Origin of the sequence: Flavobacterium hydatis, assembly GCF_000737695.1 — a bacterium.
In the GTDB taxonomy this organism is placed as follows: domain Bacteria; phylum Bacteroidota; class Bacteroidia; order Flavobacteriales; family Flavobacteriaceae; genus Flavobacterium; species Flavobacterium hydatis.
On record NZ_JPRM01000012.1, the window covers coordinates 1 to 57,671 of the forward strand.

Genomic DNA, 57,671 nt, shown 5'->3' on the forward strand with positions numbered 1-57,671 from the left:
TCGCTGTGAGGAGTTTTACCATTAAGATATTAAGTTTCATTAAGAAGCAAAGCTTAACTTTTCTTAATCTCTTAATGGTTCAATTTTATAATGAAATGTTTATTTCACTTCGTTGTAAAGTATTTTTATGATTAAGATATAAAACCAAAACCTTAATTTTTCTTAATTCCTTAATGGTTCAATTTTAAATAAAATGTTTTATTTCAAAAGCTCAATTTGATTTCGGTTTAATTTGACCAAACCACGTTGTTCCATTTTTTTTAATAAGCGCGAAATTACTTCTCGTGAGGTATTAAGTTCGGTTGCAATTTCTTGATGTGATACTTTTAGTTCCGTACATCCGCATGCATCTTTATGACGTTTGAGATAAAATTCCAAGCGTTCATCCATAGATCGGAATGCAATACTATCTACAACTTCCAGAACTTCTTCAAAACGACTTCTATAAGTTTCGATTACAAATTCGTACCAACTGCGGTGTTCCATCATCCATTTGTCCATTAGGTTCAACGGAATCATAACTACCGAAACATCTTCGACTACTTTTGCCATAATCTGACTTTTTTCGCTTTTGGTAGCACAAATCATAGATATGGCACAAGCCTGACCTGGTTGCAAATAGTACATAAAAAACTCGCCACCATCTTCGCCTTCACGGTAAATTTTGATTTTGCCTTTGGTTATCAAAACGGTATTTTTTATGTATTGTCCAGTTCGCATTAAGATAGTTCCTGCTTCAGAATCCTGCATAGTAGCATTACTCTCGATAGCTGAAATTAATTCGTTGGAAAAGTTTGGAAAAATGTTTTTTAAAGGAGTTTGCATTGATGTTGTTTTTTGACATTTAGAAAATAATAATTTTTCTTTATCTCTTAATGTTGAAATCTTATATCGAAATTTTATTTTTTGTCACGAATTTGTTTCGCCTGTTCGACTTTTAGTCTCGAGTCACGAATTAATCCATGAAACTTGTTTCGGCTATTTTTGTTAAAATGACTTCAAGAAGTATAATTTATTACAAATATAACCGATTATTATGGTATTAATTAGCTAGAATTTTTATTTAAGTGGCAATTTACTCAAATAATAATATCCTATTTTCTATGGGTTTTGTAGACTGTATTTTTAAAAATCATTTGTAGAAAACAGAATTCATTGATTATTATATCTTTGCTAAAACGTTTTCTACGAATTATAATATAATTCATAAAACAATGGTTTATAGTTTGCTAAAAACGTTGTAATTTTACCTAAAAATACGATATCATGAATTTATCACAAGAAGATTGGGTAGCTCAATTTGAAGCTGACGAAAATGCAGTTCTACTTGATGTAAGAACTGAAGACGAATACAATGATGGCTATATAGAAAATGCTCTTAATATTGATATCAATAAAGGACAGGCTTTTATTTATGAGCTAGAAGAATTAGATAAAAATAAAAATTATTATGTGTACTGTCGCTCTGGAGCCAGAAGTGCAAAAGCGTGCCAAATAATGAATGAAATGGGGTTTAATAACGCCTATAATTTATTAGGAGGTATACTGGATTGGGACGGAGAAACCGTAACACCATAAAGAAATAAGAAGAGGCGCGTGCCTCTTTTTTATTTTCTAAAAACTAAATAACCAAAAAACTAAAATAACCGAATAATGAGTTTTATACCAGAGGAATACCAAATAAATACTCCATTGGTACAGGATACTTATCTTGTAAACGGAGAGTTAAAAAAATGGACAGGGCAAACCACACCTGTTTTTTCTACCATATCATCTACTGAAAAATATACGCCAACTTTATTGGGATCTATTCCTTTTATGGGAGAGGCCGAAGCTATGGAAGTTGTAGAATCTGCAACTGCAGCTTATAATAAAGGACAAGGTTTATGGCCTACAATGAAAGTTGTGGATCGTATAAAATGTATGGAGAATTTTGTTTCCCAAATGAAAACTACCCGTACCGAAGTTGTAAAACTATTGATGTGGGAAATCGGGAAATCATTAGGAGATTCAGAGAAAGAGTTTGACAGAACGGTAGAGTATATTTACGATACTATCGAAAGTTATAAAGAATTAAATTCTCGTGGAGCAAGTTTCTCTAAAGTACAAGGAATAAATGCCATGGTACGTAGAGGACCTCTAGGAGTTGTATTATGTCTAGGACCTTACAATTACCCATTAAACGAAACATTCTCATTGCTTATTCCGGCATTGATAATGGGGAATCCTGTAATTTTTAAGCCAGCAAAACACGGTGTATTATTATTGTCACCTTTATTAGAAGCTTTTAGAAGTAGTTTCCCTAAAGGAGCGATTAATATTGTTTATGGTAGAGGTAGAGAAGTAGCATCGCCAATAATGAAATCTGGAAAAGTCGATATCCTGGCTTTAATAGGAAATAGTAAATCGGCTATTGCATTACAAGACCAACACCCTAATAAAAACAGATTACGATTGGTATTAGGTCTAGAAGCAAAAAATCCTGCGATAATCTTACCAGATGCCGATTTAGATTTAGCAATCCAAGAATGTATTGTTGGGACTTTATCGTTTAACGGGCAACGTTGTACTGCGCTAAAGATTTTATATGTACATGAATCTATAGCCGAAGAATTTAATAAACGCTTTGCAGCAAAAGTAGATTCGTTGGTTTTTGGGAATCCATGGGATAAATCAGTTTCGCTTACGCCACTTCCTGAGCCAGAGAAGCCACATTATATTCAGGAATTAATATATGATGCTACTCATAAAGGAGCAAAAATAATTAATGAAAAAGGAGGATTACATACAGAGAATTTTATTTTCCCAGCTGTATTATTCCCTATAAATAAAAAAATGCGTGTATATCACGAAGAACAATTTGGCCCTGTAGTACCTATCTTGACCTTTAAGGATATTCAGGAACCATTAAACGATATGGCCGAGTCTAATTACGGACAACAAGTAAGTTTGTTTGGTAAAGATATCAAAACTATTGCACCACTTATTGATACCTTGGTAAATTTAGTGTGCAGGGTAAATCTGAATAGTTCTTGCCAGAGAGGACCAGACGTTTTCCCATTTACAGGTCGTAAAGATTCGGCTGTAGGAACCTTAAGTATTCACGATGCCTTGCGTTCGTTCTCTATAAGAACCTTTGTAGCATCAAAAGATAATGATTACAATAATGCCATTTTGCAAGAATTATTAAATAGTAAAGAATCGAATTTTATTAATACCGATTATATCTTGTAGTAGCTATTTTTTAATGTTTAAAGCCGTCTTAATCCATCTGGAATAAGGCGGTTTTTTTTATTTTTATATATAAAGAGAGTTTATTTATTTTGTAGTATTTTTGCTTCAATATATTATATAGAATTATAAAAATACCATGAAAAATTTTACGTTCCTTTTTCTTTTCTTATTTTCTTTTCAATCTTGGTCACAGTCAGATCAAAAAACGTGGCTGCAAAAGAATAAATACGATTCGGCTATTTCTTATTTTGATAAAAATGAATTTGATGCAGCAGCAGACTTTTTTTTATTTGCTTATAAAATAAAACCAGAATCTGAATTAGGTAAAATTTCTAAGAATAAATTTGATTCGTTAAAACCAGTTATCAGAAAAAAACTAATTGATAAATTGGTTGGAACATGGAAAATGAACGGAAATATTCCGAGTTGGTCACATAAGAACATACAGAGTAATAAACTTGATAATGAGCTGATGATTGTTGATTCTGATAAAATCTCATATTATTTGCAAAATAGCACTACCAAAGAAATGAAACTAGTTAAAACCGAAGAGATTGTTTTTTATGATTCTTTTGAAAAAAATAACCATATAACCGAAATCATGACTTCGGATAAGCAATTATGGAGTTATTATATAGATGAATATTCAAAAAATCTTCGAGCCATAAATACAGGCAAAATTACCAATAAAGGCAAAACTAAAATTGATTTAGATAATGATGAAATATATTATATACGAATCGATTAGTAAATACTCGATAGTATAATTTGAATAATATTTTAAGCCGTCTTATTTCCATTTGGAATAAGGCGGTTTTTTTATTCTGTTAAAAAAGGTTTGAGGATTGTGTTATCTGTGTAATTCGATATAATTATTTGATGATAATATAAGATAATAGAATAAATTTGAATAATAATTGTAACAACTTTGCACTATTCCTAACTAATCAAGAATACTATTGATAACCATCAAAATTAACTAATTATGAAAAGAAAAATATCCCAATTGTTATTATTTGCATGCATAGGTATGGTACAATATAGTTTTGCGCAAGAACTGTATATGCCAAGAAATATAAAAGAAGCTTACGCAAAAGGAACTCGTTCTATGGATGGGAAACCGGGAAAAAACTATTGGCAGAATCATGGTAAATATACAATTGATGTAACAGTAAATCCTGATACTAAAATTGTAAGCGGTACAGAAACTATTATTTATGAAAACAATAGTAATGATACATTACGGAATTTACCAATTAGGTTTGTAAACAATCTTCATAAACCATCATCGCCAAGAAGCGGAAGTGTTAGTGATGATTTCCTGAGTGATGGATTAACAATTACATCTTTAAAAATAGAAGGAGAAACCTATAAAGAAAACGGCAGAAGCTGGGGAACGGTTGGGAACGTAAAAATGAATAAACCAATGCTTCCTCATTCTAAAATTACAATTAATATCGATTGGAATTATCCTTTATCTAAAGAAAGTGGGAGAGAAGGACAAATAGATAATACAACATTCTTTGTTGCTTATTGTTATCCTCGCGTTACGGTTTTTGATGATTACAACAATTGGGATAGATTGCCTCACACTGATCGTCAGGAGTTTTATAATGATTTTAATGATTATGTATATTCAGTAAAAGCACCTAAAAATTACGTGGTTTATGGAACCGGAGATTTATTAAATCCAGATGAAGTTCTACAAACAGAATTTTCGGCACGATTAAAAAAATCATATACTACAGATGAGATTTTGCACATAGCAAACGAACAAGAAATGAAAAGTGGTTCGGTGACCAAACAAAACGATTGGAATATCTGGAAATTTGAAGCAAAAAACATTTCGGATGTTTGTTTTGGTTTAAGCGATCATTATTTATGGGATGCAAGTAGTGTTGTTGTAGATAAAAAGACAAATCGTCGTGCAAGTGTTCAGGCAGCTTACGATATAAAAGGAACTGATTTTGTTGTTTCTGTAAAAAATAACAGATATGCCTTGGATTGGTTTTCCAACAATTGGCCAGGAGTTCCATATCCATTTTCTAAAATGACAGCTTTTCAGGGATTTGCCGATATGGAATATCCAATGATGTGTAATGATTCTCAGATGGGAGATCCTGTTTTTGCACAATTAGTACAAGATCATGAAGTAGCACATACTTATTTTCCTTTTTATATGGGAATAAACGAAACACGTTATGCATTTATGGATGAAGGTTGGGCAACCACATTCGAATATTTAATTGGTATTTCGCAACACGGTAAAGAAGCTGCAGATAATTTTTATAAAAAATTTAGAATAAATGATTACATAAATGATCCAGCTACCGAAGAAGATCAGCCAATAATAACAATGTCTACACAAGTTTCTGGACCAGGATATGGAAACAATTCTTATGGTAAGGCATCATTATCTTACATTGCTTTAAAAGATTTGTTGGGAGAAGACCTTTTTAAGAAATCACTACATGCTTATATGGATAATTGGAATGGTAAACATCCTATTCCGTGGGATTATTTTAATTCATTTAATACAGCTTCGGGTAAAAATCTGAATTGGTTTTTTGAAAATTGGTTCTTTACAAATAATTATATTGATATCTATATTGATAAAGTTGATGTAAAAGCAAAAAGTACAATAGTTTATATTAAAAATAAAGGAGGATTTGCAATCCCTTTTGATGTAATTGTTGTGTATGCAGATGGTACAACAGATACATTACACGAAACTCCTGCAACATGGAAAGGCAACCAAAAGAAAACTTCTGTAAATTTTAATACAACCAAAGCAGTAAAATCGGTAATTATAGATGGTGGAATTTTTGTAGATGCAACACCAATTGATAATACTTGGTCAGCTAAATAATGGTTTTGTGAAATTTTATTTAACACATAGAAACATAGATTGTATGTGTAAATAAGAATGTAAAAAGAAAATCATTTCTTTCATATGGTTCTAGATCTGTGCTTTTAAAATAAGTGAAACACCTTTTTTTAGTATATAAAATCTATGTTTCTATGTGTTAAAATTTATTATACGCAACAGGTTAGTTTTAGAAAATAAAAAACCGTCTCTTTCTTATAGTAGGAGACGGTTTTGTTTTATAAAGAGTTTTCTTTTTATCGGGTAAAAACCAAATGATTTCCTTTAGAAAGATTAGCATCAAATTGATATCCTTCGTAATTAAAACCTTTTAAATCATCAATAGTTTCGGCATTAGTATCTATAATATAACGCACCATCATTCCTCTTGCTTTTTTGGCAAAGAAGCTAATTATTTTAAGTTTTCCGTTTTTATAATCTTTAAAGTCTGGTGTAATTACTGGCACTTTTAAAGCCTTAACATCTACAGCCGAGAAATACTCATTACTCGCAAGATTTACAAACAATTCCCCTTTTTTAAGTTCCTTGTTTAATGTTTTTGTAACCGTTTCTTTCCAGAATTCATATAGGTTTTTTGCTTCGCCAATAGGTAATTTAGTTCCCATCTCTAATCGGTAAGCCTGAATTAAATCTAATGGTTTTAAAATCCCGTATAAACCAGATAGTATGCGTAGTTTGTCTTGTAAAACATCTAGTTTCTCTACCGGAATTGTATAAGCATCTAAACCAGTATATACGTCACCATCAAAAGTAAATATTGCAGGACGTGCATTTTCGGGTGTAAAAGGAGTTTTCCATTCCTGATTACGTTGCCAGTTTAACTGAGCTAGTTTGTCTGAAATATCCATTAATTCAGATAATTCCGAAGGTTTTTTTACTTTTAAAACTTTATGAACTTGTCTGGCTTCTTTTAGTAAGCTAGCTTCAGTATATTGAGAAGTTGGTAATTCTTTTTCGAAATTTAAAGACTTTGCAGGCGATATAACAATTTTCATTTTCTACTTTTTTGTACAGATTCAAAAGTACAAATTGAAATCAAAAGAATAACAGATACAGATTGATTTGTTTGATACCATCATAAAGGCATCATATTAAAAGGCTATTTTACCCTTTAGCGGGGATTATTTTAACACATAGAAACATAGATTTTGGCACTCTCAAAAAATGCATTTCACTTATTCTAAAAGTACAAAGCTGGCTATGTGAAAGAAATGTATTTCTTTTAGTATTCTTTATTACACATACAATCTATGTTTTTATGTGTTAAATGAAATTTTTGTGATGCAAGTTGGGTTAATACACGAAGCAATTGTACTCAGCGGGTTGTTTTAATAGAATAAATAAGAGGAAAATTGTGGATAAAAAACAGTTTGCTATTTGTAACGGATAGTTTTTGTCGAAATTATGAAGCTGAAAATGCTAAATAATAAAAAAAATACCCTCTAGATTATAAAAGGCGTACAGTATGTTGTAAATTTGCGCACGGTAAAATTATCAATATATTATTTTACTGTTATTTTATAAAAATTAGAGAATTCGTGGCTAAAAAAACAAATTATAAAGGTGCTTTGCAAAATAAAATCTTCGAAATTATTTCGCAAGCCTCTCAAGAACTTAATGTAGATAGTTACGTAATTGGAGGTTTTGTAAGGGACTTACTTTTAAATCGAAATTCAAAAAAAGATATTGATGTCGTTGCCGTAGGAAGCGGAATCGAATTGGCATTAAAAGTTTCAGAATTACTTCCAAAACAACCCAAAGTACAGGTTTTTAAAACATACGGAACAGCCATGTTGCGTTTTGAAGATACCGATATTGAATTTGTTGGAGCACGAAAAGAATCTTATCATTTTGACAGCCGAAATCCTGTTGTAGAAAACGGAACGCTGGAGGATGACCAGAATCGTCGTGATTTTACTATAAATGCACTAGCATTATCTTTAAATCCTGATACTTTCGGAGATTTGTCAGATCCTTTTGAAGGATTGAGCGATTTAGAAAATAAAATTATCAAAACTCCTTTAGATCCAGATATTACTTATTCGGATGATCCATTGCGTATGTTGCGTGCAATACGTTTTGCAAACCAACTAGGATTTGAAATTGAAGAAAATTCGCTGAAAGCAATTACAAAAAATGCTGAGCGACTTAATATTATTTCAGGTGAGCGTATTGTCGATGAATTAAATAAAATCCTTTCTACAGATAAACCTTCAGTTGGGTTTTTATTATTGTTTAAAACAGGACTTCTTGATATTATTTTGCCCGAATTAACGGCATTGAATCAAGTAGAAGAAATAGAAGGACATACACATAAAAATAATTTTTACCACACCTTAGAGGTTGTCGATAATATTTGTCCGAATACCGATGATGTTTGGTTGCGTTGGTCAGCTTTGTTGCATGATATTGGGAAAGCTCCAACAAAACGTTTCAATAAAAAACAAGGTTGGACGTTTCACGGACATGAGTTTTTAGGCGGTAAAATGGCTAAAAAAATATTCGAACGTTTACATATGCCATTAAATCACAAAATGAAATTTGTGCAAAAAATGGTGATTATGAGTTCTCGTCCAATTGTTTTATCACAAGATGTTGTTACAGATAGCGCCGTTCGTCGTTTGGTTTTTGATGCAGGTGAAGATGTAGAGAATTTAATGATTTTGTGCGAAGCCGATATCACAACAAAAAATCCAAGTAAATTCAAGAAATATCATAAAAATTTTGAGATTGTACGAAAGAAAATTGTTGAGGTAGAAGAGCGAGATCACATTCGAAATTTTCAACCACCAATTTCGGGAGAAGAGATTATGGAAATTTATAATCTAAAACCTTCCAGAGAAATAGGCGTTTTAAAAGAAGCTATTAAGGAAGCCATTCTAGAAGGTGAAATACCAAATGAATATCAAGCAGCTTATGACTTTATGCTCAAAAGAGGAGAAAAGCTTGGCTTAAAGAAAGGTTCAAAGGAATAGAGGTTCAAAGGTTTTCTGTAGAGGCGCACAGCAGTGCGTCTTTGTAAAGAAATAAAGAACTTAGTGTCTCAGTGCCTTAGCATCTTAGAGCCTTAATTAAAAATATTAGAGAATTATTAACCCAAAATAGGAGAGTCTGCAATTTTGCACCTCAAGTAATAAAATGAAAAGAGAAAATAAATCAGTAATCATTTGGCTTTTGTCAGGATGTTTTTTATTGTTTTTAATGGTTGTAGTAGGAGGGATTACCCGACTTACAAACTCAGGATTATCAATGACCGATTGGCATTTGGTAACCGATACTTTTCCGCCTATGAGTGAGGCAAAATGGAATGAAGCTTTTGAGCAATACAAGAAGTTTCCAGAATATCAAAAAATTAATATTCATAATGATTTCCAACTTTCAGATTATAAAATGATTTATTTCTGGGAATGGTTTCACCGTTTTATCGGTCGTATCATTGGTTTGGTTTTCTTTATTCCTTTTGTTTATTTCTTAATCAAGAAGAGATTAGATAGTTCTACTATAAAAAAATGTATTGTACTTCTGGCAATGGGAGCTTTTCAAGGTTTCTTAGGATGGTTTATGGTACGTAGCGGATTAATAGATAATCCAGATGTAAGTCATTTTAGACTTTCACTGCATTTAACTTTTGCATTTGTAACCTTTGCATACACGTTATGGGTGGCGCTAGACTTAATTTATCCAGAAAGAAATAAAATTACCATTAATGTTACGCTTCGTAATATTGCAAGGATTGCGTTAGTTCTCCTTTTAATACAAATTATATATGGTGGGTTTGTTGCGGGTTTAAATGCTGGATTAATTCATAACCATTGGCCATTAATGAGTGACGGACAATTTATTCATGATTCAGTTTTTATTGAACAGTCTACACTTGTAAAAAACTTGATAGAAGGTAAAAGTGGTGTACAGTTTGTACATAGAACATTTGCTTATGTTGTTGTTGCTATTATTCTTTTCTTATACTTTAAAAGCACACAATTTGCTCTTAGCAAAACACAATCTAATGGAATTAAAACGTTAGTTGTCTTTGTGTTTTTACAGTTTATTTTAGGTGTTTTTACACTTTTATATCATGTACCAATTGCATTAGGTTTGATTCACCAAATAATGGCATTTTTCCTTTTAAGCGCCATGACTTATACTTTACACAGACTAAGTAAATAAGCTATATCATGAAAAAAGTGTATCTGTTCCTTTCCCTTGTTTTTGTATGTTTTACCCATGCTCAAAAGAAACCTCAGCCTTTGGTTATTTTGGATGCTAAAAAAATAGGGTATATGGATCAGGTACAAAATATCTTGGAACCTATAAATCCAAATGATATTTCGACAATGACAGTATATAAAGATGCTAATTCAAAGAAATACGGGTCAGATTCTGGAGTTATTATAATTACTACTAAGAAATATATTCTTGATACTTTTTATAAAAATAATATCGAAAACTCACCATTAAAATTAGAAATTCCATCAGCCGAATATCTATCAAAAATAGGAGTAGTATCAGATAAGCCAAAGAGTAAGAATCAGACTTATGATGAATTGTTGAGGTATATTGATACAAATACAGTCAATAATAAAATAGAAAAAATAGAATCGATAGTTTTTATTAAACCAGCAGATTCTCAAAAATTAAACCCTGATTGGAAATTCGGAGCAATAGAAATTACTCCAGCAGAATAAAGTTACAGAGTTACAGAGGTTCATAGTTACAAAGGCTCAAAGGGAAAAACTTTGCGAACCTTGCGTATCCCTTTGTGAATTTTGCGGTTAATTTTATACCACAGATTAGAAAAATTTAAATGTTATTTATTTGTAATCAATAGATTAATAAATAATTATTTTTTTCGTAAATTACACTGACTATATTGTCGCAACTCTTTTGTTTATAATAACATAGATGTCTAAACTTGCTGCACAAGATAAATTTTATGATTTATCAGATTATGGAAGACCTTTTGGAAGGTTTTTTGCGAAAAAGTTACAAAACACACGATTTACACCTATAGATGTAACCTTGCTTTTTGGAATTACTGGGTTAATTGCGATTTATTGTATTCTGGAAAAGTACTTTTATTGGGCAGGTTTTTTTATAATATTAAAGTCTATTATTGATGCCGCCGACGGAGAATTGGCACGGATAAAAAAAACACCCTCCTATACAGGAAGATATCTCGATAGTATATTTGATATTATTTTGAATTTTCTGTTCTTAATAAGTATTTGTTACGTTTCTAAAACTACACTACCTATTACAATCCTAGCTTTTTTATGTATACAATTACAAGGTACATTATACAATTATTACTATGTTATTTTACGAAATAAATCGGTAGGAGGAGACAGAACCAGCAAAATATTTGAAGATAAAATCCCTAAAGCATTACCAGGCGAAAATCAAAAATCAGTTGTCTTTTTACATCAGGTTTATATTATTGTATATGGTCTTTTTGATAAAATAATACATATGCTAGATAGTGATGCTTATAAGGTTAAAACATTCCCAAACTGGTTTATGACTTTCGTTTCATTATACGGATTAGGCTTTCAGCTATTGCTTATCGCACTTATGTTGGCAATGGATGGAATCGAATATATAGCACCCTTTTTCATCGGATATTCTGTTCTTATTTTTGTAATGATAGGAATCAGGAAGTATTTTTATCCAGTGACGTAGTAATATTTAACCGCAAAGAGCGCAAAGGGATACGCAAAGGTTCGCAAAGTTTTTAAATCCGTTTAATCTTTTAATTCTATCTAACTCTTTGCGAAAGGAACGCGGATTATACGGATTCGCTATCGCGAAAACACGGATTAAAACGGATTTTATTTTTGATTGTTTTTAAATCAGTTTTAATCCGCGGCTTTACTTTTGTAAATCCGTATTATCCGCGTCCCTTATAGACAATCCTAAGTTAGCAACTCTTTACTTTGTCCGTTCGCTATCGCTCGGGTGTCAAAGTCTTAAAATATTTTCTTTTAATCTGTGGTAAAAAAAATAACTGCAGAGTTCGCAAAGTTTCACCCTTTGAACCTTTGTAGCTATGAACCTCTGTACCTTTTAAATTCTTTTAAATCCGTGGCTAAAAAAAACTACCCAATCCAGTTTTTAAAATCAGAAACTTTCTCGCGACTTACAATTACCTCATCATCTTTATAAGTAGGTAAAATTATTTTAAGACGTGAATTACTGTACAATACAATTTCTTTGATGGCTGGAAGCGGAATAATAAATTTTCGGCTTACGCGATAAAAATCTTTAGGGTCAAGTTCTTGTTCTAGAATTTCTAGAGTAGAATCGATTAAGTAATTCCTGTTATCTGTAGTATGCAAATAAGTACCTTTGTTTTCGCTAAAAAAACATTCAACCTCATCTGTTCCAATTACTTTTAAATGCTGTCCGATTTTAACGGTGAACCTTTTTTTATATATTTTTTCGAAAGGATTTGAAAGCATTTTTTTAATCTGCTCAAAATCGATTTCAAGGTTTTGGGTCGTGTTCTCTACTTTTGGCAAACGAGATTTAAATTTAGAAACAGCTACATCCAAATCATCCTCATCGATAGGTTTTAAAAGATAATCGATGCTATTGAGTTTAAAAGCTTTTAAGGCATATTCATCATAAGCAGTTGTAAAAATTACGGCACTTTTGATGTCAATCTTTTCAAAAATTTCAAACGATAATCCATCCGATAACTGAATATCAAGAAATATTAAATCAGGATGTTCGTTTTGAGAAAACCAATCGATTGCTTCTACAACAGAGTGAAGCATTACAGTTACGGGAACGTTTATTTTATCAAGTTTGCGTTGTAATAACCGAGCGGCAGGTTTTTCGTCTTCTATAATTATTGTTCTCATTTTTTGGTTTGGCAAAGGTTTTGGTTGGTTAAAAGTAATAGTTAAAATTTAATCAGAAAATATTTTTTATCTTTTTATTTAGTTGAGAACAACGAAAGTTATTCCCATTTTTGATTGGCTTCTTTCTCCATAAATTCTTTTATTTTTCGTTCTTCCCAATCCGTACTAAAAAATAAATTTCTTCCAAATACAGAGAAGCCATGAGCTGCCAGACCAATACCCCAAAAGAGAGCGGTAGAGAAAGTTTCCCATTGCCAGAATTTTTCGTTCCCAATAATACCATGGCTTGTACTGGCAATAAGAATAAATATATTTACAAAAACATATATCATTAAGTGAGAGTAAAAGCCTTTTATTCTGCGCATTCTTTTATAGGCTAAATTATAACGTTCGTCATTTGTTATATTTTCATCATAATTAGTATAATCTCCAAACATGTGTCTTTTTAATCGTCCCATTTTGATTTAATTTAAGGTTATTGCCATTTTTTGTTTCTGGATTTTTCTTTATCCATGAATTCTTTTATTTTTTGTTTTTCCCATTCTTTATCGAAGAAAGGAAAACAATTAAAAACTTTTAATCCGTGAAATAGTACTCCTAATCCCCACCATAATAATGGCCAATAAAACCATAAATAATCAGGGCTGTAGATTAAATTAATGAATAACAAAATAAGGTTAACTAGTATATAGGATGTCAGATTACTATAGAACCCTTTAATGTCATCTACTTTTCTTTTGGCGATAAGATAACGGTCGTCATATTGATTATTCTCTTCCATTATTTCCAGTTTTGTTTGTTTTCTTGTTTTCTTAGAATTTCCTGAATTTTTCTTTCTTCCCAGTTAGAACTGTATCCAAATACTTTAAAAGCATGCATAAGTAAGCCAAAACCCCAGCCTAAAGCCGAGAACCAAAACCATTGAAATCCAGGTGAGAATTTCAGGTTTATAAAAATAAGTAGTGGAATTACACAACAATAAGAAATCAAGTTTCCATAAAAACCTTTAAGTTCTTCAACTCTCTTTTTTGCTCTGTAATAAGCACCATTTTCACTATAATCTGATGTTGTTTCCATGGTAGTAATTTGTTTTGTTAAAATTGGTATTCTAACAGTAAATGTTGCAGCATTTTGCTCAATAAGTACTTTTCGATTGGTAATAATACCATAACGGTTTACGATATTTTGCAATCCTACACCTTGACGATCTTGTAATACTTCTTTTTTTTGAAAATCATTTTGAACGGCTAGATAATCTTTCTCAATAAATATCCGAATGTGTAAAGGTCTTTGTTCGCTAACCACATTATGTTTTACAGTGTTTTCTAGTAAAAGTTGTAATGATAGCGGAACTACTCTGGCTTCGGGGCTAATACCTTGTGTAGGTAACTCATAAAATAAACTATTCTCAAAACGCATTTTTAATAAATTCATATACGTTTTTGCAAAAGCCAATTCATCATCTACCGATACGAGTTCTTTGTCTTTTTGTTCTAATACGTAACGATAAATTTTAGATAACGAGGTTGTGAAGCGTTGTGCATTATCTGGGTTTTCTTCTATTAATGAACTTAGAACATTTAAACTATTAAAAAGAAAATGGGGATCAATTTGGTTCTTTAAGCTTTCGAATTTTGCAGAAGCAGTTCCTGCAATAATTTTTTGTTCCTTAACTCGATTTTCATTGTATGCTTTATAGAAATGTAATGCATGAAAAATTAGCAGTACAATAAAAGTAATAATCGAAGTTTCTATATAATCTGCGGGGTTTTCATTTGCCAAAAAGATAGTTATAGGTTTTCCTCCTAAGATAACTTCTAGAAAAATGCGAAGAAAGAATATAGCGATTATAGAGAGAAAAAAAGAACTTACAAAACCAATTATTATACGTTTTAGAGTATAAGGGTCAGCTTTAAATACTTTGTCTAAAAAAGCAAATAATGAAGCGTTAACAATATATAATGTAACACTATACAACATGCAGCATAAAAAATAAATATATAAATCAGGAGTAAAAACTTCAGTTCCTACCGAAATGAATTTGATTAAAAAAGACACTAAAAAAATTACAGTCCCGATGAATAAAGCTTTAATTATATGTGGTTTTAAATGCATTATTTTCTTTTTTAGAGTTATCGATCACTAATTACTTCAGAAAGTAATTAGTGATCTTAACAAATTTTATTTACAAGTTTTTTGAACTTCAAGAGCTCTTTCTAGACCCCATTTTGGAGAAAAAGGAGTTTCAGGTTTAAAAGTAGCAAAAAGTCCGATAGCTTTGTCAACTTGTGCGCACAAAGGTTTTGTGTCAGCTCCTGTCCATTTTGCACCACCCAATTGAAAGTCGGCTTTACCAAAAACAACTCTAGGATTCTCTGGAGCTAATGCTTCGGCTTTGTTATACATTTCCATAGTTTTAGCCGAATATTTCATTCCGTTTGTCATAGGATCAGATACAACCCAGGCAGTATAAATTAAAGCTTGTAGTACATAAAGCTCAGCATTTTTTTGATCTTTAATCATTTCGATATTCAATGCATTTTGAGCTTTTGTAAGTAACAAATCTATTTGTGTTTTGTCTTGAGTTTTAAAAGCAGATGTTGTATTTATTAATGCAACATAATAATTAGGTAACCAACTTGTTTTTTCGGCAGCAGCAATTCTTTCAAATAAATCAGATGCTTCGGTATTTTTTCCTTCTTTCCAAAGCCCAAATGCTTTTCCCATTCCTTGCTCAAATTGTGTTTGTGCTGTTAAAAAACTGCAAATAAATAATGTGATTACTGTAATAAGTTTTGTCATGATTTCTTGTTTTAAGGTTTAGTTATTTTTTGATGATTGAAACGTTTGTTAATTTATACTTCAAAAGTATTATAGTTTTTACTCTCTTTAAATTTTATGTTACTGAGTTGTTGAATTTTAGGGATGAATTGGTTTTTTTCTTAAGGTTCTAAGGTTCTGAGTGGCAAAGGTTCAAAGGTTTTCTTAAGCTCTAAGATTCTTAGTTACTAAGTTTTTTAAAATTCTAAGGAACTTAGTTACTTAGTGACTCAGTACCTCAGAACCTTTTCCACACAATACTAGGAAAACCTTAGTACCTCAGAACCTTTGCCACTTTGAACCTTCTGCTAAAGATTCTTCAACTGATTCTCGTTTTTATTATCACTGATAGTCCAGAAGAAACCAACAAAGAAAAATCTGTCTGCAGTAGGTGTAACGGCTTGTCTGTTATAAACTCCGGTTGCATCGGGAGTTCTGGCGTAATCATATCCGAATACATTTTTAGTTCCTAAAACATTCGAAACCGAGAAGTATAAGATTTTTTGAGTCGTTAATAAATAAGCCCAGCTAAAACTTAAACTATTGTATGATTTTGTTTTTCCGTTCATGAATTTCGTTTCATTAGGATTGTTGTAAGGTCTTCCTGTGCTAAAACTGTTTGTTAAACCAACTTGAGATTTCCAATCGGTAATAAAATATTTGGTTACAACAGATAAGTTTTGATTGGCAACAAAATCGGGAGTTACGCTTGTTGGGAAATTTTTATAATCTCTTTTGGTATCAATATAAGAGTAGGAAATCCAGTATTCCAGGTTTTTATATAATTTACTATCTCTCCAGAATATATCGATTCCTTTGGCATAACCAGAACCATTGTTATTAAAAACCGAATTGTATTGAATGTTTTGCGTATCGTATTTTACTAGATTGCTATAATCTTTATAATAAGCTTCGGCTCTAAAAGTGCGTCCTGTTTTGTTGTACTGAAAGTTTAAGATATAATGCGCTGCTTTTTCGCTTTCAAACTGATGGTATTTTGAGTATTTGATGTAATCAACAACAGGAGTTTGTGTAAAGTCTCCATAAGCAAGTGAAAACTGACTGTTCTTTGCTACTTTATATCCCAATGAAATTCTTGGCGCTAATGCAGTTTCATCAAGCAAACTATTATTAGAGGCTCTAAGACCTACTTTTGCAGCTAGTTTACTAGAAAAAGAAATCTCAGTTTCGGCATAAATGGCAGCAATGTTAGAGTCGTAACCATTAGTAATTGTAGGAGTTAAATTATCTTCAAAATCTTCACGGTACTTAGTAATAAAATAATCAGCTCCAAAGGATAGTTTCACTCTGTTTGAAAGGCTCTTTTTTAGTTTGAATTTAAGATGAGCAGCATTTTCATCATCGTTTAAATGATCAATGTCGATATCTTTATTATTACTGCTATAACCGTAACTCAATCCCGAAGTAACTTGCCAGTTGCTACCAAATGTACCGTTATAAACAGTGTTTAGATAGAAGTTATTATTTACCAAATTAACCCTTATTTTATCTGCAAAATTTATGTTTTTCTGATTCAGGTCAATTTTTTCAGAATCAAAAGCAGCATATAATTTTAAGGTACCATTGTTAAAATGATAACGATACACACTTTCGCCAGAAATAGATTGATACGGCTGATTCCAATCAACATCTTGTTTTACAACCGATTGATAAGGCGCTAGGTTAATATAACTCACATTAACACTTACCGAACTTTTATTCCATTTTTTAGTATGTCCAACTCCCAATCCTACAGTCATCATAGCAATTTCAGTTTTGTTTTGGTCAGGTTCATCCTTAGTATTCAGTAATAATACACTCGATAAAGCTTCGCCATATTCAGCCGAATAACCTCCTGTAGAAAAAGCAATACCACTAAATAAGAAAGGAGAAAAACGACCACGAGTAGGTAAGTTCTGAACCGTTGCACCGTAAGGCTGAGAAACTCTAATACCATCAACAAAAGTTTGTGTTTCGTTAGCTTCTCCACCACGAACGAATAAACGTCCGTCTTCTCCCACACTCTGAGTTCCCGGTAAGGTTTGCAAAGCAGCAATAATATTTCCAGCAGAACCTGCAGTGGTAACAATATCCATAGCTTTTAAGACCGAAACCCTGGCTTTATCGCCAGATTCCATAGTTCCGGCAGTAATAACAACGGCGTCTAATGAGTTTACACTTTCCTTTAGCTTTATAGTCTGATTTTTAAAATTAGCAGGATCTATTGATGTGGTATACGTTTCATAAATTAAAAAACTCACTATTAATATTTGATTTCCAGAAGTTTCGGTTGTAAATGAGAATTCTCCGTTTTCTGCACTTGTAGCCCCATCATAAGTGCCATCTATATATATGTTTGCTCCAGCGATTGGTTTTCCTTTTGTGTCAACTACTTTTCCCGAAAGGGTTTTTTGAGCAAAAATAGCGGTGCTTAGTAATAAAAATAAGATTGTAAAAACGGATTTAGTTTTTAGTCCCATTACGTTTTTCTTTAATTCTAGAAGCTTGGTTTTCATGTTTTTTGATTTTGATGAGACAAATATATTTTGTTAATTTTAACATTAAAATATTAAGTAACCCAATTGTAGAATTTTGAGGATGAGTTGTAAATTACTTATTTGTATCTTAGCTTCTGCATTTCTAAAAGCGATTTATTATGTCAGAAAATAAAAGAATTTCAAGTCTATATCAGTCCATTTATAATGGAAACCCTTGGTTAGAAGTTAATTTAGCAAATACTTTAAAAGATGTAAATGCAGATCAGGCTTACAAGAAAATAAATCCTAATTTAAATACGATTTGGGAAATTGTAAATCACCTTATACAATGGAGAAGAAATATTTTAAGACGTGTTCAGGGAGAGGTAATAACAACTCCCGATCATAATTACTTTGTGCCTATTATAGATCCATCCGAAGCTGCTTGGGAACAATCACTTCAAAGCTTGGATAAATCACAAGAATTATGGAATTCATTTTTAGAGAATTTCGATGATGCCGATTTAGATAAAATATATGCTAATAATAATCATACTTATTACGAACATATTCATGGAATTATTCAGCATGACGTTTATCACTTAGGTCAAATTGTTATTCTTAAAAAAATGCTTAAAACGGTATAAAACACTTTATGAAAAAAACAATCTTATTACTCGTGTTTTTGTTTATGAATGTTATCGTATTTTCGCAGGAAACGGAGGTTAAATTTGACGAGAATTTAGCAAAATCCCTAAATGCGGACGATTACGGAATGAAGAAATACGTTTTCTGTCTTTTAAAATCAGGAACAAACACAACGGCTTCAAAAGAAGAAAGCAAAAAGTTATTTGAAGGACATATGGCTAATATTGGCAAATTAGCCAAAGAAGGTAAATTGGTTGTTGCTGGGCCTTTTATGAAGAACGATAAAAATTATAGAGGGATTTATATTTTTAATGTAGCAACTATTGAAGAAGCAAAAGAGCTTGTTGCAACTGATCCGGCAATAAATGCAAATTTGCTTGAAGCCGAATTAATACCTTGGTACGCAACTGCAGCTTTACAGGAAACATTAAAAATCCACGAAAAAATCGCCAAGAAAAAAATGTAATATTACTTATGATAACCGAAAAAGAAAAAATGATTGCTGGAGATTACTATTTAGCAGGAGATCCAATTTTAGTAAAAGATCGTAGAAGAGCTAAAAATTTATTGCATCGTTTAAATGTAACTGAATATCGTTTGACTAAAAAAGCCAAACTAATCTTAGAAGAGTTAATCCCAAATACAGGCAAGAGTTTTTATATAGAACCACCGTTTCATTGTGATTACGGATACAATATAACTTGCGGCGATAATGTTTATTTTAATGTAAACTGCGTTGTTTTAGATTGTGCTCCGGTAAATATTGGATCGAATGTATTTTTTGCACCCAATGTTCAAATTTATACCGCTACACATCCGCTTGACGCAGAATTAAGAAAAACATTAGAAAGCGCATTGCCAATTTCCATAGGAGATGATTGCTGGATAGGAGGAAACTCGGTAATATGTCCGGGAGTAACTATCGGTAAAGGTTGTGTAATAGGAGCGGGGTCGGTTGTTACAAAAGACATTCCGGATAATTCGCTTGCAGTTGGAAATCCAGCCAAAGTGATTAGAAAATTAAATCAGGAATCAGAAAATAAAAACTAATGCTTTCATTAAATAAAGTTCACCATATTGCCATTATTTGTAGTGATTACAATAAATCAAAATTGTTCTACACAGAGATTATGGGCTTAACCATAATTAGAGAAATTTACCGCGAAGAGCGCCAGTCGTATAAACTAGATTTAGCTTTAAATGGGGAATATATTGTTGAGCTATTTTCGTTTCCAAATCCGCCAGCACGAACTTCCAGACCAGAAGCTGCAGGTATGCGTCATTTGGCTTTTGAAGTATCTGATTTAGACGAAACAATTGCGTTTTTAGCATCAAAAAATGTTGCTTATGAAGCAATACGAATTGATGAAACAACTCAAAAACGATTTACTTTTATAGCAGATCCAGATGATTTACCAATAGAGTTTTACGAAAGGTAGTTTTCTTACATTGCTGTTAAAAAAATGCAATATTATTATAATTTAAAACGATTACGGTTATGTTTCTCTAAATTTGCAAACCACTTATAAAAAGTGAGTTTAAACTTCAAACTTCTGATGAACAAAACGGCGCAAATCAAAAAGAATCATCAATTTATTAAATTTCGAAAATTAGTTATTGTCTCTGTTTTAATTGGTTTTCTCTCGGCTTTTTTAGGAATTTCACTCAAGAAAATTACGGAGTATTACGAAGAAATATTTTTTCATCAGGCTACAGTAAATCCAATTTTTTATGTTGTTTTCCCTGTTTTCGGACTTTCGATAATTTATTTTTTACGTCAGTATTTATTCAAGAAAAAAGAAAATAAAGGAATCAAAGAAGTTTTTGAAAGTACACAATCAAAGTCTAAAAACTTACCTAATTATAAAATTCCATCGCACTTTATAAATGGCTTATTAACGGTTATTTTTGGAGGGTCAACAGGAATCGAAGTTTCTACAGTTGTTGCAACAGCGACTATTGGTTCGGTAGCACAGCAAAAAGAAAATATTTTTCGCAAGTATAAAACCGAGCTAATTTGTGCAGGAGTTGCAGCGGGAGTTACAGCATTATTTAGTAGCCCGATTGCAGGAATTTTATTTGCAATCGAAGTAATTTCAAGAAAAGTAACCCGAGCATTTATAATTTCAAATTTAATTGCAGTTTCTATCGCTTTTGGCTTAATCACGATTTTAAACGAGGGTCCATTATTTGCAGTAAAAATTACAACTTGGCACTTAAAAGCGATTCCGTATTTTATACTTTTAGGTATTTTGGCAGGAATCAATTCGGTTTATTTAACCCGTTGTGTATTGTTTTTTAAAGGGCAGTTCTCTAAGATAGAAACACATTATTATAAAATCATTTTAGGTTCGATAGTATTGAGTGTTTCCCTATTTATATTTCCACAACTTTACGGAGAAGGATATCATGCTATAAATGGAATTTTTAGTAATTCGGCTATTCCGTTAACGCTTACATTAACTTTTACTTTTATTGGGATTTTACTTTTAAAACCTATTGTAACCTCTATAACATTAGCTTCTGGCGGCGATGGTGGTGTTTTTGCACCAAGTCTTTTTATAGGAGCATTTTTAGGATTACTATTAGCATCGGTTTTAAATACGTTTTTTAATGCACAGGTAATTCCATTAAACTTTATGGTAATTGGTATGGCAGCTGTTTTAAGCGCTAGTATTCATGCGCCATTTACCGCTATCTTCTTAGTTTGCGGACTAACGAATGATTACACATTATTTTTACCAATCTTAGTTGTTTGCTTGATTTCTAAGTACACGGCAAAAATGATTTATCCGCACACAGTTTATACATTTTTACCAAGCATAGCAAAATAAATAATTTATGGGTGTTGACAAAATAAAAAGAAGCTACCGCAAAACAAGATATATACTTTATAAAGAAACCTTAGTTAATTCCAAAGAGATATTCTGGTCTTTCTTAGGTTCGTTTGTGGGTATCGGAATAATCGCTTATACACAAACGCAACATTTTACAGGTTCAGATTTAGTGTATTTAATTGGTTCGTTTGGAGCTTCGAGTGTTTTGGTTTACGGAGAAGTTAGAAGTCCGTTTTCGCAACCCCGTAACCTTGTTGGAGGTCATGTAATTTCGGCATTTATAGGCGTTACAGTGCAACAATTGGCGCCAGATATAGTTTGGATTACAGCACCATTGGCAGTGTCACTTTCTATTGTTTGTATGCAAGTAACCAAAACATTGCATCCGCCAGGAGGAGCAACGGCACTTATTGCAGTTACAGGATCTGCCCAATTAAAAGGGTTAGGATATTGGTACGTTTTATCGCCAGTATTAACAGGAGTCTTAATATTGCTTATAGTGGCTTTGGTATTTAATAATCTTACCTCATACCGTAAATATCCAAGTCATAATAAATACCACAATACATACCATAAGTTCCGAAGAAGATTAAGCAAGAAAATATCTCCAAATAGCTAAAGAATGTGACCGTTAATAACTATTTAGGGCTAAATAGTAACAGGGAAAATATAACTTCCGTAATTTTGTAAACTATGAAATTACGAAGTTTAAATAACGACGACACAACCTTAGAATTTTACATTCCGGATTACTCATCAAAATTAGAAATTCCTTTTTTTGATGTAGGCATTAGCGCGGGATTTCCATCTCCTGCTGATGATTTTATCGAACTAACGATAGACCTCAACAAAGAATTTATCAAAAACAAAGACACCACTTTTTTTGCCAAAGTAAAAGGGCATTCTATGAAAGATGTTGGAATAAGCGATGGTGATTTGTTGATTATTGATAAAAGTCTGGAACCCCAAAATAATAAAATTGCAGTTTGTCAAGTTGATGGTAAATTCACAGTAAAACGTATTAAAATAGAAAAAGATATTGTCTGGCTTATCGCCGAAAATGAAGACTACGAACCTATAAAAGTTACATCAGAAAATGAGCTTTTAATTTGGGGAATTGTAGTTCATTCGATAAAATCTTTTTAAGGGCATAATATAATCACAATATTGTCTTTCTGAGGAACGAAGAATCTCCGTGAGTAATTCCGTAATCTTTGGCGAGCTACTAGTGGAGATTCTTCGTTCCTCAGAAAGACAAGTTTATGGGACACAATCTTTGTCAAAGTTCAAAACTTTGACAAAGATATAATTTGTGAAAATTCGTGTAATTCGCAGCAAAAAAAAAACACAATCCAGTATCGTAGAGACGCACCGTAGTGCGTCTAAACACACACACACACACAGAGATTTTTGCAGAGAAATAAAAAGATAATCTCATATAATATAAAATGTTTGCTTTAGTCGATTGTAATAATTTTTATGCCTCTTGCCAAAGGGTATTCGAACCGCATTTGATAGGAAAACCAGTTGTTATCCTTTCTAATAATGATGGTTGTGTTATTTCGCGTTCTGATGAAGCAAAGTTGGCTGGAGTTCCTATGGGAGCACCAGCATTTAAATTTGAAGCACTGTTTAAAGAAAAGAATATTTATGTGTATTCTTCTAATTATGCATTGTACGGAGATATGAGTAATCGGGTAATGAATATGCTTAGAACATATACTCCCGATATCGAATTATATAGTATTGATGAAGCTTTCTTGAAATTCTCAGGTTTCGAATTATTCGATTTGAATGAATTGGGACTCGATATGCGAAAAAAGATTACAAGAGGAACAGGAATCCCTGTAAGTATTGGTTTTGCACCAACGAAAGCTTTGGCAAAAGTGGCAAATAAAATCGCAAGAAAATTTGCCGAAAGAACTCAAAATGTCTACACGATAGATACAGACGAGAAAAGAATCAAAGCCTTAAAATGGACAAAGATTGAGGATGTTTGGGGAATAGGAAGAAAGCATGCCAAACGCTTAAAGCAAAAGAATATCCTAACGGCATATCAGTTTACACAATTATCTGATGCTTGGGTGCGAAAAGAAATGGCAGTTGTAGGACTCAGACTAAAACATGAGTTAGAAGGAAAACCGACACTAGATTTAGAAGCACCACGAAATAAAAAGATGATTGCGACTACACGTTCATTTGAAACAAAATATGCCACTTACGATGAGATTTCGGAACGTGTAAGCACTTTTACAGCTTCGTGTGCCGAGAAATTAAGACGTCAGAATTGTCATTGCAATATGGTAACGGTTTTTATCCAAACAAATTATTTGGCAAACGATCAATCTCAATATTCCCGTAGTATTACTATACATACGGATTTTCCAACCAATTCAACAATCGAGCTGAATCAAGCAGCACAAAAAGGATTAAAAGAAATTTACAAGAGTGGATATTCTTATAAAAGAGCAGGAGTTGTTGTTATGGGCTTAACGCCAAATGACGAAACGCAACTTAATTTATTCAGTACTTCTAATCCGAAGCATCAACCATTGATGAGTGTTATCGATAAAATGAATTTAAGCTTTGGTGATAACAAAGTTAAATTCGGCGTACAATCATTAGGGCGACAATGGAAAATGAAACAAGAACGATTATCTCCCAAATTCTCTACGAAACTTACAGATGTTATTACGATTGAAGTGTGATATTTTTTAGCCACGAATTACGCTAATTTTCACTAATTGTATTGTGCTTATCTTTGATTGTCTAAAAAAAAGTACGCGGATAAAAACGGATTTTTCCTTTATGAATTAGGCTCGAATCTTTGTCAAAGTTCAAAACTTTGACAAAGATTGTATTGTAATTTTAGGAAGGAATATATTGTAGTCCTTCGACTCCGCTCAGGATGACAAAACTTGTGTAAATCCGTTTTTATCCGCGTTTTCGCGATAGCGAATCTGCCTCATCCGCGTTCCATTTTTCACAACGCACTCACATAATTTTAGCATTAAAAAAAATATGTTGTATCTTTGAATTTCAAAATTTTATATGATTTCAAAAACTCACATATTCTTTTTTGTTTTCTTGTTTGGGCTCTTTTTGATGCCAATACAAGCAGAAGCGTGTGGAATGAAATCTGAAAAAAAGAAACATACAACCGAAAAAGCACAAACAAAATCAACTGATGATTGTTGTGGTTCTAAGTCCAATAAAAAAGGAAAAGAAGGTTGTAATGATAAATGCAGCCATTCTAATTGTCGTTGTGTTACCATTATTTCGGTACTTACTTCAGAAAAACAAGAGGAAGTTGCATTGAATTGTTTTAATTTCTCTAATAAAAAACACTTCTTTGATGCTCATGAAGATGCTTTATCTTCAGGATTTTATACTATTTGGTCTCCGCCAAAAATAAGCTAAAAGTTTTCTGTGATAGCCATAAGTGCGTCTAATAGAAAATGTTAACTTTAGGTATTCAAAAAAAATCAATATCAAATAACGTACAAGAGTTTAGGAATTCTTGATACATAAATCATAAGAAAATGAAATCAATAAAAACTTTATTGGTAGCAGTCGTTGCATTGCTATCATTCACTGCCTGTGATGCAAAAATTAAAAACCCAAAAACTGAAATAGTAAAAATATTTGGGAATTGCGAAATGTGTAAAAAAACAATCGAGAAAGCAGGTAACTTAAAAAATATTGCGGAAGTAGATTGGAATGAAAAATCTAAAATGGCAACGCTTACGTACGATGCGACCAAAACGAATAAAGAGGAAATTTTAAAACGTGTTGCACTAGCGGGATATGACAGCAATGAGTTTTTGGCACCAAATAATGCTTATGCAAAACTCCCAGAATGTTGCCAATATGAGCGAAATACTAAAAAAATGGCAATGGTTCCTGCGGAGAAAATGAATCATGATGCACATGCAAACCACGAAATGACTTCTTCGGATGTAGACCAAAAAGGGAATCTTTTAAAACCTGTTTTTGATGCTTATTTCGGAATCAAAGATGCTTTAGTGAAAACAGACGGCGCTACAGCTTCGGCGAAAGCCAAAACATTGGTTACTGCTATAAATGGAGTAAAAATGGAAAGTTTGCCAATGGATGTACACATGGTTTGGATGAAAGTTTTAAAAGACCTGAAAGAAGATGCTGAACATATTGCTGATACAAAAGATGCCACGCATCAAAGAGACCATTTTGGGACATTATCTAAAAATGTATATGCATTACTAAAAGTTTCAAAAGGAGAAACACCTACTTATTATCAGTTTTGTCCAATGGCAAATAATGGCAAAGGAGCTAACTGGCTGAGTAAAGAAAGCGATATTAAAAACCCATATTATGGTTCGAAAATGTTGAGCTGTGGAAGTACTGTAGAAACTATCAAATAAATGAAGCTATACATTAAAAACATGGTTTGCAGTCGGTGTAAAATGGTTGTGAAGTCTGAGTTAGAAAAACTCGGGCTTCATCCGATTACAGTAGAGCTGGGTGAAGTAGAAATACAAGAAAAAGAAATTGATTCTTTAAAAGAGGATTTGGTAGAAGTCTTGCACTCTTTAGGTTTTGAACTTATAGATGATAAAAAAAGTAAGATTATCGAGAAAGCCAAAACCTTGATTATCGAGTTGGTTCATTATAAAAATAACGACCTCAATACCAATTTATCCAACTATTTATCGACTAATTTGCAACACGACTACAATTCGTTAAGTAATCTTTTTACGGAAGTAGAAGGAACAACTATTGAAAAATATTTTATCTCTCAGAAAATAGAGAAGGTAAAGGAACTGGTTATATATGGTGAATTAAGCCTGAGCGAAATTGCTTATCAGCTTCAATATAGTAGTGTGGCACATTTGAGTAATCAGTTTAAAAAAGTAACCGGATTTTCTCCAACGTATTATAAACAGTTAAAGGATAAAAAGCGGATGCAAATAGAGGATTTGTAAATCTTATAAATCATAACCAAAATTGTACAAGCCTGTACAAGCATTATTTAAGAAATTTGTTAAAGTAAAATTTGTAAAAAAAAATAAAGCTATGACTCATACTTATACAATCACAGGAATGACTTGCGATGGATGTCGTACTAAAGTAGAAAATGCATTAAATGCTATCGAAGGAATCGAAGCAAGTGTTACTTTAAATCCTCCATTGGCAACGATTACGATGGGAAAACATATTCCGACGGAGCAATTGCAAGCAGCATTAACTGCGGTTGGAAAGTATAGCATTGAAATGGCTATGAATCACGGACATGAAAAACCTGCGGACAAATATAGTACTACAGGACATGGAGATAAGAAATCAATAATGACTCATACTTATACTATTACAGGAATGACTTGTGATGGATGTCGTACGAAAGTAGAAAAAGCATTAAATACAGTAGAAGGAATCGAGGCAAGTGTTACTTTAGATCCTCCATTGGCAACAATTAAGATGGAAAAACATATTCCGACAGTGAAAATGCAAGAAGCATTAACCGCAGTTGGAAAGTATGCCATTGAAATGACAATGAATCATGGACAAGAAAAACCTACAAGCAAATCATGCTGTAGCGCTGACGGACATGAGCATAAACAAGATCATAAGAAAGTAGCTGTACCGCATAATCATACGGGAGGTAAATATTATTGCCCAATGCATTGCGAAGGCGATAAAATGTATGATAAAGCGGGAGATTGCCCTGTATGCGGAATGGACTTAATACAAGAACCAGCCGCTATACAGGTACAGCAATATACCTGCCCGATGCACCCAGAAGTTATTACGGATAGACCAGGTTCATGCCCGATTTGCGGAATGGATTTGGTGCCAATGGAGCCAACAGATACGGAGGAGAATAAGGTATATAAAGAGTTATTGCAAAAAATGAAAATTGCAATACTCTTTACTGTTCCTATCTTTTTTATTGCCATGATAGAAATGATGCACGACAATCCGTTATTAAAAATAATGGACGTTGGGAAATGGAATTGGGTTCAGCTAATTTTCTCGCTTCCAGTGATATTTTACGCAGGTTGGATGTTTTTTGTTCGTGGATGGAAATCGATTGTAACTTGGAATTTAAATATGTTTACCCTTATCGCGATTGGTACAGGAATGGCATTTTTATTTAGTATCATAGGAATGTTTTTCCCAGAGATATTCCCAGAAGAGTTTAAATCAGGACACGGAACAATTCATCTTTATTTTGAAGCTGCAACAGTAATTATTACGCTGGTTTTATTAGGGCAATTGCTAGAAGCTCGAGCGCATAGCCAAACGAGTGGTGCGATAAAAGAATTATTGAAACTGGCACCAACAGAAGCAACCCTAGTAATAGATGGTGTTGATAAAGTGATTGCTATTCATGATATTAAAAAAGGAGATTTACTACGAGTAAAACCTGGTGATAAAATTCCTGTAGATGGAAAAATTGTTACTGGAGAAAGCACGATAGATGAATCGATGATAACGGGAGAACCTATTCCTGTGGATAAAAAAGTAGACGATGTGGTATCGTCAGGAACTATCAACGGAAATAAATCATTTGTTATGATTGCCGAGAAAGTAGGTTCAGAAACGTTACTTTCGCAAATTATACAAATGGTTAACAATGCTAGTCGTTCCAGAGCGCCAATTCAGAAACTTGCCGATAGTATTGCTAAATATTTTGTACCAATTGTTGTTATTATTTCTGTTTTAACCTTTTTCATTTGGGCAAAATTCGGACCTGAACCAGCTATGGTTTACGGATTTATTAATGCGATTGCAGTATTAATAATTGCTTGTCCGTGCGCATTAGGTTTAGCCACGCCAATGTCTGTAATGGTTGGGGTTGGAAAAGGAGCACAATCGGGAATTCTGATAAAAAATGCCGAAGCTTTAGAAAAAATGGACAAAGTAAATGTTCTGATTACGGATAAAACGGGAACAATTACAGAGGGAAAACCTTCGGTAGAGAAAATTGTTGCGCTACAATATTCAGAGGATGAACTGCTACAATACATCGCGTCTTTAAATCAATATAGCGAGCATCCTTTGGCGGAAGCCGTAGTAAAATTTGCAAAAGCTAAAAATGTTTCTTTGACGAAAGTCGATGATTTTGAAAACATCGCAGGAAAAGGAGTTATCGGAACTGCTATTGATAAAAAGATTGCATTAGGAAATAAAAAATTAATGGAGCAAGTAGGAGCAATTGTTTCTGGTGCTATCGAAGAAAAAATTATTGCCGAACAAAAATTAGGAAAAACAGTTTCGTATATCGCTGTAGATAAAAATGTGGTAGGATTTGTAACGATAACCGATGCTATAAAAGCAACGAGTGCTGCAGCTATAAAAGAATTAATGCGTCAAGGAGTTGAGGTAATCATGCTTACGGGAGATAATATAAATACTGCCAAAGCAGTTGCCGATGAGTTGCATTTAACTTCTTTTCAGGCAGGTTGTTTACCCGAAGATAAATTAAAAGTAATCGAAAAACTGCAAGCCGAAGGAAAAATTGTTGCTATGGCGGGAGATGGTATAAACGATGCACCAGCTCTAGCACAATCGGATATTGGGATTGCGATGGGAACAGGAACAGATGTTGCGATAGAAAGTGCCAAGATAACTTTGGTAAAAGGAGATTTGCAAGGAATTGTAAAAGCAAAAAACCTGAGTCACGCTGTAATGAGCAACATCAAGCAAAACTTATTCTTTGCTTTTATATATAATGTCTTAGGTGTGCCTGTTGCTGCGGGAGTTTTATTTCCGTTCTTCGGAATATTACTTTCTCCTATGATTGCTGCTTTGGCAATGAGTTTTAGTTCTGTGTCAGTTATTGTGAATGCATTGCGATTAAGAAGTTTAAAACTTTAAAAACTAAAAGATGAAAATTTATCCAATACTTATATTATTGCTTTTTGCAATAAGCACAACCGCGCAAAAAATTGTGAGGTATGATTTATATGTAAAAGATACGTTGGTAAATTTTACAGGTAAATCCAAAAGGGCAATTGCTGTTAATGGGCAAATCCCAATGCCAACGCTTACTTTTACTGAAGGGGATATTGCCGAAATTCATGTACATAATCAACTGAAAGAAAGTACATCTTTGCATTGGCACGGTATATTTTTGCCTAATCAGGAAGATGGCGTTCCTTTCCTGACGCAAATGCCAATAAAACCTGGAGAAACGTATGTGTATAAATTTCCAGTTATCCAAAACGGAACACATTGGTATCATAGCCATAGCGGAATGCAGGAGCAAATAGGGATGTATGGTTCATTAATAATGAAGAAAAAAACTGATGATCCTGATTTTAGAAAAGGGATTGATGACTTGCCTACAATTCCTGTTATGTTAAGCGAATGGACAGATTATAATCCGGATAATGTACATAGAATGTTGCATAATGCTTCGGATTGGTTTGCGATTAAAAAAGGAACAACACAAAGTTATACCGAAGCTATAAAAGCAGGACATTTTAAAACCAAAGTCAACAACGAATGGAAACGTATGATGGCAATGGATGTAAGCGATGTATATTATGACGCATTTTTAATTAACGGGAAAAAAGAAAATGAATTTCCGCAGCCATTTAAAGCGGGAGATAAAGTACGGTTGAGAATTTCAAATGGAGGAGCTTCGTCTTATTTTTGGCTTACCTACGCTGGAGGAAAAATTACGGTCGTAGCCAATGATGGAAACGACGTAGTTCCTGTAGAAGTAGACAGACTGATTATTGGAGTATCCGAAACTTATGATGTTGTGGTTACAATTCCAGCCGATGATACAGCATTTGAATTTTTGGCTACGCCAGAAGATCGAACAAAATCGACTTCGATATATTTAGGAAAAGGAATAAAACAATTGACAAGTCCTTTGCCAAAACTCGATTATTTTGAGGGAATGAAAATGATGAATGGCATGATGAACATGGATGGAACCATGAATGAGATGGGAATGGGAATGAGTTTGCAAAAGATGGATATGAATGCTGTAATGTATCCCGAGATTACAGGAAGCGGAACTAAAGAAGTGAAACATACGCCCGAAGAATCAATGAAAATGGATGATGGAGAAAAAATGGATCATTCAAACCATAACATGGAAGCTAGTTCTACAGATATTGTAACATTAAATTACAGTATGCTAAAATCGCCTACAGTAACTACATTACCCAAAGATGCTCCGGTAAGAGAATTGCGTTTTGAATTAACGGGAAATATGAATCGGTATTTGTGGAGTATGGATAATAAAGTATTATCTGAATCCGATAAGATTTTAATTAAAAAAGGAGAAACATTACGAATCGTATTGTACAATAACTCGATGATGCGTCACCCAATGCATTTACACGGGCATGACTTTAGGGTATTAAACGGACAAGGGGAATATTCGCCATTAAAAAATGTATTGGACATTATGCCAATGGAAACTGATACGATTGAGTTTAGCGCCAATGCTGATGGAGATTGGTTTTTTCACTGTCATATTCTATACCACATGATGGCGGGAATGAATCGTGTTTTTAGTTACGAGAATTCAACACCAAATCCGTTATTGCCAGACAAAGAATGGGCGTACCGACAATTACAAAAAGAAAGTAATATGAGCCATATTATGGCGGAGAATGATTTTGCAACCAACGGGAATGATGGTAGAGCGATGGTGCAAAACGCACGTTGGAGTTTTGGTACAGAGTGGAGATTAGGATATAATAATGAGCACGGTTATGAAACCGAGACACATATAGGACGATATATTGGCAAGAATCAATGGTTTATGCCATTTATAGGATTTGATTGGCGTTATAGAAAATTTGGACATGATGAGGTTGAGAAAAATATGTTTGGGCAAAAAAATACCAAAGACAATCGTTCCGTATTAAGTATCGGTGCTGATTATATCTTGCCTTGGTTAGTTATCGCACAAGCCGAAGTTTTTACAGATGGAAATGTCCGATTACAATTATCGCGAGAAGATATTCCGATTTCGCCAAGAATACGAATGGCTTTTATGGTAAATACAGACAAAGAATATATGGGAGGTTTAAAATATATACTGACCAAAAATTCAGGAATTTCTACACATTATGATAGCGATATGGGTTGGGGGTTTGGCTTAACGCTTAATTATTGAATTGTGTAGAATGTGAAATGCGAGAAGTGAAAAGCTAAACTGTATTTTAAAAGAAAACCATATAAGTTATAAGAAAATATAAGTTTTAAAAACTTAAATGGACTTACATAACTTATATGGTTAAACTAAAATGTTATTTTTTGTTAATCGCTTTCTTGGGTTACAAATTATACAGATAACTTTTTTTGCGGATGATTTTTCCGTTTTCGGTTTCTTTAAATTTAGGAACAAAAATAATCTCTTTCGGTTTTTGGTATTTGTCCAGACTATCAAATATTGTATTATCAATAGGATGTTTTTCGCCTTCGATAACCAAAACCAATTTTTCGCCTAGAGCAGTATCAGGAACACCAATTACAAAATAGCGGGCATCTATTTTTCCAGAAAGTTTTTCTTCTATTTGCTCCGGAATTAATTTTATACCACCACTATTAATAACGTTATCAATTCTTCCTAAAAATATAAACTGATGATCGTTTATCAATTCTACAATATCATTGGTTATGATTGTTTCGCTAGAAATAGTTGGAACATTAATAACAAGACAATTTCTATCATCTTGCGATATTTGTACGTGAGGTAAAACCGTAAAAGCTTCCTCACCAACTTCTTTAGCAGCAATATGAGTAATAGTCTCAGTCATGCCGTAAGTTGCGTACACTTTTGTTTTTAGTTTAGATACACTTTTTATAAGCGTAGCATCCATTGCAGCGCCACCTACAATAAGTTTTTTTACATTTTTAAGTTCAGATAAAGAATTCTGAACCTGCAAAGGAACCATTGCTACAAAATCGTATTTAGTTGTGTTGTTTGTGAGAGGATGTAGGCTAGGAGCAACAAAATCAACATCCAGACCTAGAATTAAACTCCTTACAATCATCATTTTTCCAGCAATATACTGAGTAGGCAAGCAATGCAATGCTTTATCACCAGGATGTAAATCAAAGAAATCACCTGTTGCAAGAGCCGACTCAATCATAGCTTGTTTTTGTAACTGAATCACTTTTGGATCTCCTGTAGTTCCCGATGTAGTTATCTCGATATAAGATTTCTCATCAAACCAATCCAGGATAAATTCACCAATAGCCCTTTCATAAGCTTCGCCTTCCTTAACGAAGCTATAAGCTATCTGAGACAAGTCTTCTCCATTAAAATGATCTCCATTTAATTTGAAGAAATTGTGGACGTTTTTATACGTTATTTTTGACATTTGAGTTTGGTTATAGTTTAATAGTTTCAGACTTATTTTCAATAACGATTTCACCCGTTAATTTTTCTTTCCAATTAGTCCAGTTGTATTTTTTGCTAAAAATATATAGCATGATAGGGTAAATAACAATAACTGGTAAAATGATATCTATACCAGCCGAAGGTTCGGATATATCTTTAAAAACCGAGTGCGTTTGGAATACTGACCAATCTGAGGTAACTAATAAAGCACCAACTAAATTATTGGCCGCATGAAAACCCAAGGCAAGTTCTATGCCTTCATCCATCAAGGTAATAATTCCTAAAAATAATCCAGTACCAATATAATATACCATAACGATATAGCCCATTTTTGTCACTTCGGGATTAAAAATATGCATAGTGCCAAAAATAACAGAAGTCATTACTAACGGGAACCATTTGTTTCTTGCCAAATTTGCAAACCCTTGCATTAAATACCCACGAAAAACATACTCTTCTGTACTAGTCTGGATAGGGATTAAAAGAGTTCCTATTATAAATAAAATAGCAAAGGGAATAGGCTTAAAGTTAATTACAAAATCCTCCGGGCTAGTATAATAAAATAAAACAGTTAGTGCAGCAGTAATAATTCCCCAAAGAGTAAATGAAAATAAGATACGATTCCAATCTACTTTTGGCCTAGAAGTAGTTACGGACAAAAGAGTTTGATGATGTATATAACGTACCACAAAGTACACTCCTGCCAAGGCAAATACAAACGAAATTAAGATAAGAAATAAGGTCACATTCGATTCAAAAATCTTCATTATACCAGCTTCAGTCGTTGGATAAGGTATTTTGTTTACAAGAGTCTGATATAATATGGCGAGTGTAAGTGGAATTTGACCAACAAAAGATGCTGTAATTATAAAGACGGAACCTAATAAATATCTCCAAAATTTGTTTTTTTCTTTAACTCCTTGTTCTAGAAACATGTATTTTTAATTTAAAATAGTACTTCGATTTATTGCATAAATCTTATTTTTGCTAGCACTAATTTACCTTTTTTTATTTCAATTATCTTTACTTCTTTAAAAAAATAAAAATGATACAAATATATCACAACCCACGTTGCGGGAAATCAAGAAATTGTCTGGCTTTTGTCGAGAACACAAAACAAGAATATGAGATAATCCCATATCTTACCGAAACACCTTCGTTTGATGCATTAAAAGAATTGCTTCATAAACTAAATTTAAAACCGTTAGAGCTAGTTCGAACAAAAGAAAAAATCTGGGCAGAAAACTTCAAGAATAAAACAATGACCGATGCTGAGGTTATACAAGCAATGGTCGATAACCCTATTTTAATAGAAAGACCAATAGTTGTAAAAGATGGCAAGGCTATTATAGGTAGAGATTTAGAATTGCTAAAACCTTTTTTAGAAACATTATAAAGAGGGTTGTTAACATTTTTTTATGATTTTTCATTTTAAACCTACAGTTACATTTGCAGTCTAAAAGCCAAATAGAAACTACCAAAAATGAAAAAAAATCAATTAATCATCATGCTTGTATTCCTCTTTACAAGCATGCTCAGTTTTGCTCAGCAACCAGAAGGGCAAAGAGTAAAAGTAAAAGTTACTGGTAAAGTTGTCGAGAAAACAACAAACCAACCCTTAGAATATGCTACAATTACTCTGGTAAATGCTAAAAACCCAAAAGCAATTGCAGGAGGAATAACCAACAATAAAGGAGAATTTAGTGTAGATGCAATTCCTGGTGTTTATGATATTAAGATTGAATTTATTTCATTCAAAGTAGTCGAAATCAAACAAAAAAAGATAACAGAAAATACCGATTTAGGGCAGGTAGGATTATCTGAAGATACCAATCAGCTTAATGAAGTTGTAGTTCGTGCCGAAAAATCTACAGTCGAAATTAAACTCGACAAAAAAGTATATAATGTAGGTCAGGACATGATTGTAAAAGGAGGAACGGTAAGCGATGTTCTAGATAATGTACCATCAGTTTCTGTAGATACCGAAGGAAACGTAAGCTTAAGAGGAAGTGATAATATCAGAATCTTAATAGATGGTCGACCATCAAACGCTATAAACGTAGCCGAAGCATTACGCCAAATCCCAGCCGATGCAATCGATAAAGTTGAGGTAATCACAAATCCATCAGCACGATATGATGCCGAAGGAGGTTCAGGATTAATTAATATCATCCTTAAAAAAGGGAAAAATCAAGGATTCAACGGAACTTTTATTGCCTCTACAGGAATCCCAGAAACCTACGGAGTAAGTGCAAATGCAAATTATAAAACCGAAAAATTAAACTACTTTACTACTGCGGGATATAATTACAGAACCAATGAAGGAGGAGGATTAACAAATTCTGAATATTTTAATCCAGATGGTTCAATAAAAAACTTTCTAAATGAAGATCGTGATACCAAAAGAATCAGAAAAGGGTTTAACGGAAGAGCAGGAGTAGAGTGGGCAATTACGCCAACAACATTCTGGACAAATGCGATAAATTACCAAAAGAATTCAGGAGAAGACCGAGATTTAATCAACTACAATAATTATGACAACGGTTATAATTTTACCAAATCAACATACAGATTAAATGATGGAGTTACAGGAAGCGGGAACGTAGAGTACACGTCAAACTTAATAAAAAACTTCAACGACAAAGGACATAAACTTACTGCCGATTTATCTATTTCTAGAAACACCGATGATGGTAATAGTCTTATTACCGGTTCAGATAATTTTAATAACACATTAAACGACCAAGTACAAAAACAAGTTCAAATTCAGGCAGATTACGTACTTCCTATAAAAGAAGGAAGCCAGTTTGAGGCAGGATACAAAGGTAGTTTTGGAGATTTAAATAATGAGTATTATGTACTAGACGACCAAGGAGAAAAAATCGGGAATTTATCAAACACCTTAGAGTACAAAGAAAACATAAACGCGATTTATACACAGTACGGATTTAAAGTAAATAAGTTCTCTTATTTATTTGGTTTACGTTGGGAAGACACCAATATTCAGGTTAACTTATTAGATACTAATGAATATAATACTAAAAAGTACAACAACCTATTCCCAAGTGCTTTTATCAGTTATGCAATATCAGATCAAAGTAATTTCTCGGCAAGTTACAGCAAGCGTTTATCTAGACCAAGAGGACGTTTCATGAATCCAGCAACAAATTACTCAAGTAATATTAATATTTTTCAGGGAAATCCAGATTTAGATCCGTCTTTAACCGATAAGTATGATATAGGATATATTATGCGTTGGGATAAAGTAACCTTTAATACATCGGCATATTTAGAAGACACAAAAGATGTGTTTAGTTTTGTGCGATCTCCAACAGGTGATGTTGTAGATTCTGATGGTGATGTCGTAACCCCTACACCGGGTCAACCAGTTGAAGGAATTCCAGTTATCTTAAGTAAACCAATTAACTTAGGGAAAGAACAAAAATTTGGTTTCGAGTTTACACTAAATTACACGCCATACAAGTGGTGGAGAATAAACAGTAATTTTAACTTTTACAATGTAAAAACTACAGGGAATAATAGTTATATCGATGCAACAGGAGTAGAAGTAGTTCAAAATTTAGATAATCAGGCAAACTCTTGGTATGCAAGAATCAACTCAAAACTGACTTTACCATACAAAATCGATTGGCAGTTAACAGGAATGTATAACGGAGCGCAAAAAACAGCACAAGGAAAAAACCTAGGGCAATTTGGTATGAATACTGCATTTAGCAAAGACATACTAAAAGACAAAGCGACAGTAGCATTTAATATAAGCGATATTTTCAACTCAAGAATAATGAGGTCATATACCTATCTTGAAGATCAAACATCATATAGTGAAATGCAATTTCGTAAACGACAGTTCAATCTTTCTTTTACTTATAGATTTAATAAGCCTAAAAACGAAAGAGAAAAACAAGGGCCTAAAAATGAAGGAGGCGAAGGTGGAGGAGAGTTTCCTGGATAAGGAAACCTCGTAAATAAAAAAAAGGACTCGTGTAAACGGGTCCTTTTTTTATGTAGTAATCAAATTAATTTAAATTGATTGCTCTTTCTTTGCTTTTCTTTCTTTGTACATTTCCCATAGCGCTCCACCAATCCAATATTGAACGAAACCTACTAAAAAGAACATTAACCAAAACCCTATAGTTAGAATGGTTAAGAAAAGTAAAAAGCCTAAATACTGTGAAAATTCAAACATGTTTTCCGGAATTTTTGAATGTAGCCACAAATGTAGGTCTAATATTTTTTCTTACCAATAAAAAACTAAATCAATTTTTATAAAAAAGTAATTATCCGTATTTTTGAGGTCAGTTTTAAAAAGATAAGCTCATAATTAGGTTTAGGAGCTATTTCCAGCTGTCCGCTATATCTTTTTTGGGCCAAAAAAAGCCCCAAAAAAGGATGCCGCTTCCATCTGGGCTAAAAATCTAGTTTGCGATTAAGGATTGCAACGACAGTTTACAGATAATATAATATTTTACAATAAACATTTTATACAAAAATTATGAAATTCAGAATAGAAAAAGACACCATGGGAGAGGTGCAAGTTCCTGCAGAAAAATATTGGGGAGCACAAACAGAACGTTCTAGAAACAATTTTAAAATTGGAGCATCAGCATCGATGCCAAAAGAAATCGTAGAAGGATTTGCTTACTTAAAAAAAGCAGCTGCTTATGCAAACCATGATTTAGGTGTTTTACCAGTAGAAAAAAGAGATGCAATCGCAGCAGTTTGCGACGAAATCTTAGCAGGTAAACTAGACGACCAATTTCCGTTGGTAATCTGGCAAACAGGTTCAGGTACACAAAGTAACATGAACGTAAACGAAGTAATTGCAAACCGTGCACAAGTTTTAAAAGGATTTGAAATTGGCGAAGGAGAGCAATTTATCAAAGCAAATGATGATGTAAACAAATCACAATCATCAAACGATACTTTCCCAACAGGAATGCACATTGCAGCTTACAAAGCAGTAGTAGAAATTACAATTCCAGGAGTAGAAAAATTAAGAGATACACTTCACGCAAAAGCGGTAGAATATAAAAATGTTGTAAAAATTGGTCGTACCCACCTTATGGATGCTACACCACTTACACTAGGACAAGAACTTTCAGGATATGCTGCACAATTAACTTATGGTTTAAAAGCTGTTAAAAACACTTTAGCGCACTTATCAGAAGTTGCTTTAGGAGGAACAGCAGTAGGAACAGGATTAAATACACCAGCAGGATACGATGTAAAAGTAGCTGAGTATATTGCAGAGTTTACAGGACATCCATTTGTAACAGCCGAAAACAAATTTGAAGCACTTGCAGCACACGATGCAATCGTAGAATCTCACGGAGCATTAAAACAATTAGCAGTTTCGTTAAACAAAATTGCAAATGATGTACGTATGTTAGCTTCAGGACCACGTTCAGGAATTGGCGAAATCATCATTCCAGAAAACGAACCAGGTTCATCTATCATGCCAGGAAAAGTAAACCCAACACAATGCGAAGCATTAACAATGGTTTGTGCTCAAGTTATGGGTAACGATGTTGCAATTTCAGTAGGAGGAATGCAAGGACACTACGAACTAAACGTTTTTAAACCAGTAATGGCAGCAAACTTCTTGCAATCGGCTCGTTTATTAGGAGATGCTTGTATCTCATTTGATGAGCATTGTGCACAAGGAATCGAACCAAATTACAAACGTATCAAAGAATTAGTAGACAATTCATTAATGTTAGTAACAGCATTAAATACTAAAATCGGATACTACAAATCGGCAGAAATTGCTCAAACAGCACACAAAAACGGAACAACACTAAAAGAAGAGGCAGTTCGTTTAGGTTATGTAACACCAGAAGATTTTGATGCTTGGGTAAAACCAGAAGATATGGTTGGAAGCCTAAAGTAATTGTAAATTGTTAATTATGAATTGTTAATTATGAATTGTTAATTTGTAGCGATTCGTAATAAATAAAAAACCCTGCAATGAAAATTGCAGGGTTTTGTTTTTCTGTGACCTTGGGCAGAGTCGAAGAGTGGAATATTATTCTATAATCAATGTTCCGTAAGATTTAGTATAACCTTTGTCAAAGTGAAAAAACTAAGACAAAGGCCTATAGTTCGTAATTATATTCTCTAGGAACGAGAAGTGAAAGGATAATTAACAATTACTTCCCGTCTACATAATCTTGTAAATAACTAAAACGAGGCGTAAGCTTACCATTCTCAGTCATTTTAGCTCTTTGTAAGATACCATCTTTATCGCCGTTAAAAAAGGCTGGAATTACGTGTTCCATAAATTGTTCACCAAAACCTTCACTCGCATCTTTAGGAATTTCAGAAGGCAAATTATCTACAGCCATTACTACAATTGCAGCAGGATGAAAAACATCAACCTCTTTATTTTCTCCAGGGAAATAACCATATATCGGTTCAGCAATTGTCGATGCACGAAGCGTACAAGCAATAGGACCATTTACATCACAAGAAATATCGGCAACCACTTTTATTTTACAATCTTTCGATTGAAGCATTTCTCTAGTTAATATTATAGGAGCTGCAGGAGAATGGAAATGTCCTGTAAAATAAACATCCGTTACTTTAGTGTATTTTTCAAAATCAGAAACATATTCTGTAGGATGTTCGTAAAAATCGGTATAATCCAAAACTTGTCCGTCTTTACGCTTGTTATAATCCAATACGTTAAGTTGTACGTAAACCGCCTGAGTATAATTCTTAGTTAAGTAATTATCTATAGTAACCTCTTTTATCTTAATGGCATCAAGAATCTCTTTAGCACCGTTACCTACTTTTCCAGATCCAGTAATTACAAATTTTAAAGGAGGTAAAGTAATACGTTTTAAATGAGCAATTAATGCATCTTTTCCAGATAAAGTTTCTGCTTTAGGTAATTTAAACAATTCAAATTTTATCCCAAAAGCACGTATACCATTATATACACCAACAATTCCTGCATATCTTCCAAAACCAATAAGTCTGTTATTCTCCGAATTTACAATTGTTTCGTGGTCGTATAAATCGATATTTTTTTCTAAAATAGCTTGTAATAATTTTCGATTACCTGGACTCTTTTTTATAGTATGCGAAAAGAAAAAATATGCCTTATTTGGAATTAAACTTTCAATAGGAACCTCTTTTACTCCAAAAAGGATGTCACAGTCTGAAACATCATCGGTAACAGTTATGCCTAAGCTTTGGTATTGAACGTCTGTAAAAATTCTAATATCTGAACTTTCTACTGCTACAGTAGCTTCAGGATAAAGTTCTTTAAGTCGAACAAGCTCGCTAGGAGTAAATACAACCCTTCTGTCTGGTGGGTTTTTTCTTTCTTTTATAATTCCAAACTTCATTTATTAGTGTTTAAATATTGTATTAATATAACTTTTTTACTTAAATTTGTTTTAAATATAACAAATATAGTTAAAATTTTGTTGTTTTTTTTGAAAAAAATCGAAATCAAATTTATTAAAAGCTGATGTTCAATAGCCTGACGAAAATCAAGCTTAAAACTGTGTTAAAATCTAAGAATTCGGTTCAAAAACACAAATAAACAAAAGTATTCAATTCTATATATTTGTTTTCCTAGAATCCCACACATGAATTTCATTAAAAAAGCAAATATACCACAAATCCTTTTCCTTATTTTAGTTTTAAGCTCTTGCGGAAAAGATAAAAAAACAAATGCAACTACAGCCGATACATTAGAAGATACGCTTCCTAAAATGAAGCCAATGCCACCTGAAAAAAAGCTTCCTGCAAATTACGTAACAGCAATAAAAAATAGAGTTGATTATTTTTATAACAGAAACTGGCCAAACAATACTATGAACGGAAGTTTTTTAGTAGCAAGAAATGGCGAGATTATTTATGAGAAATATGAAGGTTACGCAAATAAAAACGAAAAGACAGAAATAGACAAAGATACGCCGTTGCATATTGCTTCGGTTAGTAAAGTACTTACGGCAACTGCAGTTTTAAAATTGGTTAATGCTGGAAAAATTGACTTGGACCAAAAAGTAAATACAATCTTAAAAACATTTCCTTATCCAGATGTAACAGTAAGAATGTTATTAAACCACAGAAGCGGAATGCGTAATTACGCTTATTTTACCGATAGAGATAAAACCATTTGGGACAGACACAATCAGTTAACCAATCAGGATATCTTAAATATCATGGCAACAAAAGATATTGGATTAGAGTATAAAACCGATACACGTTTTACATACTGTAATACCAACTATGCTATGTTGGCACTAATTATCGAAAAAATTACAGGACTTAAGTATAAAGATGCAATGGCTCAGATGATTTTTAAGCCATTGGGTATGACACATAGTTATGTTTTTGATATTGATAAAGACAGAAAAACAGCAGTTCCATCTTATAAAGGTAATAATGTCGAGATAGGAATAGATTATCTAGATGCCGTTTACGGAGATAAAAATGTTTATTCTACACCTCGTGATTTATTAAAACTTGACAGAGCCAGAAATGCTCCGGGTTTCTTAAAACCAGCATTACTTAAGCAAGTTTACGAAGGATATAGTAATGAACGTAAAGGGGAGAAAAATTACGGACTAGGTATCCGAATGATTAATTGGTACTCAGGACAACACTTTTATTTTCATAACGGATGGTGGCATGGTAATACCTCATCGTATATAACATTACAAAAAGAGAATGTTACCATTATAGCATTGTCTAATAAGTTTACTCGTAAAACATATGCAGTGCGCAAATTGGCACCGATTTTTGGAGATTATCCTTTTGTTTTTAAAGACATCGAATAATAAATTAAGGTTCTAAATTTGGTATAAAAATTGAAATAAATATTTTTGATAATTAATGCTAGATGATGGGACAAAAAGCTTAATTTTGCAATCTCAATTTTTTATTGAAAAGAAATGGGGTCGACTGGTTTTGACAGCAAGTCGAATTGAACAGTAAGCACGTCGAGCATTGAGACCTTGCTCGTAAATATAAGATCTTACAATTTTACACGGCGAAAATAACTACGCTTTAGCTGCATAATCCGAATTATAGTACGATTAAGCCACGTTCCTATCAGATAGGAAAGCTGGATTCTCCTTGAAAGCCTTGGTTTGTGGCGGTCAGTACAGGGGAACCGTAAAAATAAACCTAGATTTCCATGAGCTTCGGGTGGATTTCGAAATTAAGAAGATAAGTGTTGAGTGGTTGTTCCTGACCTAGCTTAACATCGAAAATTCAATCAGGAAATAAACGTGTAGAAAGCTCTTTAGTTGCTTGTTTGGACCCGAGTTCGATTCTCGGCGACTCCACTTAAGGAGACAGCTAGTTAATAGTTGTCTCTTTTTTTATGCCTATAAGTCCACATTTATCTGGCTTTACAGCCTGATGTTTTAGGTTCGATTTTTTCATGAGGAATTCTTAGTCTGTTTAAAATAAACAGTCTAAAAGTAGTTTTATTAGAGATATAATCTGGGCTGAATAATGGTTCGAAGTCCCGTTAAGGATATAGTATTTTCTTCTCTTTGGGTTTGTCGTAATTTTTTGACACTAAATATAACAATTCCAATATAATTTTGGCTTCATTTTCGTTTACCTGAATACCGCTCTTAGAAAGAATGGCAATTGCTTTTTCTACTGAAACATTCTTTTCAATAAAGTTCATCTTTTTTCAGTTTTTCGGTTACCTTTTTTTGATAATATTTTTAAAAATGCCTGATTCAAATCTAAAGATAGATCTCCAGTTTTATAATCAACATTAGTGGGTGGAATAAGATTTACAAGATGTCTTTTATCTGAGACCTCAAATTCAGAAAATCTTTGAAAGATTGCGACTAACGCTTTCTCTTCTATTTGACTTTTCTTATCAATAGCTTTTAATTTAATTAAAACATCACGTACTTCCTTTCTAAGATTTTTCGTGTTGACTTGATTCTCTTTTTTTAATTCGTTGTAGTCATCGAGTTTTAATATTCCAGAAACAAATAATTTTCTGCCTTGAGAAAGTGTTAAACTCTCGTCGTTTATTTTTCTCACTAATACCTTCTTCGCATATAAATAACTTGCTTTCTGTGTCTTTATATTCTGGTCTTCCAAAATATTTTTAAATAATTCAATCGAATTATTTGAGAGCATCAACTGTTGAAGTTTCTTTTGATAGCAATCATTAAGGAAAATTGCATTTATCCTTGTTTTACAGCGATTGCGACAATGGTAGTATGGATATTTTTTTAATCTCCCTGCTGAAAAACTTCCGAGAAGTTTTCGATCGCAAACTGGACAGATTATAAAGCCCTTAAGAAAAAACATTGATTGCAAATCACAATTTTTAGAAGTGATTTTTCTTTTGGTATTAATAACAGACTGGACCTGATTAAATAAAGCCTCAGATATCAATGGTTCATGTAATCCTTTTATCACTTGCTCTTCACCAGAGTCAAGCTTGACTGGTATAAGCCCACAATAAACTGAATTATGCAAAATCCTGAAAAAGTGTGATCTTGAACATACCAATCCTTTATCTTTAGCTATTTTCCTGATTTCAGCTATTTTATGATCGTTTTTGGCAACCTGACAAAAAATCCATTTTATAATTTCGGCTTCAGGCTCTTTAGGAGCGATACCTTTTTTACCGTCCATTGATGTCAAATTGATAAATCCTAAAGGTGCCTTACTAGGATATCTCCCCATTAGCTTTGCTCGACGAATACCGTTCGAAGTATTTTGCGCTCTCCTCGCATTTTCTGCTTCCGGAACAGCTAAATATACAGCCAACATAACTGTGCTTTCCGGCACAGAGAAATCAATTGGCTGGTCAATAGCTTTTGCAGTTGTTTTATATTTCCGAAGTTTCCCAATCATTTCGTAAGCGTATTCAATATTACGACTGAATCTATCCCATTTGATAAATAGAATATTTTTATCTTCTCCTGATGATTTTTTTTTAATTTCTGAAAATAATCGGTTCCATTCGGGTCTATTGAAATTCTTTGCAGAATAATCTTCGCGATAAATTCCTTTGACTTCGATATCATAGTATTTACAATACTTCAATAGTCTGTCTTCCTGCTCCGGCAAAGAGTAACCTTTTCTTTTTTGTTCGTCCGTACTTACATGAACGTATAAATAGGCTGCCTTCATATAATTAATATTTTTATTTCACTTGCTATTAAACATTTTTAAACACGTCAAATTATTGATCACAAAAAATCATTCCATGTACTATTAAGTAAAACGCCATAAACAATAAAAACATATTTAATCAACTAAAAAACAACAACATAATTTCTTACAGTATTGTATTAATTCATTTTTAATTGATATATTTAAACAGTATAACTAGATCAATTAAACATCAATAAAATTAGATATCACTTATTAAGTTAAGCGAGAAAAAATGCTTTTAAATAGAATATAAAATGGCCCAGAAAAAAGAGCTGATTCCAAAAAACCACCATTTCGTTCCACAATTTTTCCAGCGTTTCTTCTCTTTTGAAAATAATGGAGAAACTATTGGCATGTTTGAGACCAATAGGAATGTTTTTAAAAGTCATGTAAAAATATCCTCGCATCTAGGCAAAAAATATTTTTATGGGCGTGATGGGGAGCTTGAAAATTGGCTTTCAAAGCTTGAATCAGATTCTGCACCAATTTTTAGAGAAATGTGGGAAAAAGAAAAACTTCCTATTCCACAAAGTACAAATCATTTTAAAATGCTGCACTTTCTTATTGTTTTGGATATTCGAAATCCAATCCATTTTAAAATTCTAAAAAATTTTGAACAAAAACTTCCAAATACTAAGTCCAAAATAAGTGAAGGAAATGTTTCTAACGATATGATACCTGGATTACAGGAACAACAGTCCGACAAAGGGAAACTTAATTCACTAAAATCTTCCGAACTACTAGTACCCGATCTATTAAACCTTACGTACAAGCTTATTAAAAATAAAACATCAAATCCTTTTATTATTTCTGATAATCCACTTGTTATGTACAATCAGTTTTTAGAGAAAAGAAACTGGAAATTTGGAAGCCAGAGAGATTTTGGAATAAAAGGATTGCAGCTTTTTCTGCCTCTAAATGATTCATATATGCTAGCTGTATATGATTCTGACATCTATAAACTCGGAAATAAAAAAGAGTACCTAGTATCGATAGATGATAAAAATAGTATTGACCAGCTTAATCTTCTACAGTTTCTCAATTCTGAATCTACTGTTAATTTCAATCACAAAGCTTCTGAGTACTATATTCGAACTTTACATGAAAAATCGAAAAAACACAAAAAAGCGAATGATGATTTTATAAACGTGCGTAAATTAAAAGTTCCGAAAGATATGGATAACCTTACAGCACAAATTATCGAAATGGGAGTATCGGACTTAAATATTAAACTCTCTCTTCAAAAATTGAATTTTATCTCAAAATCTTGTGCCGTTAAACTAAATAGCATTTCAGATCAGTATAGAAAAAATATAAATTACAAGGCATATACTTTCAAAGTCTATACGATTATGCCGATTTAGTAAAATTTATAACAACCTTCTTGTGAAACAATTATTTGCTGCAAAATTTTAATCATTTGTAAAAAATTTAAAGTAGTAATTAAAAATAATTATGGGTTTAAATCGCATCCTTATCTTTACTTCCAATTATAGTTAGCAAATACACTTTTTTTTTATAGCGAATTCAAATCATATGACATAGAATTTGTAATACATGATTATGGCAATATTTATGCTTGATTTTTTGTTCAATCAAAATCAAAAAGTATCAAAGTACCAATTTCTTCTTAATTTTGGCTAAGTCAGATGAAATTTTTTCCCTCCCTATTGTTTTTATAGTTTCAATTATTTTTTCATGACAATTCTTAATTTTTTCACCGCTCTTACATGGACATAATCTATTTCTAGTAAGGTCTTTTTTATTAAGTATTTGTTCTAGAAAGACAACTATATTCTCAATTGTAGGGATTTTTAAATCTTCAATATAGTATTGTATTAATCCCTCAATATAATGTTTGTATTCCTCCCCTGCATATTTATCTACCTGTAATTTATATAATTGATTTGCAAAAAAAGGATATATTTTTTTAGTTATAAAATCTCTTAAATTAATTCCGTGCCGGCTAAGTAGTATAAGATTATTATCAAAATCTAAACAGCAGATTCCATTTTCCGAAATGTGCCAGTCGATATTGCGAGGAATTATTTCGCTTATTTCAAGAACGATTGGTACACAATATGGATACGATTCAGGCACTATCATTTTGATGTCAAAGGTATTCCAATAGTTACCTTTGACATCACATATATCCAGTTCTCCAGAAATTATCCAAATTTTGTTTTTTCTATTTCTTCCGTAGCTTAATTTGGGAAAGGATTCTTTAACCTCACCAAAGTCACGCTCAAACAAACTACATTTTTTTCCTAAATCCATAAAAAGGTTTACTGGTAGCTGCTATAGGAGCTAAATTATTTATGTTGCGATCGAAATTTGAGGTAGAAGCTTTTTGTTTCAGCTGAAGAATACCCTGCAAATCAGTAGCTATATAATCTTGTTTTTTAAGAAAAGATAACCATGCAAAATCAAACTGTGTGTAATTCCAATTTTCATCCTGTATTCTAAAAATGTAACGATCATTTTCATTCTGTGTCCTTTGACATACAGGCGTAAAAAAATCAGATAACTCTGGAACTTCATTTTTTATGTGGTCTCCAACAACTATTCCATTACTGACAGCACTTGACTGCATTTTGCTTGCTAAACTTGTATGGAGACTGCAGGTGGTCACTTCACTTATCTCTCCAATACCGGCCATACCCCAAACTACATCACGATCGTATCCAAGATCTATTCCTATTCTAGTAAATATATCTTCAATTCCCTGCTCATTAAACAGATTTTTTAGATCTGTTTTCACAAAATATGTAAAAATCCCAGCGAACTGCAAGGCTCTTTTCACAGAAAGCTGAGTCGATGTTTTTTTATCGCCAAAATATACAAATAAACCGTCTCCCTGAAGACGATGTACGTATCCTCCAAAAATAAGACAGGTATGTATTGCGGCACGTTGAATGGTGTTGGTAATAATCCAAACTGTTTCCGGAAGATAACGTTTAAAAAGATTGGTAGAACCTTTAATATCTACAAACATTGAAATAATATAATCGTTTTCAATATTTTCTGTAAGCTTTAAATGTGCGTGATCTGGATGAAGCCCTAATTTTTGATTAAAATCCGGTTTTAATCCCAGTTCACTTGCAAAATTTTCTAAGCTCGGTAGCAGGCGTTTTTCTGGAACCTGAAGCCCAAGTGCGACAGCGTCAAACGCCTTTCGCAACTCGCCTTTAGCAGGATTCCAGCTTTCATTTAAACTTTTTGACTTAGGATCTGCTGCCATTGCAGCTTTTACTGTTGAAAGATAATCTTCAAAAATTTTCATATTTCAATTATTTTAAGTTATATATTATAAGCATCAAAAGAGGAATAAAAAGAACAAATTGGATCGTAAATAAAATCCCTGCAATTTTTAGTTTGGAGAATTTAGCCGATAGTCCACAGGCGAGCTGATGAACCTGTTCCCGTAGGTCCTTGAGCTCTTCTTGAGGCGAAATATTTTCAATAGATTTAGCACTGAACTCATCATGAGTCTGGCACGATATAGAACCAAAATAGTGCAAGGAATCCGTGCCTTTTGAAATGAATGGAGTAGCGGCAAGTATTACAATAATCATAATAACAATACCAATCAAAATGAGTGCAATCATTAATAAATAAATCCACGGATTACATACAACAAAATCCTTGATAGCAAAGAAACCAACTACTAGGCCTCCTACTATAAATGTACTAAGTCCTAAAAAAACAGAACTTTTGTTATTAACGCTGTCATAATAGTGATCGTAGCGTCCAATACAGAATAATAATCTTTCTTTTTCCATAATTATAAAATCATTTTAACATAGCTTAAATAGAAAGCCGCATATACTTATATATGCTCCATAATTTATTTTTTTTGCCACATGGCAAAAAAAATAATTAAAAGAGCATATATTTATAGGGCCCAAACTAAACCAACTAACAAATGATAGATTCCAAAACTTTAGATCGTCTAAAAAATATTGACGAACGATCCTGGGGATTGATTTATAAATCACTGGTATTGTATGCTTCTAATAAATTAAATAAAGTAGGATTCGAAATACGAACCGAGAAGGATAGTGTGGACGCTGAACATTTTGCTGTATTGGCAATCGAAAAAGTTTTTACTGGAGTACGCAAATGGGACTATAATAAGCATCCGAATATAACTCATCATTTAATTTGGGTTGTAAAGAGTCTTATATCTAGTCACTTTAAATCCTCTAGCCGATCAATAGTAAATGCTGGCGGTTCCAATGAATTGTTAAGCGACAGTGAAGAGTATGATAATTACGATGAATTGACAGATGAAGAAATCCGAATCAGAGATATTCCTGATGAAATTTTGATTGAAAATGAATTTTGGGATAAGATTGAGAAAAGTTTCGGTGAAAATAAAAATGATCACGCCATATTTTGTGAATGGCTCGAAGGAGCTTCAAGAAGAGAAATTTCAAAAGAATTGGATATTCCAATGAAAGAAATAAATAATTCAATAAAAAGGGGGTTGCGGATTGTTAAAAAAATATTTACTAAGCCATGAAAAATATAAAAGTCAATGCTGATAAATTGAATCGTGATATTTATCTTTTAACGGTAGAAGAACCTGAAATTCTAAATGAACTTTTAAAAGATGAAGGATATAATCCTGAACAGCTTGAAAAAAATGGAATAACAGCAGTTAAAAAAATGTTGTTTCAACAGACTGTAGCGCTAAAAAAGGCGCAAAATAATAATTTATATACAAAAGCATTAGAGCTATTTGAGGGAACTAAAGAAACTACGAGGGAGGCAATTTTAGGATTACTAATCCAAAGATCACCACAGTTACAATTCAACAATCTTGATAAAATGGACGAACATGATCTCAAAGATATTCTTAATGAAACGGATCTACTTGATTTAATGCACAAAATCGAGAAAGGAGAACTTTGATAATGAGAAAGAACCCTGCTCTTGCTGCAAGAGCCGTTTTAGGAGAATTAGGAATCGAAGATATTCCTTCAATTGATATTACTGATTTAATTGTTTATCATAATGGTATTGTTAATGAAAAGAATTTAAAGAATTCTGATGGAAGACTTGTTATGAAAAATGGCAAATCAATTGTTACAATAGATTCGAAAATTGAATTTCCGCAGCGAAAAAGATATGTTTTGGCACATGAATTGGGACACATGATTTTACATTCTGACCATACTGCTTCATTTACAGATGATGATACGACTCTTGAAGGATATAAGAGAGGGCCTCAGGAAAAGGAGGCAAATGACTTTGCTGCAGAATTATTAATGCCAGCCGATAAATTCAGTAAAGCGTGCGAAAAAAGAAAATTCAATCCGCAGTTGCTTTTTGATCTAGCAAATAGTTTCAATACAAGCATTACTTCCACTGTATATAGATATATTGATTTGGGAAATCACCCTATTGCAGTTTTTTACAGTAAACAAGGGAAGGTACAATATTGGAAAAAATCCAAATTTATGTATTACAGGATTTCTGATATCAACAAACTGGATGTACCTAGAAATTCTGTTGCAGAGGAATATTACCGTTACAATACAATATATAAAAACAATGATATTCAAGAAATTGAGAAATCGACCTGGTTCGAATTAGGAAAATATGATAATAATTCGCCAATGCATGAATATTGCATCATAACACCACGTTACAATTCAGCATTGAGTATCATTTGGGAAGATTAATTTTTTTTTTAAAACTTGACTTATTAAAATTACCCAAAACTGGAGTTGATACCTTTTTTGCACGTAAAGCTTAAGACGAATCATTCCAAATAATGTTCTTTAATATCCCTGTTTCAGTTTCATGGCAGAATGATGGCATTGATTTTTGGCACATTAAAAACTCAGCAAATAAGGGTCTACCAAGTTTAGGTTCGAAACTATTAGAAAATTCGATAGCTTCAATTTTTCAGTAGGTACGACACAATTATTCCTGATTGAGCCTGTCTTTAATATCTCCCCATTCAAACATTACTTTTCCCTGTTCATTCTTATCACCTAAAACTGTAAGTGGCTTTTTGTAAAAATTGGCCAGAGGCAGCGGTGTACTTTTGATAATACAGTATTTTTTTAAATAATTGGGAGCGTCTAGCCATGGTTTACCTAATACTGAAACAGCATTATAAAACAATAATAACTGTTCATGCGATGATAATTGAGCTCGGATTGACGAAACATAATTGTATTTTGCCTCATACGAAAAAACACTAGCATCCGCATCATCAACAAATTTAACCAATTGAAAAAGATTGCGAATGTAGTGGCTCAGTTTTGACATTTGCCCATTAAAAGGGATGTACCCAATTTTAAGGGTGAAAATTTGATCATTCTCAATATCTACGGCTATCTCTTTATTTTTTATTGGCAAACTCTTCCAATGAAGTACTATATCTTCCAAATATCTTTCTAAACCAACGACAAAAGCCAAATGCTCTTCACCGATAAGATCCCTGACAATTAGTGATGAATTATTTCCTATTCCAAAAAAGAATATTAGGTAGGAGATATTGTAAATGGTCTCTTCATCTATTTCTCCTATTGTTTTAGTCTCGCGTAAAGAATCATAATAAAGTTTTGTAGAGTGGTAGGTGAATTTTAATTCATTGAACATGAATATAAACGATTTTCGTCCCATCAGGGATTTTCCGATAGTGGTTTCATTAACATTATCTCTATGAATCTGTAGCATGGAATAAAACTTATTTTCAAATCTTTCAATTTGCAGATCCTGTTTTTGCTGTTCATTTGCTTTGTATTGAATCCAAAAAGCTATAAAAGTTAAAATCGAAGCCGCGATTGCTATAAATGGGTTCATTATTCCCCCCATTGTATCTCCTATCAATCCTGTATCAGTTGTAGTAACAATGCTTTTACCTATATCAGTACTTGTAAAAAAATACGGTGCAAAAAAGGAGAATAAAATCAGTACTAGACTAAGAATCAAAGAATATTTTACCACTAAACCATATTCCTCTTTGTAATTTGTTAATCTGTTTATAATTTTATTTAAATTCAATAAAGCAATTAAAATCAGTACAAGAACCAAAACAAAACTGAAAAACAAGATATTTGAAATCATACTTTTTAAAATCTATTTATTTTAATTAAGTGCCTTATTTTTTATTCTCAAAACAACCAACATTTCCTATAAAAACAAATTTTACAGAAAGCTTTTCAACAATAATTTTAGTTGTACTATAGCCCATTTCCTCCTTCCTAAAGTGCAAAACGCAAAAACAAATTTAAATGCAGATTTGTTTTATTTGAGATTTTAAAAATAGGTAATTACACTATAGTTTAGCCGAATTATTAATAATTATTTCTTTAATGTAATTGCACAAATATAAAATTATTATTAAAATTTCAGTATCCATTAAGGAGCCTTTCGAGTTAACTCCTCTTTCATAGTAATTTATGACCATGTTGCTTCTTTTAATTATATTTTAGCAACACTACGGTAAATCATAAGTAGGTAATTATTTACCTATTTTTTTCTTGGCATTTTATTCATCTTACAAGAGAAAAAAACTCATTTTATTCGAAACGGCTAATAAAAAAATCACAGAAAAAGTGTTTCAGGTGCTTAACTCCTTGATATAGTTCTTCTGGATCATCTGAAAATAACTACGAATCCTAATTACTCTTTTGCCGATGACAGTTCCTTTTAATACCTTCACCTTTTTACAATTAAAATCTGTTTACAAAGGGTATTAATACGTGGCTTTTTTTGTTTCTTTATTTATATTTTTGAAAACAGCTGCTCTTTTGGCATGAATTACGGTTATCCGTAAAAAAACCGCAAACAAAATACTAATATTTGCTTGACTGTAGGACAATGAAAAAGTAAATTAAAAATAGTGCCCTCAAAGAAACATAAACCAAATAACTAATGAAATTACATATCGAAATTTGGGTTCAGGAAAAAGGATATTCTGCCAATGTACAAGAACTTTTTAAAGAATCTACAATCTGTTACAAAAACAATGCTTATCGGGCATCACTTCTTTTTTCTTATCTGGGTTTTCTTACCATCATTAAAGAAAAGCTTATAAATTCAAAACCACCAACAGCATATAATGCTGGCGAATGGCTGGCACAGCTTGGAAAAATTAAAAATGACCGAATTTGGGAAGAGGAAGTATTTACAGCACTTGTTAAAATGGATAGACCTGTATTTTTAATGTCCGAAGATCTTCGCGATCAGATTAAATATTGGAGAAGCAGACGAAATGACTGCGCACACTACAAAGATAATGAGATCGATTCACATCACACGGATGCGTTCTGGAGCTTCCTAAAGAGCAATATAGGCAAAATTACCGTAGAGGGCGGTATGCAATCCCTTTTACTGAAATTTGATGAACACTTTGATCCGACTCAGACGCCAAAAGACAGTGATTATACACATTTGATTCATGACATTGATCAAAGTGTTTTACAAGCTGAATTAGAGCTATTCTTTAAGAATGTTTATACAATAACTGAAAGTAGAGTCTATTGGGAATCTGAAATTCTGGAAGTTTATAACAAAATTTTAAAACTTTCCAGTCCAAGAGTCCAAGGTGCTTTAATCCAATATTTAAAAGCTTCTAAAAAAGACATTGCCTTTTTATTATTTAACCCGGAAAGAATTTTCGATTTTGGCTACGGCGCCAAAGAAATTCGAAAAATATGGTTTGAAAGGATGCTTGCAGCACAGTCTACTGGAAACCCATTTAATCTGTATGCCTTCCTGCTTCAAAATAATATAATTCCTAAGGATGAAATACCAGAAGCAAATGAAAAAATATTTAACAGTTATAAACAGCAGGGACCTGCTAAAATTCCCGAAAATAAAGATCTGGATACCCTAAAAGCAAACGGTTTCTTCCAAAGCGTCTTTGATATCGCAATAACTAAAAAAGACCTAAAAGATTATCTTTGGGTAAACGGTAAATGTGACCTGATTGGCTGTTTTATAGAAAATCACCCGTTAAATCCTGATACCGTTTCTTCAATAATTAGAAATGCACAGCATCGTAATCCGTCACAGTGGCTGGTAAAAAGAGTCCAAAATATATTTTTGTCAACTCCTGAAATTAAAAGCAAATTTATCGCCATTGCAGCTACAGCAGGATTGCCGGTGCCGGTTGATTTCCAATGACAATTTTAAAATAATAAACACTTTACGTGGCATAATTCAGAAAAAAAATAGTAATATTTAAATCATTATCAATTTTAATTGACAATTAATCCCCTAAATTATTACTTTCTTGAAGATCCTAATAAACTTGTGGTAGATTATATTCAAAAGCGATTATTCATTAGAATTTCAACAGGGCATTTGTAATAAGTCATTAGAATATTTTAAAAATACACTGAAAAAAAGTATCATAAATATTAAATCTGAGCCAATCTTTATTCCAGATCTTGAAAAAAGTGACTTGAGTTAGGAAACACCAACACTTTGATTTTTTTTAAATTGAAAAATTATCAATAATTGCGCAATTATCAAAAGAAATTTAAAAGAACTAAAAATCTGTTATGTTTTGAGAACCAAGGAAGTCATGAAGCAGTATCGCGAAATTATGGTAGAAGTAACTACAGAGATATTGATAAAACTGTATATTATTTATATCAAATTTGTTTCAGCTAAAATTTTAATTTTAAAATTTATTTTATGGATAAGGAAAAATCAACATGCAATATATTAGAGCTTAATAAATAATAAAATGGAATTTAGACCTATTTCAATGTCATCTATTCAATACATTATAATTCAAAAACAATCAGTTAAGACTGACATCATAAACTTCCCTGTTAATTCCTCAAATGAAATTTTTAGAACTTTACTGCAATGCCCGCGCGATTTTATGCAATTTCATGATCAAAGACGTTTTTTTAATCTTGGCCTAAATCCTTTAGGTGTAAATCCAGCAATAAATATTTTAATTTTTGAAGATGGTGAATTTACATCAGTAACAAACCCTATTACAGCTTACAATACCGTACTTAAATTAGAAAATAGAGTTGTGGTATACTGCATCGATATCTCATCAGATAAAATTGATTTAATATTTAATTCAATACTTGAAACCAAACAGAAAAACTGGTATTATACGTACCATGGCAGAAATGACACACCGCCGAAATTTCCTTTTAAAAAAAAATATTTTAAATCAGTACATAGTCTTATTTCTAATTTTAAACGTGATTTTGATCTTATAAAAAAAACTCTTTCTGATGTATCTGATGGATATTTAGAGCTTGAATTTAATCTGGATGAAGATGAAAACAATATACTACTTCCTACTTTTTCTCCAATAGTTCCAAATTACTTCACTTTCATTCAAATTGAAAATAAATCATGGAAAAATGATTATCCTAAAAATATTACCATCAATAGTAGCGAAAGAAGATCTGCTCTTTTGGATATTGTTATGAAGATTGACAAAGTACATTCAGAGGCTACAGAAGCAAAATTAACTGCTCCTATATTAATAGCCGCATTTCCTTTTTTTAATCCAGTGGTAAAATCACATTTAAAAAACAAAGCAAAAACTTCTGATGAAAAGCTCTATCTCAAATTATATGAACTTGAACAATCGATCGATTATATGACTTACTTTTTTAAAGAAAAAGTCTCTCCCGAAGAATCTGAAGGATTTACAGAATCTGAATCTGAAGAAATTGGCGAAATTGGTGCATTTTTGTTTAGTGAATTTGTAAAACCAAAATTGCTCTTTTTAGATGCTATATCATATCTACAATCTTCATTTACTTTTTCTCCGTTTATGAGATTTCCTATGATTGGTAAATCCATCTATCGTGAATTATCTATTTTCAATCCGATAAACAATAATTTTTATACACAAAAATCATTAAACAAAATTTCAAAATCCATAATAGCTTTTGGTGAAAAACTGTCATCTCACACTATTGACAACGAAACTAAAGAATATTTAAAAAACAGAAATGGTCAAATTTTAGCAATTTCTGATTTACCCATTGAGTGGCTTACATTAGATCAAGTTCCTTTATCCTTTACACATGATGTATGTAGAATTCCTGAAACAAATTATCAAGGGATCGTAAATAATTATTCGGCAAATAATCGCTTCTCCTATTCTCTAAACCATGATGTTTTAAAAAAAACTTTAATCATACTATCTGCAGATGAACAAACAAATAATGATCATGAATTTACTGCAAGCTATAAACTGGTTAAAGATTACAGCAAAGAACTTGAATATCATTTTAGATATTGTAAAACAATAAAAGACGTTTCAAACGCAATTAATGAAATAGAACCTTACATATTAATATTTGATTGCCATGGCAATATAGATTCAACAACAGATACAAGTTACTTAAGCATAAATCAAGAAAAGTTGACTTGTGATGAAATTGTCAAGTATAAAATTTCGGCTCCCATCGTTTTTCTGTCATGCTGTAATACCTCACCAAATTATGGTTATATCAATAAATTACATGACGCATTCTTTCAAGTGGGAGCACTAACAGTTACAGGCACTTTCCTTCCAATATCAATTAAAAGAGGAACGATGTATTATATTAGATTATTAACATTACTAAAACTTGAAATTAATAAAAATTTATATGACAATTGGTTGTCTTTTATTTCAAATATAATGCGAACATCTATTATTCACGATGCGATAAGCAAGTCATATTTAAAACTTCAAAAAACTCTATCTGTTGAGGAACAAAAAGCTCTAAGCAATATTTTACTAGAGTTACAGGATTTCAATAAAAGAAGAGAGATTTTTATTAATCTCAGAAATAAAGGAATTAGAATTAGTGAAGATTTAACCATTTCAATTGAAGATACAGATTGCGAATTTTTAATGTATACTCACTATGGCAGACCCGATTTGATAAAAATAAACGATAGTAGCTCTTCGATCCTTTAAAACACAATAAAAAAATAATTTCAAGGTGTTCGATAGTCGAACACCATATTATATTTGTTCAATTTACATTTTAAATTTATAAAGAACTTTTATAGCAAAAAAATGAAATTTTAAACTAAAATTATTTATACAAAAAAGTTTTATTAATTTATACATAATTTTATTTTTCCTTTATTTGCAAGGCTTTACAATTTATTTTTTCAAACTCTCGATAAACATTAAAATAGGAATAAGGTGTTCAATTGTAATCCCGGCGACTCCACAAAAAAGGGAAGATATTTAAATATATCTTCCCTTTTTTTTGATATATAGGGGAGTTTTTTGCTTATGAACCATTCATACCGGATTCATAATGATCTTTATACGGTATTTAATTCAGTTCATCATGACTTCTTCTGTCTATATAGGCATCATAAGGAGATTGTTGCCAATGGTGATTTTCTATTAACATAGGAATCTGTGAAATACAAAAATATACTTCCTAGCACTTCAATTCAAAAAATCACTATTTTTGAATAAACACTCATTAATTTTCTATGATAGATAAATCACAACTCCGAAGTTCAATTTTTAGACATCTCGACGGCTTGGCTGTTGCGCCAGTAGCAATAGCATTGAAAAAGAATGGAGTTTTGGAATTTATCCTAAGTAAAAAGCAAATACAATTAGCGGAGCTTACAATTGCTTTTAAAGCAAATGAAGGTTATCTGAATGTTGGTTTGAGGATTTTGGCTTCTCAAGGCTTTTTAGATTATGAAGTTGATAATCGTACACAAGAAATTACGATTTCAGTTAATGAAAAGACAGAAATAGCGTTTTCATTGTTTTATCTCTATGAAGATGTTGTGGAGTTACTTCACTTTTCTACCCAATTTCATCCGCGTCTCTTTGAAGATGCACCGTTTGAAAAACTTAATCTTATTTTTGAAAAATATAAAAAGAACTACGGAATTGAATCCTCTGAAGATAATCTTACCAAAAGCATTCAGGAGCAAATTCTAAAACACGTAGAAGGTTATTTGATTGGACCAACAATAGTGCATTTGGCAATGAGTGGGATGTTTCACAAATATTTTATGGAGACTTCTTTCAAACCCGAAGAGTTTCATAAATCTCCTGAACATTTTAAAAAGATATTAGATTTCTTTGTGCATCTTGGATGGTTCCTGAAGAAAAACGGGAATTATCAATTTACCGAAGTCGGCTTGTTTTATGCCAAAAGAGCCAGTGCTTATGGGGTTACGGTTTCTTACTTGCCAACATTTGCCAAAATTGAAGAACTTATTTTTGGCGATCCAGCTATTTTAAGAATGGTTCCCGATGGTGAAAACGAAATTCATGTTGATAGAGAAATGAATGTATGGGGAAGTGGTGGCGCTCACGACACGTATTTTAAAGTTGTAGATGAAATTATCGTCAAGCTTTTTAACCTGCCTATAGAAGAACAACCA

The 57,671-nt window shown here is 32.4% G+C and carries 50 protein-coding genes and 1 other RNA gene (1 of these 51 running past the window's edge); 33 read left to right on the top strand and 18 right to left on the bottom strand.

Annotated elements, in window-relative coordinates:
• Positions 1-198: 198 nt before the first annotated feature.
• Positions 199-825 (bottom strand): Crp/Fnr family transcriptional regulator, encoded by a 627-nt coding sequence (locus IW20_RS08825; protein ID WP_035621025.1) that lies wholly within the window; start codon positions 823-825, stop codon positions 199-201.
• 441 nt (positions 826-1,266) lie between these two features.
• Between IW20_RS08825 and IW20_RS08830 the strand changes: the two genes are divergently transcribed.
• The 4 genes from IW20_RS08830 to IW20_RS08845 all read left to right on the top strand — a co-directional run bounded on the left by IW20_RS08830 (position 1,267) and on the right by IW20_RS08845 (position 6,103).
• The gene (locus IW20_RS08830; RefSeq protein ID WP_035621028.1) at positions 1,267-1,578 is read left to right on the top strand and encodes a rhodanese-like domain-containing protein; all 312 of its coding nucleotides are present in this window, start codon (positions 1,267-1,269) and stop codon (positions 1,576-1,578) included.
• A 75-nt stretch (positions 1,579-1,653) separates the two neighbouring features.
• Complete coding sequence (locus IW20_RS08835; RefSeq protein ID WP_035621031.1) at positions 1,654-3,234, top strand: NADP-dependent glyceraldehyde-3-phosphate dehydrogenase; 1,581 nt, start codon at positions 1,654-1,656, stop codon at positions 3,232-3,234.
• A 136-nt stretch (positions 3,235-3,370) separates the two neighbouring features.
• On the top strand, positions 3,371-3,982 hold the full coding sequence (locus IW20_RS08840; RefSeq protein WP_035621034.1) for a hypothetical protein: 612 nt from the start codon (positions 3,371-3,373) through the stop codon (positions 3,980-3,982).
• A gap of 237 nt (positions 3,983-4,219) precedes the next feature.
• On the top strand, positions 4,220-6,103 hold the full coding sequence (locus IW20_RS08845) for a M1 family metallopeptidase (protein WP_081912459.1): 1,884 nt from the start codon (positions 4,220-4,222) through the stop codon (positions 6,101-6,103).
• A 254-nt stretch (positions 6,104-6,357) separates the two neighbouring features.
• On the opposite strand, the gene yaaA is transcribed toward IW20_RS08845, so the two are convergent.
• Complete coding sequence (gene yaaA, locus IW20_RS08850) at positions 6,358-7,116, bottom strand: peroxide stress protein YaaA (protein ID WP_035621036.1); 759 nt, start codon at positions 7,114-7,116, stop codon at positions 6,358-6,360.
• Between the two features lie 543 nt (positions 7,117-7,659).
• Here yaaA and IW20_RS08855 point away from each other — a divergent pair.
• The 4 genes from IW20_RS08855 to IW20_RS08870 all read left to right on the top strand — a co-directional run bounded on the left by IW20_RS08855 (position 7,660) and on the right by IW20_RS08870 (position 11,800).
• The gene (locus tag IW20_RS08855) at positions 7,660-9,096 is read left to right on the top strand and encodes a CCA tRNA nucleotidyltransferase (RefSeq protein ID WP_035621039.1); all 1,437 of its coding nucleotides are present in this window, start codon (positions 7,660-7,662) and stop codon (positions 9,094-9,096) included.
• 163 nt (positions 9,097-9,259) lie between these two features.
• Positions 9,260-10,288 (top strand): COX15/CtaA family protein, encoded by a 1,029-nt coding sequence (locus IW20_RS08860; protein ID WP_035621041.1) that lies wholly within the window; start codon positions 9,260-9,262, stop codon positions 10,286-10,288.
• An 8-nt stretch (positions 10,289-10,296) separates the two neighbouring features.
• Positions 10,297-10,806, top strand: a complete 510-nt coding sequence (locus IW20_RS08865) for a TonB-dependent receptor (RefSeq protein WP_035621043.1) — start codon at positions 10,297-10,299, stop codon at positions 10,804-10,806.
• Between the two features lie 217 nt (positions 10,807-11,023).
• The gene (locus IW20_RS08870) at positions 11,024-11,800 is read left to right on the top strand and encodes a CDP-alcohol phosphatidyltransferase family protein (RefSeq protein WP_035621046.1); all 777 of its coding nucleotides are present in this window, start codon (positions 11,024-11,026) and stop codon (positions 11,798-11,800) included.
• 416 nt (positions 11,801-12,216) lie between these two features.
• On the opposite strand, the gene IW20_RS08875 is transcribed toward IW20_RS08870, so the two are convergent.
• From IW20_RS08875 to IW20_RS08900, 6 genes are all read right to left on the bottom strand, one after another.
• Positions 12,217-12,984, bottom strand: coding sequence for a LytR/AlgR family response regulator transcription factor (locus IW20_RS08875; protein ID WP_035621048.1), 768 nt, complete (start codon positions 12,982-12,984; stop codon positions 12,217-12,219).
• Positions 12,985-13,082: 98 nt separating this feature from the next.
• Positions 13,083-13,442 (bottom strand): 2TM domain-containing protein, encoded by a 360-nt coding sequence (locus IW20_RS08880; protein WP_035621050.1) that lies wholly within the window; start codon positions 13,440-13,442, stop codon positions 13,083-13,085.
• A gap of 17 nt (positions 13,443-13,459) precedes the next feature.
• Positions 13,460-13,765: a 2TM domain-containing protein gene (locus IW20_RS08885; protein WP_035621052.1), complete on the bottom strand. Its 306-nt coding sequence runs from the start codon at positions 13,763-13,765 to the stop codon at positions 13,460-13,462.
• On the bottom strand, positions 13,765-15,099 hold the full coding sequence (locus IW20_RS08890; protein WP_035621054.1) for a 2TM domain-containing protein: 1,335 nt from the start codon (positions 15,097-15,099) through the stop codon (positions 13,765-13,767). Before IW20_RS08890 ends, IW20_RS08885 begins: the two co-directional genes overlap by 1 nt.
• Positions 15,100-15,165: 66 nt before the next feature.
• Positions 15,166-15,786, bottom strand: a complete 621-nt coding sequence (locus IW20_RS08895; RefSeq protein WP_035621056.1) for a hypothetical protein — start codon at positions 15,784-15,786, stop codon at positions 15,166-15,168.
• Positions 15,787-16,112: 326 nt separating this feature from the next.
• Complete coding sequence (locus IW20_RS08900) at positions 16,113-18,320, bottom strand: TonB-dependent receptor (RefSeq protein ID WP_240478470.1); 2,208 nt, start codon at positions 18,318-18,320, stop codon at positions 16,113-16,115.
• Between the two features lie 140 nt (positions 18,321-18,460).
• Between IW20_RS08900 and IW20_RS08905 the strand changes: the two genes are divergently transcribed.
• From IW20_RS08905 to IW20_RS08965, 13 genes are all read left to right on the top strand, one after another.
• On the top strand, positions 18,461-18,928 hold the full coding sequence (locus IW20_RS08905; RefSeq protein ID WP_035621058.1) for a DinB family protein: 468 nt from the start codon (positions 18,461-18,463) through the stop codon (positions 18,926-18,928).
• A gap of 8 nt (positions 18,929-18,936) precedes the next feature.
• Positions 18,937-19,395, top strand: a complete 459-nt coding sequence (locus tag IW20_RS08910; protein ID WP_051885659.1) for a YciI family protein — start codon at positions 18,937-18,939, stop codon at positions 19,393-19,395.
• 8 nt (positions 19,396-19,403) lie between these two features.
• Positions 19,404-19,979: a sugar O-acetyltransferase gene (locus tag IW20_RS08915; protein ID WP_035621060.1), complete on the top strand. Its 576-nt coding sequence runs from the start codon at positions 19,404-19,406 to the stop codon at positions 19,977-19,979.
• Complete coding sequence (gloA2, locus tag IW20_RS08920) at positions 19,979-20,368, top strand: SMU1112c/YaeR family gloxylase I-like metalloprotein (protein ID WP_035621062.1); 390 nt, start codon at positions 19,979-19,981, stop codon at positions 20,366-20,368. The genes IW20_RS08915 and gloA2 overlap by 1 nt, the downstream gene beginning before the upstream one ends.
• Before the next feature lie 117 nt (positions 20,369-20,485).
• The gene (locus tag IW20_RS08925) at positions 20,486-21,763 is read left to right on the top strand and encodes a chloride channel protein (RefSeq protein WP_051885661.1); all 1,278 of its coding nucleotides are present in this window, start codon (positions 20,486-20,488) and stop codon (positions 21,761-21,763) included.
• Positions 21,764-21,770: 7 nt separating this feature from the next.
• Positions 21,771-22,385, top strand: a complete 615-nt coding sequence (locus IW20_RS08930; protein WP_035621065.1) for an HPP family protein — start codon at positions 21,771-21,773, stop codon at positions 22,383-22,385.
• Positions 22,386-22,459: 74 nt separating this feature from the next.
• Entirely contained in the window at positions 22,460-22,912 is a 453-nt protein-coding gene (locus IW20_RS08935) for a LexA family protein (RefSeq protein WP_035621066.1), read from the top strand.
• Between the two features lie 302 nt (positions 22,913-23,214).
• Positions 23,215-24,474, top strand: a complete 1,260-nt coding sequence (locus IW20_RS08940; RefSeq protein WP_035621067.1) for a Y-family DNA polymerase — start codon at positions 23,215-23,217, stop codon at positions 24,472-24,474.
• A 343-nt stretch (positions 24,475-24,817) separates the two neighbouring features.
• Positions 24,818-25,186 (top strand): hypothetical protein, encoded by a 369-nt coding sequence (locus IW20_RS08945; protein WP_123869403.1) that lies wholly within the window; start codon positions 24,818-24,820, stop codon positions 25,184-25,186.
• Between the two features lie 122 nt (positions 25,187-25,308).
• Positions 25,309-26,169, top strand: a complete 861-nt coding sequence (locus tag IW20_RS08950; protein ID WP_035621068.1) for a DUF3347 domain-containing protein — start codon at positions 25,309-25,311, stop codon at positions 26,167-26,169.
• Positions 26,170-26,730 carry a helix-turn-helix domain-containing protein gene (locus tag IW20_RS08955; RefSeq protein ID WP_035621069.1) on the top strand — a complete coding sequence of 187 codons (561 nt, stop codon included), beginning with the start codon at positions 26,170-26,172 and terminating at the stop codon, positions 26,728-26,730.
• 91 nt (positions 26,731-26,821) lie between these two features.
• A complete protein-coding gene (locus IW20_RS08960; RefSeq protein ID WP_117614469.1) occupies positions 26,822-29,626 on the top strand; it encodes a heavy metal translocating P-type ATPase in 2,805 nt (934 codons plus the stop codon).
• Between the two features lie 10 nt (positions 29,627-29,636).
• Complete coding sequence (locus IW20_RS08965) at positions 29,637-31,892, top strand: multicopper oxidase domain-containing protein (protein WP_035621070.1); 2,256 nt, start codon at positions 29,637-29,639, stop codon at positions 31,890-31,892.
• Between the two features lie 160 nt (positions 31,893-32,052).
• On the opposite strand, the gene IW20_RS08970 is transcribed toward IW20_RS08965, so the two are convergent.
• The gene (locus IW20_RS08970) at positions 32,053-33,102 is read right to left on the bottom strand and encodes an AMP-binding protein (protein ID WP_035621071.1); all 1,050 of its coding nucleotides are present in this window, start codon (positions 33,100-33,102) and stop codon (positions 32,053-32,055) included.
• Positions 33,103-33,112: 10 nt separating this feature from the next.
• Entirely contained in the window at positions 33,113-34,057 is a 945-nt protein-coding gene (locus IW20_RS08975) for a CPBP family intramembrane glutamic endopeptidase (RefSeq protein ID WP_035621072.1), read from the bottom strand.
• Positions 34,058-34,167: 110 nt separating this feature from the next.
• On the opposite strand from IW20_RS08975, the gene arsC reads away from it, so the two are divergent.
• Both arsC and IW20_RS08985 read left to right on the top strand, forming a co-directional pair.
• Positions 34,168-34,518, top strand: a complete 351-nt coding sequence (gene arsC / locus IW20_RS08980) for an arsenate reductase (glutaredoxin) (RefSeq protein WP_035621074.1) — start codon at positions 34,168-34,170, stop codon at positions 34,516-34,518.
• An 87-nt stretch (positions 34,519-34,605) separates the two neighbouring features.
• Entirely contained in the window at positions 34,606-37,095 is a 2,490-nt protein-coding gene (locus IW20_RS08985; RefSeq protein ID WP_035621076.1) for an outer membrane beta-barrel family protein, read from the top strand.
• Positions 37,096-37,164: 69 nt separating this feature from the next.
• Here the strand turns inward: IW20_RS08985 and IW20_RS26020 are convergent, their stop codons facing one another.
• Positions 37,165-37,329, bottom strand: a complete 165-nt coding sequence (locus IW20_RS26020; RefSeq protein ID WP_035621077.1) for a hypothetical protein — start codon at positions 37,327-37,329, stop codon at positions 37,165-37,167.
• Positions 37,330-37,635: 306 nt separating this feature from the next.
• On the opposite strand from IW20_RS26020, the gene fumC reads away from it, so the two are divergent.
• Complete coding sequence (gene fumC, locus IW20_RS08995; RefSeq protein WP_035621080.1) at positions 37,636-39,033, top strand: class II fumarate hydratase; 1,398 nt, start codon at positions 37,636-37,638, stop codon at positions 39,031-39,033.
• A 259-nt stretch (positions 39,034-39,292) separates the two neighbouring features.
• On the opposite strand, the gene IW20_RS09000 is transcribed toward fumC, so the two are convergent.
• A complete protein-coding gene (locus tag IW20_RS09000) occupies positions 39,293-40,495 on the bottom strand; it encodes an NAD(P)-dependent oxidoreductase (RefSeq protein WP_035621083.1) in 1,203 nt (400 codons plus the stop codon).
• A gap of 246 nt (positions 40,496-40,741) precedes the next feature.
• Here IW20_RS09000 and IW20_RS09005 point away from each other — a divergent pair, with 246 nt between their 5' ends.
• Both IW20_RS09005 and ssrA read left to right on the top strand, forming a co-directional pair.
• Positions 40,742-41,938: a serine hydrolase domain-containing protein gene (locus tag IW20_RS09005; RefSeq protein ID WP_035621084.1), complete on the top strand. Its 1,197-nt coding sequence runs from the start codon at positions 40,742-40,744 to the stop codon at positions 41,936-41,938.
• Positions 41,939-42,054: 116 nt separating this feature from the next.
• Positions 42,055-42,451: a transfer-messenger RNA gene (gene ssrA, locus IW20_RS25755) on the top strand.
• A 185-nt stretch (positions 42,452-42,636) separates the two neighbouring features.
• On the opposite strand, the gene IW20_RS09010 is transcribed toward ssrA, so the two are convergent.
• Together IW20_RS09010 and IW20_RS09015 are read right to left on the bottom strand one after the other, a co-directional pair.
• Positions 42,637-42,801, bottom strand: coding sequence for a hypothetical protein (locus IW20_RS09010; RefSeq protein WP_035621085.1), 165 nt, complete (start codon positions 42,799-42,801; stop codon positions 42,637-42,639).
• On the bottom strand, positions 42,798-44,276 hold the full coding sequence (locus tag IW20_RS09015) for a recombinase family protein (RefSeq protein WP_035621088.1): 1,479 nt from the start codon (positions 44,274-44,276) through the stop codon (positions 42,798-42,800). The genes IW20_RS09010 and IW20_RS09015 overlap by 4 nt, the downstream gene beginning before the upstream one ends.
• A 278-nt stretch (positions 44,277-44,554) precedes the next feature.
• On the opposite strand from IW20_RS09015, the gene IW20_RS09020 reads away from it, so the two are divergent.
• Positions 44,555-45,664 carry a DUF4238 domain-containing protein gene (locus IW20_RS09020; protein ID WP_035621091.1) on the top strand — a complete coding sequence of 370 codons (1,110 nt, stop codon included), beginning with the start codon at positions 44,555-44,557 and terminating at the stop codon, positions 45,662-45,664.
• A gap of 247 nt (positions 45,665-45,911) precedes the next feature.
• Here the strand turns inward: IW20_RS09020 and IW20_RS09025 are convergent, their stop codons facing one another.
• The 3 genes from IW20_RS09025 to IW20_RS09035 are packed head-to-tail and all read right to left on the bottom strand — an operon-like array spanning position 45,912 to position 48,082.
• Entirely contained in the window at positions 45,912-46,577 is a 666-nt protein-coding gene (locus IW20_RS09025; protein WP_035621095.1) for a hypothetical protein, read from the bottom strand.
• Positions 46,555-47,583: an adenylate/guanylate cyclase domain-containing protein gene (locus IW20_RS09030; protein WP_035621098.1), complete on the bottom strand. Its 1,029-nt coding sequence runs from the start codon at positions 47,581-47,583 to the stop codon at positions 46,555-46,557. Before IW20_RS09030 ends, IW20_RS09025 begins: the two co-directional genes overlap by 23 nt.
• A 7-nt stretch (positions 47,584-47,590) precedes the next feature.
• Positions 47,591-48,082 (bottom strand): Pycsar system effector family protein, encoded by a 492-nt coding sequence (locus IW20_RS09035; RefSeq protein ID WP_035621099.1) that lies wholly within the window; start codon positions 48,080-48,082, stop codon positions 47,591-47,593.
• Between the two features lie 143 nt (positions 48,083-48,225).
• Here IW20_RS09035 and IW20_RS09040 point away from each other — a divergent pair, with 143 nt between their 5' ends.
• From IW20_RS09040 to IW20_RS09050, 3 genes are read left to right on the top strand one after another with little or no spacing between them, the layout of a single operon-like run.
• Complete coding sequence (locus tag IW20_RS09040; protein ID WP_035621102.1) at positions 48,226-48,825, top strand: hypothetical protein; 600 nt, start codon at positions 48,226-48,228, stop codon at positions 48,823-48,825.
• On the top strand, positions 48,822-49,217 hold the full coding sequence (locus IW20_RS09045; protein ID WP_035621109.1) for a hypothetical protein: 396 nt from the start codon (positions 48,822-48,824) through the stop codon (positions 49,215-49,217). Before IW20_RS09040 ends, IW20_RS09045 begins: the two co-directional genes overlap by 4 nt.
• A gap of 2 nt (positions 49,218-49,219) precedes the next feature.
• The gene (locus tag IW20_RS09050; protein ID WP_035621112.1) at positions 49,220-49,990 is read left to right on the top strand and encodes an ImmA/IrrE family metallo-endopeptidase; all 771 of its coding nucleotides are present in this window, start codon (positions 49,220-49,222) and stop codon (positions 49,988-49,990) included.
• Between the two features lie 244 nt (positions 49,991-50,234).
• On the opposite strand, the gene IW20_RS09055 is transcribed toward IW20_RS09050, so the two are convergent.
• On the bottom strand, positions 50,235-51,386 hold the full coding sequence (locus IW20_RS09055) for a putative phage abortive infection protein (protein ID WP_035621115.1): 1,152 nt from the start codon (positions 51,384-51,386) through the stop codon (positions 50,235-50,237).
• 810 nt (positions 51,387-52,196) lie between these two features.
• Here IW20_RS09055 and IW20_RS09060 point away from each other — a divergent pair.
• From IW20_RS09060 to IW20_RS09070, 3 genes are all read left to right on the top strand, one after another.
• Positions 52,197-53,450, top strand: a complete 1,254-nt coding sequence (locus tag IW20_RS09060; protein ID WP_035621116.1) for a hypothetical protein — start codon at positions 52,197-52,199, stop codon at positions 53,448-53,450.
• Positions 53,451-54,018: 568 nt separating this feature from the next.
• On the top strand, positions 54,019-56,220 hold the full coding sequence (locus tag IW20_RS09065) for a hypothetical protein (RefSeq protein WP_123869405.1): 2,202 nt from the start codon (positions 54,019-54,021) through the stop codon (positions 56,218-56,220).
• Between the two features lie 536 nt (positions 56,221-56,756).
• Positions 56,757-57,671, top strand: the 5' portion of a protein-coding gene (locus IW20_RS09070) for a class I SAM-dependent methyltransferase (protein ID WP_035621120.1). The gene runs 693 nt beyond the window's last position; the window shows 915 of its 1,608 coding nt (coding positions 1-915); it begins with the start codon at positions 56,757-56,759; its stop codon lies off the right edge, out of view.

Excerpts from the sequence above, each read along its gene's own strand:
- IW20_RS09060 (WP_035621116.1), top strand. The coding sequence starts at position 52,197 with ATGAAATTACATATCGAAATTTGGGTTCAGGAAAAAGGATATTCTGCC.
- gloA2 (WP_035621062.1), top strand. The coding sequence starts at position 19,979 with ATGCTTTCATTAAATAAAGTTCACCATATTGCCATTATTTGTAGTGAT.
- IW20_RS09015 (WP_035621088.1), bottom strand. The coding sequence starts at position 44,276 with ATGAAGGCAGCCTATTTATACGTTCATGTAAGTACGGACGAACAAAAA.
- IW20_RS08985 (WP_035621076.1), top strand. The coding sequence starts at position 34,606 with ATGAAAAAAAATCAATTAATCATCATGCTTGTATTCCTCTTTACAAGC.
- IW20_RS09035 (WP_035621099.1), bottom strand. The coding sequence starts at position 48,082 with ATGGAAAAAGAAAGATTATTATTCTGTATTGGACGCTACGATCACTAT.
- IW20_RS08965 (WP_035621070.1), top strand. The coding sequence starts at position 29,637 with ATGAAAATTTATCCAATACTTATATTATTGCTTTTTGCAATAAGCACA.
- IW20_RS08950 (WP_035621068.1), top strand. The coding sequence starts at position 25,309 with ATGAAATCAATAAAAACTTTATTGGTAGCAGTCGTTGCATTGCTATCA.
- IW20_RS08870 (WP_035621046.1), top strand. The coding sequence starts at position 11,024 with ATGTCTAAACTTGCTGCACAAGATAAATTTTATGATTTATCAGATTAT.
- IW20_RS09045 (WP_035621109.1), top strand. The coding sequence starts at position 48,822 with ATGAAAAATATAAAAGTCAATGCTGATAAATTGAATCGTGATATTTAT.
- IW20_RS08905 (WP_035621058.1), top strand. The coding sequence starts at position 18,461 with ATGTCAGAAAATAAAAGAATTTCAAGTCTATATCAGTCCATTTATAAT.
- IW20_RS08825 (WP_035621025.1), bottom strand. The coding sequence starts at position 825 with ATGCAAACTCCTTTAAAAAACATTTTTCCAAACTTTTCCAACGAATTA.
- IW20_RS08845 (WP_081912459.1), top strand. The coding sequence starts at position 4,220 with ATGAAAAGAAAAATATCCCAATTGTTATTATTTGCATGCATAGGTATG.
- IW20_RS08860 (WP_035621041.1), top strand. The coding sequence starts at position 9,260 with ATGAAAAGAGAAAATAAATCAGTAATCATTTGGCTTTTGTCAGGATGT.
- IW20_RS08915 (WP_035621060.1), top strand. The coding sequence starts at position 19,404 with ATGATAACCGAAAAAGAAAAAATGATTGCTGGAGATTACTATTTAGCA.
- IW20_RS26020 (WP_035621077.1), bottom strand. The coding sequence starts at position 37,329 with ATGTTTGAATTTTCACAGTATTTAGGCTTTTTACTTTTCTTAACCATT.
- IW20_RS08940 (WP_035621067.1), top strand. The coding sequence starts at position 23,215 with ATGTTTGCTTTAGTCGATTGTAATAATTTTTATGCCTCTTGCCAAAGG.
- IW20_RS09025 (WP_035621095.1), bottom strand. The coding sequence starts at position 46,577 with ATGGATTTAGGAAAAAAATGTAGTTTGTTTGAGCGTGACTTTGGTGAG.
- IW20_RS09050 (WP_035621112.1), top strand. The coding sequence starts at position 49,220 with ATGAGAAAGAACCCTGCTCTTGCTGCAAGAGCCGTTTTAGGAGAATTA.
- IW20_RS09010 (WP_035621085.1), bottom strand. The coding sequence starts at position 42,801 with ATGAACTTTATTGAAAAGAATGTTTCAGTAGAAAAAGCAATTGCCATT.
- IW20_RS08875 (WP_035621048.1), bottom strand. The coding sequence starts at position 12,984 with ATGAGAACAATAATTATAGAAGACGAAAAACCTGCCGCTCGGTTATTA.
- IW20_RS08970 (WP_035621071.1), bottom strand. The coding sequence starts at position 33,102 with ATGTCAAAAATAACGTATAAAAACGTCCACAATTTCTTCAAATTAAAT.
- IW20_RS08895 (WP_035621056.1), bottom strand. The coding sequence starts at position 15,786 with ATGACAAAACTTATTACAGTAATCACATTATTTATTTGCAGTTTTTTA.
- IW20_RS08890 (WP_035621054.1), bottom strand. The coding sequence starts at position 15,099 with ATGCATTTAAAACCACATATAATTAAAGCTTTATTCATCGGGACTGTA.
- IW20_RS09065 (WP_123869405.1), top strand. The coding sequence starts at position 54,019 with ATGGAATTTAGACCTATTTCAATGTCATCTATTCAATACATTATAATT.
- IW20_RS08960 (WP_117614469.1), top strand. The coding sequence starts at position 26,822 with ATGACTCATACTTATACAATCACAGGAATGACTTGCGATGGATGTCGT.
- IW20_RS09020 (WP_035621091.1), top strand. The coding sequence starts at position 44,555 with ATGGCCCAGAAAAAAGAGCTGATTCCAAAAAACCACCATTTCGTTCCA.
- IW20_RS08835 (WP_035621031.1), top strand. The coding sequence starts at position 1,654 with ATGAGTTTTATACCAGAGGAATACCAAATAAATACTCCATTGGTACAG.
- IW20_RS08935 (WP_035621066.1), top strand. The coding sequence starts at position 22,460 with ATGAAATTACGAAGTTTAAATAACGACGACACAACCTTAGAATTTTAC.
- IW20_RS08830 (WP_035621028.1), top strand. The coding sequence starts at position 1,267 with ATGAATTTATCACAAGAAGATTGGGTAGCTCAATTTGAAGCTGACGAA.
- IW20_RS08910 (WP_051885659.1), top strand. The coding sequence starts at position 18,937 with ATGAAAAAAACAATCTTATTACTCGTGTTTTTGTTTATGAATGTTATC.
- IW20_RS08865 (WP_035621043.1), top strand. The coding sequence starts at position 10,297 with ATGAAAAAAGTGTATCTGTTCCTTTCCCTTGTTTTTGTATGTTTTACC.
- IW20_RS08925 (WP_051885661.1), top strand. The coding sequence starts at position 20,486 with ATGAACAAAACGGCGCAAATCAAAAAGAATCATCAATTTATTAAATTT.
- arsC (WP_035621074.1), top strand. The coding sequence starts at position 34,168 with ATGATACAAATATATCACAACCCACGTTGCGGGAAATCAAGAAATTGT.
- IW20_RS09005 (WP_035621084.1), top strand. The coding sequence starts at position 40,742 with ATGAATTTCATTAAAAAAGCAAATATACCACAAATCCTTTTCCTTATT.
- IW20_RS09055 (WP_035621115.1), bottom strand. The coding sequence starts at position 51,386 with ATGATTTCAAATATCTTGTTTTTCAGTTTTGTTTTGGTTCTTGTACTG.
- IW20_RS08930 (WP_035621065.1), top strand. The coding sequence starts at position 21,771 with ATGGGTGTTGACAAAATAAAAAGAAGCTACCGCAAAACAAGATATATA.
- IW20_RS09030 (WP_035621098.1), bottom strand. The coding sequence starts at position 47,583 with ATGAAAATTTTTGAAGATTATCTTTCAACAGTAAAAGCTGCAATGGCA.
- IW20_RS09000 (WP_035621083.1), bottom strand. The coding sequence starts at position 40,495 with ATGAAGTTTGGAATTATAAAAGAAAGAAAAAACCCACCAGACAGAAGG.
- IW20_RS08955 (WP_035621069.1), top strand. The coding sequence starts at position 26,170 with ATGAAGCTATACATTAAAAACATGGTTTGCAGTCGGTGTAAAATGGTT.
- IW20_RS08975 (WP_035621072.1), bottom strand. The coding sequence starts at position 34,057 with ATGTTTCTAGAACAAGGAGTTAAAGAAAAAAACAAATTTTGGAGATAT.
- IW20_RS08900 (WP_240478470.1), bottom strand. The coding sequence starts at position 18,320 with ATGAAAACCAAGCTTCTAGAATTAAAGAAAAACGTAATGGGACTAAAA.
- IW20_RS09040 (WP_035621102.1), top strand. The coding sequence starts at position 48,226 with ATGATAGATTCCAAAACTTTAGATCGTCTAAAAAATATTGACGAACGA.
- IW20_RS08885 (WP_035621052.1), bottom strand. The coding sequence starts at position 13,765 with ATGGAAGAGAATAATCAATATGACGACCGTTATCTTATCGCCAAAAGA.
- IW20_RS08880 (WP_035621050.1), bottom strand. The coding sequence starts at position 13,442 with ATGGGACGATTAAAAAGACACATGTTTGGAGATTATACTAATTATGAT.
- yaaA (WP_035621036.1), bottom strand. The coding sequence starts at position 7,116 with ATGAAAATTGTTATATCGCCTGCAAAGTCTTTAAATTTCGAAAAAGAA.
- IW20_RS08945 (WP_123869403.1), top strand. The coding sequence starts at position 24,818 with ATGATTTCAAAAACTCACATATTCTTTTTTGTTTTCTTGTTTGGGCTC.
- fumC (WP_035621080.1), top strand. The coding sequence starts at position 37,636 with ATGAAATTCAGAATAGAAAAAGACACCATGGGAGAGGTGCAAGTTCCT.
- IW20_RS08840 (WP_035621034.1), top strand. The coding sequence starts at position 3,371 with ATGAAAAATTTTACGTTCCTTTTTCTTTTCTTATTTTCTTTTCAATCT.